Annotated in this window: 50 protein-coding genes (2 of these 50 only partly in view); 39 read left to right on the forward strand and 11 right to left on the reverse strand. The window is 56.2% G+C overall.

Translation table 11 applies throughout. The features are described 5' to 3' along the window. Both O3C79_RS04930 and O3C79_RS04935 read left to right on the forward strand, forming a co-directional pair. A protein-coding gene (locus O3C79_RS04930) for a peptide chain release factor 3 (protein WP_010323555.1) crosses the window boundary here: on the forward strand, positions 1-1150 show its 3' portion. Its footprint begins 428 nt before the window's first position; 1150 of the gene's 1578 nt are visible here — the last part of the coding sequence; its start codon lies off the left edge, out of view; it ends in the stop codon at positions 1148-1150. Beyond that, positions 1151-1960 carry a TatD family hydrolase gene (locus O3C79_RS04935; RefSeq protein WP_494385039.1) on the forward strand — a complete coding sequence of 270 codons (810 nt, stop codon included), beginning with the start codon at positions 1151-1153 and terminating at the stop codon, positions 1958-1960. Here the strand turns inward: O3C79_RS04935 and O3C79_RS04940 are convergent. Together O3C79_RS04940 and O3C79_RS04945 are read right to left on the reverse strand one after the other, a co-directional pair. Next, on the reverse strand, positions 1954-2343 hold the full coding sequence (locus tag O3C79_RS04940; protein ID WP_494385040.1) for a hypothetical protein: 390 nt from the start codon (positions 2341-2343) through the stop codon (positions 1954-1956). The genes O3C79_RS04935 and O3C79_RS04940 overlap by 7 nt on opposite strands. An 83-nt stretch (positions 2344-2426) precedes the next feature. Further along, positions 2427-4337 (reverse strand): beta-ketoacyl synthase, encoded by a 1911-nt coding sequence (locus O3C79_RS04945; protein WP_494385041.1) that lies wholly within the window; start codon positions 4335-4337, stop codon positions 2427-2429. Positions 4338-4540: 203 nt separating this feature from the next. Here O3C79_RS04945 and O3C79_RS04950 point away from each other — a divergent pair, with 203 nt between their 5' ends. Continuing rightward, positions 4541-5197 carry a YiaD family glycine zipper/OmpA-like lipoprotein gene (locus O3C79_RS04950; RefSeq protein WP_494385042.1) on the forward strand — a complete coding sequence of 219 codons (657 nt, stop codon included), beginning with the start codon at positions 4541-4543 and terminating at the stop codon, positions 5195-5197. Between the two features lie 54 nt (positions 5198-5251). Here the strand turns inward: O3C79_RS04950 and zapB are convergent, their stop codons facing one another. Beyond that, positions 5252-5446, reverse strand: coding sequence for a cell division protein ZapB (zapB, locus tag O3C79_RS04955; RefSeq protein ID WP_494385043.1), 195 nt, complete (start codon positions 5444-5446; stop codon positions 5252-5254). A 48-nt stretch (positions 5447-5494) separates the two neighbouring features. After that, entirely contained in the window at positions 5495-6721 is a 1227-nt protein-coding gene (locus O3C79_RS04960; RefSeq protein ID WP_494385044.1) for a flagellar assembly protein T N-terminal domain-containing protein, read from the reverse strand. Here O3C79_RS04960 and O3C79_RS04965 point away from each other — a divergent pair. Beyond that, on the forward strand, positions 6708-8228 hold the full coding sequence (locus tag O3C79_RS04965) for a penicillin-binding protein activator (RefSeq protein ID WP_494385045.1): 1521 nt from the start codon (positions 6708-6710) through the stop codon (positions 8226-8228). The genes O3C79_RS04960 and O3C79_RS04965 overlap by 14 nt on opposite strands. Here the strand turns inward: O3C79_RS04965 and O3C79_RS04970 are convergent. The 4 genes from O3C79_RS04970 to map form a co-directional block, all read right to left on the reverse strand. Next, positions 8222-9181 carry a LysM peptidoglycan-binding domain-containing protein gene (locus O3C79_RS04970; protein WP_494385046.1) on the reverse strand — a complete coding sequence of 320 codons (960 nt, stop codon included), beginning with the start codon at positions 9179-9181 and terminating at the stop codon, positions 8222-8224. The genes O3C79_RS04965 and O3C79_RS04970 overlap by 7 nt on opposite strands. A 45-nt stretch (positions 9182-9226) precedes the next feature. Beyond that, entirely contained in the window at positions 9227-9745 is a 519-nt protein-coding gene (locus tag O3C79_RS04975; protein ID WP_494385047.1) for an LPP20 family lipoprotein, read from the reverse strand. A gap of 110 nt (positions 9746-9855) precedes the next feature. Further along, positions 9856-12549 carry a [protein-PII] uridylyltransferase gene (locus O3C79_RS04980; protein ID WP_494385048.1) on the reverse strand — a complete coding sequence of 898 codons (2694 nt, stop codon included), beginning with the start codon at positions 12547-12549 and terminating at the stop codon, positions 9856-9858. Between the two features lie 18 nt (positions 12550-12567). After that, positions 12568-13341, reverse strand: coding sequence for a type I methionyl aminopeptidase (gene map, locus O3C79_RS04985; RefSeq protein WP_494385049.1), 774 nt, complete (start codon positions 13339-13341; stop codon positions 12568-12570). A 279-nt stretch (positions 13342-13620) separates the two neighbouring features. On the opposite strand from map, the gene rpsB reads away from it, so the two are divergent. The 30 genes from rpsB to O3C79_RS05135 all read left to right on the forward strand — a co-directional run bounded on the left by rpsB (position 13621) and on the right by O3C79_RS05135 (position 47994). Beyond that, a complete protein-coding gene (gene rpsB / locus O3C79_RS04990) occupies positions 13621-14358 on the forward strand; it encodes a 30S ribosomal protein S2 (protein WP_010323543.1) in 738 nt (245 codons plus the stop codon). A 104-nt stretch (positions 14359-14462) separates the two neighbouring features. Continuing rightward, on the forward strand, positions 14463-15323 hold the full coding sequence (gene tsf / locus O3C79_RS04995) for a translation elongation factor Ts (RefSeq protein ID WP_494385050.1): 861 nt from the start codon (positions 14463-14465) through the stop codon (positions 15321-15323). Positions 15324-15413: 90 nt separating this feature from the next. Further along, positions 15414-16172 carry a UMP kinase gene (gene pyrH / locus O3C79_RS05000; RefSeq protein WP_010323541.1) on the forward strand — a complete coding sequence of 253 codons (759 nt, stop codon included), beginning with the start codon at positions 15414-15416 and terminating at the stop codon, positions 16170-16172. After that, positions 16165-16722: a ribosome recycling factor gene (frr, locus tag O3C79_RS05005; protein ID WP_494385051.1), complete on the forward strand. Its 558-nt coding sequence runs from the start codon at positions 16165-16167 to the stop codon at positions 16720-16722. The genes pyrH and frr overlap by 8 nt, the downstream gene beginning before the upstream one ends. Positions 16723-16757: 35 nt before the next feature. Continuing rightward, positions 16758-17522: a polyprenyl diphosphate synthase gene (uppS, locus tag O3C79_RS05010; protein ID WP_494385052.1), complete on the forward strand. Its 765-nt coding sequence runs from the start codon at positions 16758-16760 to the stop codon at positions 17520-17522. Continuing rightward, the gene (locus O3C79_RS05015; protein ID WP_494385053.1) at positions 17516-18310 is read left to right on the forward strand and encodes a phosphatidate cytidylyltransferase; all 795 of its coding nucleotides are present in this window, start codon (positions 17516-17518) and stop codon (positions 18308-18310) included. The genes uppS and O3C79_RS05015 overlap by 7 nt, the downstream gene beginning before the upstream one ends. A 16-nt stretch (positions 18311-18326) precedes the next feature. Next, complete coding sequence (gene rseP / locus O3C79_RS05020) at positions 18327-19685, forward strand: sigma E protease regulator RseP (protein ID WP_494385054.1); 1359 nt, start codon at positions 18327-18329, stop codon at positions 19683-19685. Positions 19686-19733: 48 nt separating this feature from the next. Further along, complete coding sequence (gene bamA, locus O3C79_RS05025; protein WP_494385055.1) at positions 19734-22043, forward strand: outer membrane protein assembly factor BamA; 2310 nt, start codon at positions 19734-19736, stop codon at positions 22041-22043. An 18-nt stretch (positions 22044-22061) separates the two neighbouring features. Beyond that, positions 22062-22559 (forward strand): OmpH/Skp family outer membrane protein, encoded by a 498-nt coding sequence (locus O3C79_RS05030; RefSeq protein WP_010323535.1) that lies wholly within the window; start codon positions 22062-22064, stop codon positions 22557-22559. A 2-nt stretch (positions 22560-22561) separates the two neighbouring features. Continuing rightward, positions 22562-23614, forward strand: a complete 1053-nt coding sequence (gene lpxD, locus O3C79_RS05035; protein ID WP_494385056.1) for a UDP-3-O-(3-hydroxymyristoyl)glucosamine N-acyltransferase — start codon at positions 22562-22564, stop codon at positions 23612-23614. Continuing rightward, on the forward strand, positions 23611-24048 hold the full coding sequence (gene fabZ, locus O3C79_RS05040; protein ID WP_010323533.1) for a 3-hydroxyacyl-ACP dehydratase FabZ: 438 nt from the start codon (positions 23611-23613) through the stop codon (positions 24046-24048). Before lpxD ends, fabZ begins: the two co-directional genes overlap by 4 nt. Before the next feature lie 2 nt (positions 24049-24050). Continuing rightward, positions 24051-24821, forward strand: a complete 771-nt coding sequence (gene lpxA, locus O3C79_RS05045) for an acyl-ACP--UDP-N-acetylglucosamine O-acyltransferase (RefSeq protein ID WP_029511140.1) — start codon at positions 24051-24053, stop codon at positions 24819-24821. Positions 24822-24828: 7 nt separating this feature from the next. Further along, complete coding sequence (gene lpxB / locus O3C79_RS05050) at positions 24829-25992, forward strand: lipid-A-disaccharide synthase (protein WP_494385057.1); 1164 nt, start codon at positions 24829-24831, stop codon at positions 25990-25992. Further along, positions 25979-26587 (forward strand): ribonuclease HII, encoded by a 609-nt coding sequence (rnhB, locus tag O3C79_RS05055; protein WP_494385058.1) that lies wholly within the window; start codon positions 25979-25981, stop codon positions 26585-26587. Before lpxB ends, rnhB begins: the two co-directional genes overlap by 14 nt. After that, entirely contained in the window at positions 26580-30080 is a 3501-nt protein-coding gene (dnaE, locus tag O3C79_RS05060; protein ID WP_494385059.1) for a DNA polymerase III subunit alpha, read from the forward strand. The genes rnhB and dnaE overlap by 8 nt, the downstream gene beginning before the upstream one ends. A gap of 95 nt (positions 30081-30175) precedes the next feature. Continuing rightward, the gene (gene accA, locus O3C79_RS05065; protein WP_494385060.1) at positions 30176-31135 is read left to right on the forward strand and encodes an acetyl-CoA carboxylase carboxyl transferase subunit alpha; all 960 of its coding nucleotides are present in this window, start codon (positions 30176-30178) and stop codon (positions 31133-31135) included. Further along, a complete protein-coding gene (gene tilS / locus O3C79_RS05070; protein ID WP_494385061.1) occupies positions 31119-32447 on the forward strand; it encodes a tRNA lysidine(34) synthetase TilS in 1329 nt (442 codons plus the stop codon). Before accA ends, tilS begins: the two co-directional genes overlap by 17 nt. 78 nt (positions 32448-32525) lie before the next feature. Further along, complete coding sequence (pyrG, locus tag O3C79_RS05075; RefSeq protein ID WP_494385062.1) at positions 32526-34154, forward strand: CTP synthase; 1629 nt, start codon at positions 32526-32528, stop codon at positions 34152-34154. A gap of 33 nt (positions 34155-34187) precedes the next feature. After that, on the forward strand, positions 34188-35483 hold the full coding sequence (eno, locus tag O3C79_RS05080; protein WP_494385063.1) for a phosphopyruvate hydratase: 1296 nt from the start codon (positions 34188-34190) through the stop codon (positions 35481-35483). An 85-nt stretch (positions 35484-35568) separates the two neighbouring features. After that, complete coding sequence (gene ftsB / locus O3C79_RS05085; protein ID WP_010323524.1) at positions 35569-35865, forward strand: cell division protein FtsB; 297 nt, start codon at positions 35569-35571, stop codon at positions 35863-35865. Beyond that, complete coding sequence (truD, locus tag O3C79_RS05090) at positions 35862-36902, forward strand: tRNA pseudouridine(13) synthase TruD (protein WP_494385064.1); 1041 nt, start codon at positions 35862-35864, stop codon at positions 36900-36902. Before ftsB ends, truD begins: the two co-directional genes overlap by 4 nt. A 9-nt stretch (positions 36903-36911) precedes the next feature. Continuing rightward, the gene (surE, locus tag O3C79_RS05095; protein WP_494385065.1) at positions 36912-37667 is read left to right on the forward strand and encodes a 5'/3'-nucleotidase SurE; all 756 of its coding nucleotides are present in this window, start codon (positions 36912-36914) and stop codon (positions 37665-37667) included. Then, on the forward strand, positions 37667-38329 hold the full coding sequence (locus O3C79_RS05100) for a protein-L-isoaspartate(D-aspartate) O-methyltransferase (RefSeq protein ID WP_494385774.1): 663 nt from the start codon (positions 37667-37669) through the stop codon (positions 38327-38329). Before surE ends, O3C79_RS05100 begins: the two co-directional genes overlap by 1 nt. Positions 38330-38343: 14 nt before the next feature. Then, a complete protein-coding gene (locus tag O3C79_RS05105) occupies positions 38344-39264 on the forward strand; it encodes a DUF368 domain-containing protein (protein ID WP_010323520.1) in 921 nt (306 codons plus the stop codon). Positions 39265-39292: 28 nt separating this feature from the next. Further along, complete coding sequence (locus O3C79_RS05110; RefSeq protein ID WP_494385066.1) at positions 39293-40057, forward strand: peptidoglycan DD-metalloendopeptidase family protein; 765 nt, start codon at positions 39293-39295, stop codon at positions 40055-40057. Positions 40058-40119: 62 nt separating this feature from the next. After that, entirely contained in the window at positions 40120-41157 is a 1038-nt protein-coding gene (gene rpoS, locus O3C79_RS05115) for an RNA polymerase sigma factor RpoS (protein ID WP_494385067.1), read from the forward strand. Between the two features lie 321 nt (positions 41158-41478). Next, positions 41479-43218, forward strand: coding sequence for a caprolactamase subunit beta (gene capB / locus O3C79_RS05120; protein WP_494385068.1), 1740 nt, complete (start codon positions 41479-41481; stop codon positions 43216-43218). Positions 43219-43250: 32 nt separating this feature from the next. After that, positions 43251-45347 carry a caprolactamase subunit alpha gene (capA, locus tag O3C79_RS05125; protein ID WP_494385069.1) on the forward strand — a complete coding sequence of 699 codons (2097 nt, stop codon included), beginning with the start codon at positions 43251-43253 and terminating at the stop codon, positions 45345-45347. 166 nt (positions 45348-45513) lie between these two features. Further along, positions 45514-46455, forward strand: coding sequence for an AraC-like ligand-binding domain-containing protein (locus O3C79_RS05130; RefSeq protein ID WP_494385070.1), 942 nt, complete (start codon positions 45514-45516; stop codon positions 46453-46455). A 183-nt stretch (positions 46456-46638) separates the two neighbouring features. After that, positions 46639-47994, forward strand: coding sequence for a purine-cytosine permease family protein (locus tag O3C79_RS05135; protein ID WP_494385071.1), 1356 nt, complete (start codon positions 46639-46641; stop codon positions 47992-47994). Positions 47995-48146: 152 nt separating this feature from the next. On the opposite strand, the gene fdxA is transcribed toward O3C79_RS05135, so the two are convergent. Together fdxA and mutS are read right to left on the reverse strand one after the other, a co-directional pair. After that, the gene (gene fdxA, locus O3C79_RS05140; RefSeq protein WP_076464528.1) at positions 48147-48470 is read right to left on the reverse strand and encodes a ferredoxin FdxA; all 324 of its coding nucleotides are present in this window, start codon (positions 48468-48470) and stop codon (positions 48147-48149) included. 67 nt (positions 48471-48537) lie between these two features. Next, positions 48538-51138 (reverse strand): DNA mismatch repair protein MutS, encoded by a 2601-nt coding sequence (gene mutS, locus O3C79_RS05145; protein WP_494385072.1) that lies wholly within the window; start codon positions 51136-51138, stop codon positions 48538-48540. A gap of 114 nt (positions 51139-51252) precedes the next feature. On the opposite strand from mutS, the gene O3C79_RS05150 reads away from it, so the two are divergent. Together O3C79_RS05150 and recA are read left to right on the forward strand one after the other, a co-directional pair. Then, positions 51253-51729 (forward strand): CinA family protein, encoded by a 477-nt coding sequence (locus tag O3C79_RS05150; protein ID WP_494385073.1) that lies wholly within the window; start codon positions 51253-51255, stop codon positions 51727-51729. Between the two features lie 88 nt (positions 51730-51817). Continuing rightward, on the forward strand, positions 51818-52861 hold the full coding sequence (recA, locus tag O3C79_RS05155; RefSeq protein ID WP_010323514.1) for a recombinase RecA: 1044 nt from the start codon (positions 51818-51820) through the stop codon (positions 52859-52861). Between the two features lie 97 nt (positions 52862-52958). Here the strand turns inward: recA and O3C79_RS05160 are convergent, their stop codons facing one another. Continuing rightward, entirely contained in the window at positions 52959-54362 is a 1404-nt protein-coding gene (locus tag O3C79_RS05160) for an aminotransferase-like domain-containing protein (protein WP_494385074.1), read from the reverse strand. A gap of 160 nt (positions 54363-54522) precedes the next feature. On the opposite strand from O3C79_RS05160, the gene O3C79_RS05165 reads away from it, so the two are divergent. The 3 genes from O3C79_RS05165 to alaS form a co-directional block, all read left to right on the forward strand. Then, positions 54523-54681, forward strand: a complete 159-nt coding sequence (locus tag O3C79_RS05165; RefSeq protein ID WP_010323512.1) for a DUF1127 domain-containing protein — start codon at positions 54523-54525, stop codon at positions 54679-54681. A gap of 109 nt (positions 54682-54790) precedes the next feature. Further along, positions 54791-55255, forward strand: a complete 465-nt coding sequence (locus O3C79_RS05170; protein ID WP_494385075.1) for a regulatory protein RecX — start codon at positions 54791-54793, stop codon at positions 55253-55255. A 158-nt stretch (positions 55256-55413) separates the two neighbouring features. Next, positions 55414-57671, forward strand: partial view of an alanine--tRNA ligase gene (alaS, locus tag O3C79_RS05175; RefSeq protein ID WP_494385775.1) — the 5' portion only. The gene runs 337 nt beyond the window's last position; 2258 of the gene's 2595 nt are visible here — the first part of the coding sequence; the start codon lies at positions 55414-55416; its stop codon lies beyond the right edge, outside the window.

A 57671-nucleotide genomic window follows, 5' to 3' on the forward strand; every position in this document is an offset into this window, starting at 1 on the left:
CGATATCCGCGACCCCATCGAACTGTTGGACGAGATCGAAGAAGTACTGAAAATCGAAGCGTCTCCGATCAACTGGCCGATCGGCTCCGGCAAGTGGTTCAAGGGCGTGTATAACCTGTACACCGACACCATTCACCTGTTTACGCCAGGGCAGGGACATGCGCTGCCGGAAGACAAGCGGATCCAGGGGCTGGACTCCGATGAAGCCCGTGCACTGCTGGACGATGAGTACGACGACTACGTTGAAGAGATTGAACTGGTGAAGGGCGCCTGTCATGAATGGGATCAGGATGCGTACCTGGCCGGTAAAATGACGCCGGTATTCTTCGGTACCGCGCTGGGTAACTTCGGCGTTAAAGAGATGCTGGACGAGTTTGTCGAGTGGGCGCCGGCACCGCCGGCCCGCGCAACGGAAACCCGTGAAGTAAAAGCGGATGAAGAAGGCTTCAGCGGTTTCGTGTTCAAGATCCAGGCAAACATGGACCCGAAACACCGCGACCGTATCGCCTTCATGCGTATCTGTTCGGGTTCCTACACCCGCGGCATGAAAATGAAACATGTGCGTATCGGCAAGGATGTGCGTATCGCGGATGCGGTAACCTTCATCGCCGGCGACCGTGAGAATGTGGAAGAGGCCTGGTCGGGCGATATTATTGGCCTGCATAACCATGGCACCATCCAGATCGGTGACACCTTCACCTCTGGCGAGGCACTCAAGTTTACCGGTATCCCGCACTTTGCACCGGAAATGTTCCGCCGCGTCCGACCGACGGACCCGCTCAAGATGAAGCAGTTGCAGAAAGGTCTGCAACAGTTGTCCGAGGAAGGTGCGGTGCAGCTGTTCCAGCCGGTAAAGAACAACGACCTGATTCTGGGTGCGGTGGGTCAGCTGCAGTTCGATGTGGTGGTGTTCCGCCTTAAAGACGAATACAAGGTTGATTGTTTGTATGAACCGATCAGTGTGCAGACCGCACGCTGGGTTGAGTGCGATGACAACAAGATGCTGGGTGACTTCGAGCGTAAAGCCTACGAAAACCTGGCCTACGACGGTGCCGGTTTGCTTACTTATCTGGCACCAACCCGTGTAAATCTGTCTTTGACCGAAGAGCGCTGGCCGGAGGTTCGCTTCCGCGCGACGCGTGAGCACTGATTGCTCGCTGGCACAGGTCGTTCAGGCCTGTGCCATACTTTCCCCATGCTGATCGATACCCATTGCCATCTCGACTTCCCGGACTTTTCTGTTGACCGCGCTGCAGTGATAGAGCGTGCGCGTTCTGTGGGAGTTGGACAAATTGTAGTGCCGTCGGTGACTGTGGATAACTTTCAGTCCGTGCTGGATTTGTGTGCGGGTGCGCCTGCATTGTTCTCGGCATTGGGGCTGCATCCCTGTTTTACCCATGAACCTGTTGCAGCCATTGAACAGCTGCTGCAGATGCTGAATACACATCAGCCGGTTGCCGTCGGCGAAATAGGTTTGGATTTTCGCCCGGGGCAAGCGCCAGCCAATATTCAGGTGCCGCTTTTCGAACAGCAACTGACACTGGCTCGCGAGCACAATCTGCCCGTCTTGGTGCATGTGGTTAAGGCCCACGACGAGGTGCTGAAACGCTTACGCCAGTGCCCGTTGCCCAGAGGTGGCATCGTGCATGCATTTTCCGGCAGTGAGCAACAGGCGCGGGAATATGCAAAGCTGGGGTTCAAGCTGGGGTTTGGCGGGGCTTTTACCCATTCCAGGGCACGCAAGTTACAGCGTTTGGCCGCAGAGCTTCCTCTGGACTGGTTAGTGTTGGAAACCGATGCGCCGGATATGCCGTTGGCTGGCTATCAGGGAGAAAGAAACGAGCCGGCCCGTGTGGCAGAGGTGGCACAGCAGCTGGCGTCACTCAGAGGGGTAAGCCTGGCGCAGGTTGCCGAGCAAACCTGCGCCAACGCTCGTCAGATACTTCAGCTGCCTCAGTGATACATCTGTTCGGAGCCTGACTTCATCAGTGACCAAACCGTGTTGGTTTGGGTGTTGACCGGCAGGCGGCGGTAACGGCCTTCTGCATCCAGACGCTGACTGGTGTACGCCTCGTTGGGCGGGCTGATCAGCATGCGGGTCAGGTCCAGCGGGTAGTTGGGGCCACGAACGGCACGTCCGAATTTATCCTCAATGGGTCCCAGCTCATGCTGCATGGATACAACCGTGATCAGGCTGACGCAGTGTGTGCTGGTGCCCTTGCACAGGCGAAAATCGCGGGTATCCAGTGAATAGAACTCACCGATGGACTCGTCTCTGGTACCGCCCAAACTCATGCAGCCGCCCAGCAAAACCATTGCGACCAGCAGACTCAAATGCTTCATGGCAACATCCTGTTTAATCAGTGGATTGCGTGCGAGTGTAGCAGAAAACAAAGGGGCTCAAGCAGGCCCCTTTGTACTAGGTATCAGCAAAAATCCTTGTAGGGATTATTCACCTTGAGCGAGATCGGCTTGGCGTAGCCTGGCAGGCAGATCTCATCGGCACTGATCTGCAGGTCTTCACCTGTGAGTACATTGTGATCGTAACGGTAGATCGGGCGTGCCAGACCATTGACGGCAGACTGGTTATAGGCCTCGGCCTGCTCGCGCACCTGCTCACGGCGCTGGCGCCAGCTGTTCATGGCGGCTTCGCCATGACGGCGCGTCAGCATCTGTTCGACCACATGCGGTGCCAGTACCGCGGCGCTGGCATTGTTGCCACCAAAACCCTTGGCATTGATCAGGACCGAGTCCATACCTTCGGTACCCACCTCCAGGTGTTGTAGCGGCAGGTTCAGGTTGGAGCTGTGCACATCGTCGGCGATCGCCGGAGTTGTAGTCAGACCGGGCACGATACCGTGTTTCCACACGCCCAAGGAGGCAAACAGCTGGTCACCACCGGCGGTTCCCTGGGAGTGGCCCAGGTAAGCCTTAACGGCGCTGGTGGTCCAGGCGGGAATATCAAATGCCTTGGCGGTCTCATTGATGACATGGGATTCCGTCACCCGGTTCTGCGGGGTGCTGGTGCCATGTGCCTGAACGAAACTGCGCTGGCGCAGGGATTCTTCACCCAGCAGGTCGCCGACCAGAGACGCGGCTTTGCCCAGTGTCATGTAGTTGCCGACACCTGGTGCCGAGATCGATTTCTTGTGGCCGTCTGCATGAACGAATACATCAGCAACTGCGCCATGAATATCGGCGCCCAGCTCCAGGGCCAGGGTATCGCTCATCAACACCAGGAACTGGCTGGACTCACCGATGGTGAAACCGCAGTTCTGACCGAAGGGACGGCAGGCCTGACGATAATTTTGCTCTGCCAGCTCGGCAAGGTCGTCCAGTGCCATCAGCTGTTTGTCTTCCGCCAGTGCACCCATGGCTCGGAAGCCTTCAATGATTTCCGGGGTAACCGGAGCATCACTGCCGCCGACCAGTACCAGCTGACACTGGCCACTGCGAATGGCTTCCACACCGTTTTTCAAGTTGTACAGGAAGGTTGCGCAGGCGCCCAATGCACCGCCGGTGGTGCCGACATTGCCCAGCAGGTAGGCATTGATGAAATCAGCCGGCATCTGCGCGTAGCCCAGCGGCATCTGCTTGGAAGAGGTGCGTTTGCCCAGTGCCGGGAATTTGGTCAGGCCACCAAAGCCCAGGTCATCCAGCTGGCCGATCGAGTTGCTGGCAAACACGCCAATCTGATCAGGTGCCAAGCGGTTGGCCAGTTCATCGTAATCGATGCCCACCGAGCGCAGAGCATCGGATGCAGCGTATACAGCCATCTGCAGGCCACGTGGATGGTTACGGGACTGGTACAGTTTGCCCGGTTCGAACCCTGTTGGCAGCATGCCGGCGCTTTGTACCAGCGCGGTTTTGGTATCCGGGAAAATCAGGTCGCAATTACCATCGATGGTCACTTCCGATTGGCCGGAACCCAGGTCCTGAACCTGCCAATTGGAGGGGATCACCTGCGGCAGCTGGCGATTGCGTAAACGGAATGTGATGGCCTGATCGGCGGGCTTGGCGGTCGCGGGGCGGTTGAACAGTACCGCATTAACATCAAACCAGTCGGCATGGATGCGTCGGATCAGTGTCTGGTTGCAGACCTGCTGCTCCACGGCCGCGGCCAGAGCGTCTTTTTCCAGCAGGGCTTCACCCAGCAGGAAACGGCCGCTATCGTCACGGCTGGCTGTTCCGGTCAGCGTCGCCAGATCGACCAGAGTTTCCTGGCGGCTGGCCGAATCGAGCTGATCCAGAACCAGGCGACGGTAGCCTTGATGAAAGGATGTACGACCAGCAGGGCTGATACCACCAAAACCGACAATGACAGGCAGTTGTGACAAAAGAAACTCCTCGGAGTGGTGACGCGATGACAGTAAAGGATAACAGCGCATTTTATCGCCTGAGGTCATCACTGGCCAGCTTTGTGGCGGTCTTCAGGACCATAAATCAACTCTGCTTTTAACGCTCAGTTCAGCTAAGCTAAGGTACATAGTCGGGCGCAGAGCTCCCGAGAACGGAGCGCTCAAGCATTCAAGGAGATAACATGAAAAAGCTCATTCTTGCGACGGCAGTGGCCGCCATGACGCTGGGAGGCTGTACTACGCTGGACCCTTATACTCAGGAGTCCAAAACCGCCAACGCCACCAAAGGTGCAGGAATCGGCGCACTGGCTGGCGCAGTGATTGGTGCGGCAGCCAATGATAGTAATCGTGGTCGTGGTGCACTGGCTGGTGCCGCAATTGGTGGTGCTGTCGGCGGTGGTATCGGTTACTACATGGACCAGCAGGAGATGCTGCTGCGCCAGGAGCTGGAGGGCACCGGTGTTCGGGTTGAGCGTGTCGGCGACAGTATCCGGCTGATCATGCCGGGCAATATTACCTTTGCTACCGATAGTGATCGTGTCGATCCTGGTTTCTACTCGGTACTGGACTCGGTGGGTAAGGTGCTGATGAAATTCGAAAAGACGCAGGTGGCAGTGGAGGGCTTCACCGATTCTACTGGGTCATTTGAATACAATCAGGGGCTGTCCGAACGTCGAGCCAACAGTGTGGCACGCTATCTGAACTCGGTGGGCGTAAACAGTTTGCGTCTGGAAGCACGTGGCTATGGAGAGCGCTATCCGATTGCCAGTAACGAAACAGCAACCGGGCGCGCGCAGAATCGTCGGGTAGAAATCAAAATACGTGGCAGCCGTTCCTGATCGACGGAGGGGCTTGCAAGGATGGGCACCTGCGCAGGCGGGTGCCCGAAGACATCACAGGTTGGCGCTGTCCTGCAGGCGGTCAAACTTGCCCAGCATGCGTTTCAGCTGATCTTCAGTTTGCGACTGCTCCTGTTCCAGAGAGGCCTTGTTTTCCCGCAGCTCACTGACTTCAAGTCGCAGCAGTTCGACCTCTTCGATCAATCCTTCAATTTTCCCTTCCAGTTCCTTAAAGAGTTCGCTCTGCATGGAATCAATGCTCCTTTCGTATCGGACAAAAGGGCAAGCCTAAGCGGCCTAATGCGCAATTACAATATCGTCGCGTTGAATGTTGATGCCGGCGGCCGGTAATTCCAGCAGACCGCGCCCCAAGTGCGGCTGAAGTGTCTCCAGAGTCAGGCTATAGCCGGTATTTTCAAGCTCTGAGCGTGTCTCGCCATCGAGGCCGTAATGTGTGAATCGACGGTATACACTGAGGCGGTCGCCTGTCTGCAGGCCGTCCAGGCTACCGGCATTAATCCAGACCTGGCGGTCACGTGTCTGGGTGATACGGGCTCTGAATGGTTCACAGGTCAGTTGCAGCTGAATATCGTTACTGAGCGAACGAATCAGGGCGCGTACCTGTTTGCCGAAGGGCTGCTGCCAGAACTCGGGTGTGCCAAATCCCACCTTGGTGTGCATGTCGGCAGTCCAATCGGCGGTCAGGTGATAGCGCTGCTGATGCTGCAGGGCGCCGGTAAATGCGTCGTGGATGAAAAGCTCAAGCACCAGGTCGCGCTTGGCATAGCCCTCATCAAAGTAGTCGACCTGACGGTAGATATCAGTCAGAACATTGGGAGAGCGGGGCTCGGCGCCATGGTGCGGAGTCATTTTGCGGATCACGCCGCTGACCAGGTACTGAACATTGTGCTGCTCTGATCGATCCAGCAAGGTGGTCAGCGTCCCTTCGGGCAGGATGCGGACCGGCGCCCGCTGAGGATCGCCGATGATGTTCAGCTCACCCACGTCGAGTGCATTGAACGTGCTGCTGCGTCTCAGCTCATAGGAAAGCAGAGTGGCAAGGCCCTGTTGGATATCCTGCAGGTAACCGTAACTGGCATCCTGAGGGCGTTGCAGCGGGAAATGGGTCACAGCCAGGGATTTGCTGTAGCCAAGTGTAGCCTGGTGGTCGCTGCAGCCTTCGGCAATATCCACTTCAGCGATGATGGTAATGCTAATCTGGCCAGCATCGACCTGTTCATTGATCACGCGTACATTGTTTACTTGGCCCTGACTGCGCAGACGAATGTTGTCAATGATCAAGACGCCGTCGCGGGCCTGTCGTGTCGAGCTGAGCCATGAGGAGGCTCTCATGGAAGCTTGTTCCATGGCCCTTTGCAGAGCTTGTTGTCTGGACCACCCCGGGTCGGTATCGGAATAGGGCGCTTGTCCGGTTGCTTCGACGGTAACAGCGGCAGCGAACCCCGGGAGCATCAATAAAAGGAACAGTAAGCAGTAGTGCAGGGCCTTGATGGGCTGGTTCATGCGATCAGGCTCGGTTGGAAAACAGGGCTTGTTTGATTGTAGCGAGGAAGACGCGGTAGTAACAGCTATGGAAATGAATGTTGCCAGAGGGTTTGGTTGGTGGTTGTCAGTCTGGATGAGCCTGCTCTTGTGCTCAGGCTTGGCTTCGGCTTCATCTGATGAGCAGCGCCTTAGAAATCTTATTAATGCTCAGGCAGGCCAGGTAACGGGCACTGAGTTTGAACACATCTGGCGTCAAGTACAGTCTCTGTCGACAACCGAGTTGATCATGTTGAGCCAGGCTGCTGGCAACAACTATTTTGAACAAGGCTGGTTTGAGTTAGCTCGAAATTACCGGTTGGGTGGCAGTGATGGGCGCTCGGAGCGTTTGGCTCAATGGCAGAAGGAATGGTTTCATCATCCTGCAGTTGTCTGGCTTGATCGGCTCACAGACCGGCTTGCCGGCCTTCAGCCTGTTCCTGACAATGTTAAGCGAATGGGAGTGCTGCTTCCCCTGAGTGGACCTTTTGAAACACAGGGGCGGGAGGTACTCAACGGTATCCAGACTGCATTGTCCTGGGATCGGCAGCGTGGGTTTGCAGTGCCCGAACTGGTGGTGTTTGACAGTAATGAAGTGGCAGATCCAAACGACTTTATCGCTAGAAGGGGGCAGGAGTACGGACTGGATCTAATGCTCGGCCCGTTGAAGTCGAAGCTGACAACAAGGTTGGATCGTACTCTGGCGACACCTGTGTTGGCTTTGAACCGCGCTGGTGGTGGTCGTTTCAACGGTTATCAGCTGGACTTGGCCTCAGATCAGGAACTGCACCAGCTCGTTCAACTCATGCAGCAAGAAGGACGGAAGCGCGTGCTTGTACTCGCGCCTGCGCGGGAAAGCTGGGTCGTGTCTTTAATGCTTTCGCTGCAGCAGCAGTTGAGTCTAGCGTCTATTCAGACGCTGGGCGTAATTCGCTACGGGGGGGATATTTCCACTCTTAAACTCCAGCTGGGAGAGTGGCTGGGTATCAGGTCGAGCCAGCAGCGAGCCAACGCGCTGACCTCATTGCTCGGTGAAGAGGCCAGTTTTCTTCCGCGCCGGCGCCAGGACATTGACTCGGTGCTGTTGATTGCCAGGCCACAACAGGCGCGCCTCATTAAGCCCATGCTGGACTATCATCAGGCATCCAATGTGTCGGTATATGCCAGTGCGCATGTGTATTCTGGCTCTCCGAATCCTCGATTGGATACCGACCTCAATGGAGTTGTATTTTGCGATATGCCTTGGCGTTTGAGGCGTCGAGAAGGGCCGGAGTCTTCCAGTGTGTTCTTTGCTTTGGGAATGGATGCTGGCTCGGTGTACCGTGCCTTGCCGCGCATGGGAGCAGGGGTCGCGGGCTATTTTGAAGGCGAAACAGGCAATTTAAGACTGCCTTCAGGTCACAGGCTGGAGCGCGCACTGCTCTGTGCACGTTTTAAACAGGGGGAACCAAGGCCATTTATCTGGGGTGATGGGCGCAGCCTTCAGTGAAGGCGGTCACCAACAGCAGGTACACGCTGGGCGCTCAATACCAGGGCCCAGCTGGCATTGGTGCTGGTGTTGACGACCATGGCCCAGCCGGCAGCCTTGCCGGGGAACTCTTGAGTATCACCTGAGCTGTTCGTCACCGGGTTTCGCTGATGCAGGCGTAACAAGTGCCCGCTTTGCAGGCCTTGAGCTGTTCCCTGATTCAGCAACAGCACGATGCCTTCGGGTTGCTCGTATAGCACTTTAGTTATCTGTGCGTTGGCATCCTGTTCGGGATGAGAAGGCTTCAGACGACCGTCAATCGGGTGGTGCGGCAGTAATACAGCGTTTTCCTGTGGCCGGGTCTGGCTTGCAACCATTCGAAACCCCGCCATGCCATTGCGTTCAGTGGCTACCCGTGCCTGGCCGATATGAATGAGTTCTATTGCCTGGATTGTGGCAGGCTCAAGGCTGGGCTGAAATACATCGAAAAGGCCTAAGCTCAGTGGCTGCCCTTGCAGGTTATTGGCATAAATATGGACGCCGTCCTGCTCGTTGCGCACCGCATATGCCTGTATTGGCTTAGAGTCGTTATCCAGCAACTGGAATCGAGCCTGAACCTTGGCGACTCGACCGCTGGCAATCATCTCCTCAGCCATGAGCTGAGCTGCACTGGTTTTGTCGTCTGCGGTCGTGCGGGACATGACCGGGGCAGGCATTGTGTGTGTGTTGGCAGAGACTGTCTCGCCGTTTTCGGGGATTTGCAGTCGCATACCGACCGAAAGTTGTTCCGGTTGGCGAATCTTGGGGTTGAGTGCCCACACCTCGCGCCAACGAGAGGCTGCGCCAAGCTTGTTGGCGGCAATGGAGGACAGGCTGTCACCGGGTTTTACAGTGTAGCTTTGTGAAGCGACAACAGGTTGCGTAGCGAGTCCGAGTGTGAGCAGCAGAGCCAAGCAATGGCGAGTTTTCAGCATACCAGTACCTTGATACCTGTTGCCGGCACGAAAGCCGGGCTGGAATCAGTAGCGAGGTGCAAATGCATTGGGGTGGCTGTAGGCGCCGCCCTGGGGCAGGCTGTCGCCGCGAGCTTTGCGGTAGCGTTCTTCCTCGAGCATTCGGCGCATTTCGCTGCGGCTGATTTTCAGGGACATGGTCGTAATCGCCATGCCATCTGCTTCAAATTCCTGATCCGTGATCGTTGCGCCCTGAACAAAGCTGTTCAGATAGGTACGCAGGCGGTCTCGATCGGCAATAAAGTCATCGGTGCGTGTATCGCCGATGATCTGCAGGCCGGCAACCTGCTCTGCAATCTTGCGGTAAGCGTCAACTTCAGAAGCGCGCAGTGCCATTAAGCGACGCTGAGCCAGGTTGTCGAAGGTGCTTTTGGGCGCGCCATAGCCGGTGACATTGATTACCTGAATGTCGCTCAGCTGTGAGTCTGCATAGGATGAGGGGCTGGAGTGATAATTTTGTGGTGCGCAGCCACCGATCAGCAAGGCAGCGCCTGCGGCGATGGAAAACTTCAATAGATTATTCATAAGCCACACTTTCCTTTTCGACATCTGAGACGGCCAAACCCGTTAAGGCCCTAGGCTCTTATCGGTCAATGGCAGCGCAACTTTAGCAAAAAAGCGACGCTGGCGCTGATTCAATGCACATGCTGATCCAGTTGCTGGCAAATCGCCTGTTGCAGTTCCCGGCACAGTTCAGGGTCGCTGATGGGCTGGTTCTGGCTATCGGTGATGAAGAAGAAGTCTTCCACGCGCTCGCCGATACTGGAGATTTTTGCCTTGCGCACCGAGATGTCGAATTCGACAAAGATGCGGCCAATGCGGGCCAGCAGGCCCGGGCGGTCGGGGGTTATAATCTCCAGAACAGTCTGCTGCACGACCGGGTCATTGCTGATGGTCATGCGCGTCGGCGTTGTGAACAGTTTGAGCTGGCGTGGCACTCGGCGCTGGATGATGTCCGGGTAGTCCTCGGGGTCATCCAGTTCTTCGGTCAAATGCTGCTGGATATGGGCCAAATACTCGGGGTTCTCTGACAGTGGCTGGTTATCGTCAGTAAGAACCGTGTAGGTGTTCAGGGTGCGGCCATGGTCGGTCAGGATGATGCGCGCATCCTGGATGTTGAGGTTGAGTTGATCCATGGCGGCCACGGTGGCCGGAAACAGGGTCGGCAGATCCTCACTGTAAATGAAGATCTCGGTAGCGCCCTCAAACACCCGGTAAGATGTCTTGCGAATCAGCACCAGGGGCAGCGGGTTGTCGCCGTGCTCGATGATGGCGCGGGTGTGCCAGGCGATGTTGTGTGCATCTTCGCGCAGGAAGTAGTCATCGCCCAGAAGTTTCCAGTAATCCAGCACTTCCTGTTCAGGGACGCCCTTGCGAGACAGCAGCAGCATGGCTTCATGCTGTACCTGCTCGATACGGTCTTCCTTGTTGACCGGGTTCTCCAGTCCGCGGCGCAGAGCGCGTTTGGTATCCATGTAGAGCTGGCGCAACAGGGTGGCGCGCCAGTTGTTCCACAGCGTGTTGTTGGTGGCGTTGATGTCAGCCACGGTCAGCACATACAGGTAATCCAGATGAACCAGATCGCGTACATCCATGGCGAAGTCGTGAATGACTTCAGGGTCGGAAATATCACGGCGCTGGGCGGTCATCGACATTTTCAAGTGGTTGCGTACCAGCCAGGACACCAGATGTGTATCCCACTTGCCCAGGTGGTGGCGGCGACAGAAGCTGATCACGTCCTCTGCACCCAGCTCGGAATGGTCACCGCCGCGGCCCTTGGCGATATCGTGGTACAAGCCGGCAATGTAAAGCAGCTCGATTTTGGGCAACTGGTTGACGATGCGGTGGGCGATGGCGAACTGCTCGCGGTACTCACGATGACGGAACTGACGCATCTTCTGAATGACCTTCAGGGTGTGCGCGTCCACGGTATAGATGTGGAAGAGGTCGTGCTGCATCTGGCCGACAATTTTGCCGAACTCCGGCAGGTAGCGGCCCAGAATACCGTAGCGGTTCATGCGTTTGAGCTCGGTCGATACACCTTCCGGTGAGCGCAGCAGCTCCATGAACAGCGAGGTGTTACGGATGTCGTTGCGGAAATCGTCGTCGATCAGGTGTCGATGATCCCGTACCAGGCGGATCGTTGAGGCCCGCACACCCTTGATCTCCGGGTGCTGTGCCATCAGCACGAACAGCTCCATGATGGCAAAGGGGTGGTGTTCAAACACCTTGTCATACACGGTTTCCAGGAAGTCATTGCGTACCTGAAAACGGTTATTCAGAGGGCGAATGCTCTGTTCATCATCCACGCGCAGAATGGCTTCGTCGAAATGCTGCAGCAGCATGTCATTGAATTCGGACATGGCCATGGCGACGCGGTAGTACTTGCTCATGAACTGCTCGACCGCCAATGAGCCTTCCTGGTCTTCGTAGCCGAAGTAGGCCGCGAGTGTGCGCTGGTGATCGAACAGCAGGCGGTCTTCGCGGCGGCCACACAGCATGTGCAGTGCGTAGCGGACGGTCCAGAGGTAGAGTTCGCCCTTGTTCAGGGTATCCAGCTCGGACTCGGTCACAAAACCGTGATCCACCAGGTCGCGAATATAGGTTGCACCGAAATGTCGTTTGGCGACCCAGCCGACGGTCTGAATATCCCTCAGGCCCCCCGGGGAGGTTTTAAGGTTGGGCTCAAGGTTGTACTCGGTGTTGTTGGTCTTTTCGTGACGCTCTTTCTGCTCGGCCAGCTTGGCCTTGAAGAACTCCTTGTCGGTCCATGCGCCTTCAGAAGTCACGCGTTCGTACATCTCGGCCTGTAGTTCAGGGTCACCGGCCAGGGTGCGGGACTCGATCAGATTGGTGGCGATGGTGATATCGTTGCGGGCTTCGTCGTAGCACTCTTTCAGGGTACGTACGCTGGAGCCCAGATCCAGGTTGATGTCCCAAAGCAGTGTCAGGAAACCGCTGATGCTGTCATGCCAGTTCTGAGGATCAACTTCGTTGAACAGCAGCAGGATATCTACATCGGAAAACGGGTGCAGTTCGCCGCGGCCATAACCGCCCACCGCAACCAGTGATGCCTGATTGTCGGCTGGCCAGTCGAACTCATTCCAGGCCAGGTTGAGGATACAGTCCAGAATCCAAGCGCGGCCATAGATAAGACGGCGAATGTCTTCGCCGGCCTTGAAGGCTTCGTCCAGGCGCGCCTGGGAGTCCTTGAGTGCCTGCTTGAGTATTTTGATGACCGGCTGCTCACCGGACTTGAGCTGAAGCTCCAGCTGGGCTGGATCGAACATTTCGGGGATAGCTGCAAGGGAGTGAGCAGGAAGGGTCATGGCAGATACTCGTATAAATCAGGCGGATTTTTCTTCGTTACGCAGAGTCAGGATCTCGTAGCCGTCAGCGGTGACCAGAACCGTGTGCTCCCACTGGGCTGACAGGCGGCGGTCCGATGTTTCCACGGTCCAGCCGTCACGCTTGTTCAGTTTTACCTGACGCTTGCCGGCGTTGATCATCGGCTCAATGGTGAAAATCATGCCTTCCTTGAGTTCTTCACCGGTGCCAGCCTTGCCGTAATGCAGTACCTGAGGGTCTTCGTGGAATTCGCTGCCGATACCGTGGCCGCAGTATTCACGTACCACAGAATAATGCATGCTTTCGGCGTACTTCTGAATCACTTCACCGATATCGCCCAGGCGAGCACCCGGTTTAACCAGTTCGATACCTTTCAGCATGCACTCGCGTGTCACTTCGCACAGGCGCTGGGCGTGTGGAGCAACATCGCCGACGTAGAACATCTTGCTGGTGTCGCCGTGGTAGCCATCCTTGATGACGGTGATATCGATGTTGATGATATCGCCACTCTTCATTTTTTTGTCGTTGGGGATGCCGTGGCAGACCACCTGGTTGATTGAGGTGCAGATGGACTTGGGGAAGCCGTGGTAGTTAAGCGGTGCCGGAATGGCTTTCTGTTCGTTGACTATATAGTCATGGCAGATCTGGTTCAGCTCGTTGGTCGTGACACCCGGTTTTACGTGCGGTTCGATCATTTCCAGAACCTCGGCAGCCAGACGGCCTGCGACTCGCATTTTTTCGATCTCTTCGGGGGTCTTGATTTTGATAGTCATAACGTCTCGCGTGTTGGCAGAGAAGGGGGTGCGCAGCTGTAACTTGAGCCGCCCTTTTGATATTGGCCAATATTGTACCCAAAGCCCGGGCATAGCGCCAAAGAGTACTTCAAATACAGAGTCGTCTATGCTATAAATCGCGCTCCCGAAAGAGGTGCTCCGGCATTTCTGAATTTAATCAACAAAACACACACATATCGACACATCCGTTCTGGGTGCCGCTTTGCGGTGGGGCGATGGGATATGTGGAGGTTATAACCCGTCAGAGGATTTACCACAATGGCAAAAGTATCTATGCGCGACCTGCTGAAGGCAGGTGTACACTTCGGTCACCAGACTCGTTACTGGAACCCGAAAATGTCCAAATTCATCTTCGGCGCGCGTAACAAGATCCATATCATCAACCTGGAGCACACTCTGCCGGCGCTGAACAACGCGCTGGACGTAATCCAGGGTATGGCCAGCAACAAGAACAAGATCCTGTTTGTCGGCACCAAGCGTGCTGCAAGCAAAGTGATCAAAGAGGAAGCCTCTCGTGCAGGCATGCCTTACGTTAACCACCGCTGGTTGGGTGGTATGCTGACCAACTACAAGACTATCCGTCAGTCTATCCGTCGTCTGCGTGACCTGGAAACCCAGGCTCAGGACGGTACTTTCGAGAAGCTGACCAAGAAAGAAGCCCTGATGCGTACCCGCGAAATGGAAAAGCTGGAGCTGTCCATCGGTGGTATCAAGGACATGGGTGGTCTGCCTGACGCACTGTTCGTCATCGACGTTGAACACGAGCGCATCGCTATCAACGAAGCCAACAAGCTGGGTATCCCGGTTATTGGTGTTGTTGATACCAACAGCAACCCGGATGGCATCGACCACGTAATCCCGGGTAACGACGACGCTCTGCGTGCGATCCAGATCTACGCGAAGTCCGTTGCTGATGCCTGTGCTGAAGGCGCGTCTGCTAACGCTGGCGAAAAAGGCGAATTTGTTGAAGTCGACGCTGAAGCTGCTGCTCAGTAATCGACCTGACAACTTGAGTCGCTAGTGTGACTGGATATTGAAAGGGGAGCCCTGGCTCCCCTTTTTTGGATTTAATACAAGCGAATTATAGAGAGGAATGCGACATGGCAAATATCTCTGCGAAGATGGTTAAGGAACTGCGCGAGCGTACCGGCCTGGGCATGATGGAGTGCAAAAAAGCACTGGTTGAAGCTGAAGGCGACATCGAGAAAGCGATCGATGATCTGCGTAAAGCGTCTGGCATGAAGGCTGCCAAGAAGGCTGGCCGTACCGCTGCTGATGGCGTTGTAGCTGTTAAAGTGGCTGACGACAACACCTACGCTCTGGCGGTTGAAGTTAACTCCGAGACTGACTTCGTTGCGCGTGACGACAACTTCCTGAACTTTGTTAACACTGTTCTGGAAAAGGCGTTCGCCGACAAGCAGGCTGATGTTGCTGCCCTGATGGAAGGCGAGCTGGAATCTGCGCGTGAAGCACTGGTTCAGAAGATCGGCGAAAACATCAGCGTGCGTCGCATCATGCTGGTAGAAGGCGATGTTGTTGATGCGTACGTTCACAGCAACAACCGTCTGGCTGCTCTGGTTGCACTGAAAGGCGGTAACGCTGAAGCAGCGCGTGACGTTGCCATGCACGTTACAGCTGTTAACCCGCGTGTTGCTCGTCCGGAAGATATGCCGGAAGAAGAACTGCAGCGCGAAAAAGAAATCATCATGGCCCAGCCTGACATGGAAGGTAAGCCGGATGAGATCAAAGAAAAAATGGCTGGCGGTCGTATCAAGAAGTTCCTGGCTGAAAACAGCCTGGTTGAGCAGCCGTTCGTTAAAAACCCGGACCAGACTGTTGGCCAGATGGTCAAGGAAGCTGGTGCTGAGGTTGTATCCTTTATCCGCGTAGAAGTGGGTGAAGGCATCGAAGTTGAAGAAAAAGACTTCGCTACTGAAGTTGCTGAACAGCTGAAAGGCTAATTCGCAACCTCCCTTCGGCCGGACGCTCTCGCGTCTGGCCGTTCGCTTTCCTGCTACACTTTTGCCATTTCATCCGCGCGGAGACTGAACATGCCTGCCACTGATAAACAATCTTCCCGATACAAGCGTCTGCTGCTGAAATTGAGCGGTGAAGCCTTGATGGGCGATGAAAATTTTGGCATCGATCCCAAGGTGCTTAACCGTATGGCGCTCGAAATCGGGCAGCTTGTGGGCATTGGGGTCCAGGTGGGTATCGTGATTGGCGGGGGTAACCTCTTCCGTGGTGCGGCGCTGAGTGCGGCCGGCCTCGATCGAGTGACCGGCGACCATATGGGTATGCTGGCGACAGTTATGAACGCCCTGGCCATGCGTGATGCGCTGGAACGCTGTAATATTGCGACGCGTGTCATGTCAGCTATTCCGATGAGCGGGGTGGTTGATCAGTATGACCGCCGCAACGCTCTGCGTTATCTTAGTCAGGGCGATGTGGTGATTTTTTCGGCGGGAACCGGTAATCCGTTCTTCACAACAGACTCTGCTGCCTGTTTGCGCGGCATCGAGATTGAAGCGGATGCGGTTCTCAAGGCCACCAAAGTGGATGGTGTCTACACGGCAGACCCGATGAAAGACCCTGAAGCGACGCGTTACACGCACCTGAGCTTCGATGAAGTGCTGGAAAAGCAGCTGGGTGTGATGGATATGACGGCCATTTGCCTGACGCGAGACCATGACATGCCGGTGCGTGTGTTCAACATGAACAAGCCCGGTGCTCTGGTTAATCTCGTGGTAGGTGGTGATGAAGGAACACTGATTGATAGCGGCTCGACTGCTGGAGAAAACGATGATTAATGAGATTACAAGTGATGCGGAAAGCCGCATGCAGAAAAGTGTCGAATCCCTGGTAGAACAATTCAAGAAGATTCGTACCGGGCGTGCCCATCCGAGTCTGCTGGATTCGATCACTGTTTCCTACTATGGCTCTGATGTGCCGATTCAGCAGGTTGCCAATGTGTCGGTTGAAGACGCGCGTACCCTGACCATCATTCCCTGGGAAAAGCAGGTCGCCAGCGACATCGAGAAGGCGATTATGAAGTCTGACCTGGGTCTTAACCCGAGCTCGGCCGGTGATGTGATTCGTGTTCCCATGCCGCCGCTGACCGAAGAAACCCGCAAGGGCTACATCCGTCAGGCACGCACCGAAGCTGAAAACGCACGTGTCGCAATCCGTAACATCCGTCGTGATGCCAACGGTGACATCAAGGATCTCCTGAAAGAAAAAGAGATCTCTGAAGATGACAGCCGTCGTGGCGAGGATCAGGTCCAGAAACTGACCGACAAGTACGTGGCCGAGGCTGACAGCCTGCTGGCGCTGAAAGAAAAGGACCTGATGGAAATCTAAACGGACAGGCGGGGCGTGCCCCGCTACGGAATTGCATGGCTTCTGAACAGCAATTGACCATACCGCCGGGGCGCAGTATGCCCCGTCACATCTCCATCATCATGGATGGCAACAACCGTTGGGCCAAGGCACAACGACTGCCGGGCCTGGCGGGACACAAGGCGGGCGTGGACAGTGTTCGTGCCGTCATCGAGTGCTGTGTGGAGCAGGGTATTGATGCTCTGACACTGTTCGCTTTCAGTAGTGAGAACTGGAAGCGTCCGGCGCTCGAGGTAAAAGGTTTGATGCAGCTGTTTATGCGTGCGTTGAGCCATGAGGTACGCAAGCTGGCGCGGCATAACATCCGTCTGCGGATTATCGGTGATGTGACTCGCTTCAGTCCCGACCTCCAGGCCAAGATCCATGAGGCCGAAGCTCTGACGGCTGGTAATAAGGGGCTTACGCTCAATATTGCAGCCAATTATGGCGGTCGCTGGGATATTACTCAGGCTGCGCAGCATCTGGCTCAGCGCTGCCTGGATGGTGACCTGACACCGGACCAGATTGATGAAGAGCTGCTGGGTAGCTGTATGGCGTTGGCTGACCTGCCGGCACCGGATTTGTGTATCCGTACCGGTGGCGAGCAGCGCATCAGCAACTTCCTTATCTGGCAGATGGCGTATACCGAGTTTTACTTCACTGACTGCTTCTGGCCTGAGTTCGGCAAACAGGAAATGTTTGCCGCGATGCAGTCGTTTTTGACGCGGGAGCGCCGTTTCGGTCGTACCAGCGAGCAGCTGGAGGCCGATAAACCGTGTTGAAACAGCGTATTTTGACCGCACTGGTGCTGGCGCCCATCGCGCTATTGGCACTGTTCGTACTGCCGCAGACCTGGTTTATCTGGGTTCTGGCGGCAGTTTTCATATATGGCGGCCTGGAATGGGCCAACCTCTGTCGACTCTCTGTGCCGGGCACCGCCCTTCTGCTGGCCGCTCTTGGCGGACTGATGTGGGGCCTGCTGGCCGTTCCGGAGCTGGCGCGGCTGGCGGTATGGCTGGCGGTCGCTTTCTGGTGTTTCGCCCTGTTGCTGGTGTTGGCTTATCCGCGTACCGCAAGCTGGAGCGGCATGCCACAGCGCGTGCTGTTTGGCTTTCTGGTGCTGGTGCCTGCCTGGTATGCCATGTTGGACCTGCGGGCCGGTGAGTCGGGTTTGACCATGCTGTTGATGTTGCTGATGCTGGTGTGGGGCGCCGATGTGGGAGCCTATGCCGCTGGCAAAAGCATGGGGCGGAACAAGCTGCTGCCTGCCGTCAGCCCCGGTAAAACCCGTGAAGGTCTCTGGGGTGGGTTGCTGACCTGTGTGCTGATCGGGATCGGTTTCTCGGTTTGGCTGGAACTCCCGCTGTCGAGTGCAATCAAACTGTGCGTATTGGCGTTGCTGACTGGCCTGGCCTCGGTATTGGGTGACTTGCTGGAAAGCATGCTCAAGCGTGAGCGCGGCATCAAAGACAGCGGGCGTCTGCTGCCGGGGCATGGTGGCGTTCTGGATCGTATCGATAGTTTGACGGCTGCCGCACCTGTGTTCGCAGTCGGCCTGACACTGATTTGAGGTTAGTAACACACTGATGGATTTGTTGCAGACGTTGCTTGCGACCCTGGTCGCGCTGGGTGTTCTGGTGACCATTCACGAATGGGGACACTTTTGGGTGGCGCGGCGTTGCGGCGTAAAGGTCCTGCGTTTTTCTGTCGGTTTCGGGCGTCCGTTATGGATGCGCAAGGGGCGTGACGGTACCGAGTATGCCGTGGCCGCTATCCCGTTGGGCGGTTATGTCCGCATGCTGGATGAGCGTGAGGGCGATGTGCCCGAGTCAATGCGCGACCAGGCCTTCAATAACAAGTCCGTGTATCAGCGCATCGCCATTGTTGCGGCGGGGCCGCTGGTCAATCTCATCTTTGCCGTTCTGGCCTATGCTTTCCTGTTTCTGTCCGGTATCAGTGTTGTTGTTCCGGTGATCGGTGAAATAACACCGGGCTCGCCAGCAGCACGGGCGGCTGTGCCTGTCGAGCAGGAAGTGCTGGCGGTCGATGGGCGAGAGGTGCAGTCCTGGAATGAGATCAACCTGCGTCTGGCATCGCATGTCGGTGAGACGGGTAACATTGAGCTGACAGTGGGTGAGCCTGCCCGTGGTATGGCACGCAGTTACACGGTGCCGATTGATCAATGGCAGGTTGACCTGGAGCGTGAATCGCCACTGACCGCGCTTGGCATCACGCCCTGGCGCCCTGAAATTCCTCCGGTGATTGGTCAGTTGTTGCCTGACGGGGCTGCGACCGCGGCTGGCCTGCAGTCGGGTGACCGGATTCTGTCGGTTGATGGTGAGCCGGTGCAGGACTGGGTGGCACTGGTGAAAATCATCCAGGCGTCCCCGGAGCGTCAGCTGGAAGTGTTGATCGAACGTCAGGGGCAGGAAAAAAGCCTGCTGCTGACGCCAGCTCGTCGCCAGTTACAGGACGGTGCTGTACAAGGCTACATCGGCGCCGGTGTGGTCGCGTTTGAGTTCCCACCGGAAATGCAGCGAACCCTCAGTTATGGCCCTGTTGATGCACTGGTAGCCGGGGTGGAAAAAACCGGACAGATGATCACCCTGACGCTGGAGTCGATCGGCAAGATGATCGCGGGCGTCATCTCGGTAAAAAACTTGAGCGGTCCGATAACCATTGCTAAAGTGGCGGGGACTTCGGCCGCCTCGGGTCTGGAGTCGTTCGTCAGTTTTCTGGCCTATCTCAGTGTCAGTCTCGGTGTGCTGAACTTGCTGCCGATACCGATGCTGGATGGTGGTCACCTGCTTTATTACGTTGTTGAATTGGTTCGGGGTCGCCCGGTCAGTGAGCAGGTGCAGATGCTGGGGCTGAGAGTTGGCATGGCATTGCTGTTCAGCCTGATGGCACTTGCCATCGTCAATGATCTGGCCCGGCTTTTCTGAAGCAAGCCAGTTTTCCTATCAGTCAGCCATAAAAGTAAGAAGTACAGCATGAATCGCAAGCTGGGTCTGTTTTTTGTATCGATGCTATGGATGGCGCAGGCGCAAGCTGCGGCACCGCTGTTCGAAGTCAGTGATATCAAGCTTGAAGGCTTGCAACGGGTCGAGCCCGGGATTGTGTTCCGGAACTTCCCGGTCAGCGCCGGGGATCAGTTGCAACGCGAGCAGCTGTCCGATGCGCTGCGTCAGTTGTTCAAGTCCGGCTACTTTGCCGACATTCAGGCTGAGCGCGAGGGCGATGTGCTCCTGCTCAAGCTCAAGGAGCGTCCTTCCGTTGCCTTGATCAACCTTGAAGGCAACGATGTCATCAAGGAAGAGGATCTGATGCGCGGGCTGGAACAGTCCGGCCTGCAGGAAGGTGATGTGTTCCGTCGTGCCGCGCTGGACCAGATCCGCCTGGATCTGCTGCGTGTGTATACCTCACAGGGTCGCTATGGTGCTGACATTTCCACCGAAGTGGAACCGCTGTCCGGCAACCGCGTTCAGCTGAACATCAATATCAACGAAGGCGAAGAGTCCAGCATTCAGCACATTAATATCGTAGGTAATACGGTATTCAGTGATGAAGAGCTGAAAGAACTCTTTACCCTTGATCTACCCGATTTCTGGTCGTTCTATACCCAGGACGGCCGCTATGCCCGTGAAAAAATGACCGGTGACCTCGAGCGTCTGCGCTCCTGGTACTTTGATCACGGCTACGCCAATTTCAGTATCGATTCCGCCCAAGTCTCCATCACCCCGGACAAAAAGCATATCTACATCTCCATCGCCGTGAGCGAAGGGGAGCAATATCGTGTGCGTGATGTGGCCGTTGCCGGTGAAATGGTTGTGCCTCAGGATGTGCTGGACAGTGCGGTGACTCTGGCCGCAGGCGAAGTCTTCTCGCGCGAGAAAATGACGCGCAGTCAGGAAAAACTGGTGCGCCTGCTGGGTGATGAAGGTTACATGTTTGCCAACGTGAGCCCGGTACCCGAGCTTCAGGACGACAACACCGTGTCCGTGCGTTTCTTTATCGAGCCGGGCAAGCGTACCTATGTGCGCCGTATCGCCATCAAGGGCAATACGCGTACCGCTGACCACGTTATCCGCCGTGAGCTGGAGCAGATGGAAGCCAGCGTCGCCTCGACCAAGGATATCGAACGTTCCAAGAGTCGCCTGGATAAAACCGGTTACTTCCGCAGTGTAAACGTGGAAACCCGTCCTGTGCCCGGTACCGATGATCAGGTAGATCTCGAATATTCGGTTGAGGAGCAGCAGTCCGGCCAGTTCACGGCCAGTGTGGGTTTCTCCCAGAACGATGGCCTGATTCTGGACCTGGGTGTTCAGCAGGATAACTTCCTCGGCAGTGGTAACAAGGTTGGTTTCAATATTACCAACAGCTCCACCACCACCGAGTACAGCTTCAATTATCTGGATCCTTACCACACGGTTGATGGAGTCAGCCGCGGCTTCAACCTGTTCTACCGTGAAAAGGACTACGAAGAAGACGACATCAGTTCCTACACCGCAGATGAGGCGGGTGTAGGTCTTACTTTCGGTTACCCGATTGATGATTACCAGCGCCTTAGCTTCAGCGGTGATTTCGAATTTATCCGCCTGAACACCTACGACGAAACTGCAGATGAGGTGTTCGAATTCATCGAAGATGAAGGCGAGGAGTTCATGAACTGGAAGTTGACCGCAGGCTGGAGTGATAACCGCCTCAACAAGGGCCTGTTCCCGACCCGTGGCTATATGCAGAGTGCCTCCATGGAACTGGCGGTGCCGGGCAGTGATCTGGCCTACATGCGCGCCAACTACCGCAACAAGTGGTATCGCCCGCTCAATGATGACGAGACCTGGATACTCAGCCTGCGTGGCCGCCTGGGTTACGGTGACAGCTTTGGCGATAACGCCTACCCGTTCTTCAAGAACTTCTATGCCGGCGGTTTGAAAACGGTACGCGGTTTCTCCAACAACTCCCTGGGCCCGCAGGACTCCAACTCGGATCCCTTTGGTGGCAACGTGATGGTGACCGGTGCGGCCGAGCTGATCTTCCCCATGCCGTTCATGGGTGACAAGAGTGCCTGGCGCAGTCTGATTTTCCTGGATGCCGGTAATGTGTATACCACCAACTGCTACAGCAGCCAGACCAACTGCTCTGAAGATATTGATCTGTCCGAGCTGCGTTATTCCGCAGGCCTGGGTGTCAGCTGGCTGACCCCGATTGGCCCGTTGTCCATGTCCTTGGGTATGCCGTTGAATGACAAGGACGGTGATGATACTGAAGTGTTCCAGTTCGCGCTGGGCCAGACGTTTTAAGGTTTTTAAGGAGATTGTATGAAGCTCGTAACCCGAATTGCTGCACTGGTAGTGGTACTGTTCAGTGCTCAGGCCATGGCCGAAAAGGTCGCTGTACTGGGCGTGGAAGAAGCACTGCTCAATTCCAATGCGGCCAAGTCGTTTCGTGAAGAGCTGAAGGCAGAGTTTGCCGACGAGGAAAAGCAGCTGGTTGCATTGGAGAAGCAGGCGCGTGAACTGCGCGACAAACTGCAGAAAAATGCTGGTCTGGCCTCTGAAGAAGATCTGAAGCAGATGCGCATGCAGTTCCAGAAAGCCTTTGGCGAGTACCAGCGTCGTGGCCAGGCGATGCAGCAGCAGCGTGGCCAGCGCGAGCAGGCGTTCATCGCCGAAATGCGCCCGCGTCTGGATAAAGCGATTCGTGAACTGCTGGATACAGAAGGCTATGACCTCATCCTGTCCAAGCAGGCTACGGTCTATGCCAACAAGGACACTGACCTGACCCCGCGTGTCATTGAACTGCTGAACAAGCAGTAGTCATGGCAGGCGATAAAACCTTCCTGCTGGCCGAGCTGGCCACCCGTCTGGGTGGCACGCTTGCCGGCAACCCCGATACCCCGATCACGCAACTGGCCACCCTGCAATCTGCCGGCAACAATGCCCTGTCGTTCTTTGCCAATGCCCGTTATCTGAACCAGCTTAAGCACACCAAAGCAGCTGCCGTTCTGATTACAGCGGAGCTGAAAGATGAATGTCCGGTTGATGCCATTCTGGTGGAAAACCCCTATCTCGCCTTTGCCCAGGCCAGTCAGTTGTTCGATTGGCGCGAGGACGTACAGGCGGGCATTCATGCCAGTGCCGTTATTGCCGAAGGTGCCCAGATTGACCCCTTGGCAGAAGTAGGGCCTCAGGCGGTGGTAGAAGGGGGGGCTGTCATTGCGGCTGGGGCCGTGATTGGTGCCGGCTCAGTGGTGGGACGTGGCTGTTACATTGGCGAGAACACCCGCCTTGAAGCCCGGGTTACCCTGTATCCCAATGTCCGCATCGGCTGCCACTCACTTATCCACAGCGGTGCCGTGATTGGCGCTGACGGTTTCGGATTTGCGCCGACGGCAAAAGGCTGGGAGAAAATCTGCCAGCTGGGCGGTGTGCGCATTGGTGATAACGTTGAGGTTGGCGCCTGTACCACCATCGATCGTGGCGCTCTGGACGACACTATAATCGAAGACGGCGTGAAGCTTGATGATCAGGTGCTGATTGCCCATAACGTGGTTGTCGGGCGTTACACCGCCATTGCGGGCTGTACCGCAGTGGCCGGAAGCACTAGAATTGGCGAGCGCTGCACTATTGCAGGTCATGCCGGTATTACCGGGCACCTGCAGATTGCGGATGGTACGCATGTGACGGCCATGTCCCTGGTCAGTCGATCCATTACCCAGCCTGGTGTGTACTCATCCGGAACCGGCATGGAGCCCCATCGTCAGTGGAAACGCAATGTTGTGCGTTTCCGACAGCTGGATGAGCTGGCTCGCCGGGTCCGTAAATTGGAACAGGCTACAGAACAGCATTCTACTGAAGGTCCAAACACATGATGGATGTTAAAGAGATCCGGAAATACCTGCCTCATCGTTATCCTTTTTTGCTGGTGGACCGGGTCTTGGCTCTGGAACCGGGCGAGTCAATCACGGCAATCAAAAACGTGACCGTGAACGAGCCTTTCTTTAACGGCCATTTCCCCGATCATCCGGTAATGCCGGGTGTTCTGATTGTTGAAGCCATGGCTCAGGCCGCAGGCGTGCTGGGCTTCAAGACCATGAACAAGGGCCCCGAAGACGGCTCTATCTATTACTTCGTCGGTGCAGACAACCTGCGCTTCAAGCGTCCGGTGGTGCCGGGTGACCAGCTCAAGCTGGAAGCCAAGGTGATTTCCGAGCGTCGCGGTATCTGGAAGTTTGATGTGCGTGCCAGTGTGGAAGGTGACACCGTCAGCAGTGCAACCATCCTCTGTGCAGATAGAAAGGTGTGACATTGATTCACCCGCAAGCAATTGTTGACCCCTCGGCGCGCATAGCCGAGGGCGTCGAAATCGGCCCCTGGAGCCTGATTGGTCCTGACGTCGAGATTGGTGCCGGTACGCGTATCGAATCTCATGTTGTGATCAAGGGACCTACTCGCATTGGTGAAGGCAATCGCATTTTCCAGTTTGCGACCATCGGCGAAGAGTGTCAGGACAAGAAATACGCTGGCGAACCGACCCGTCTGGAAATTGGTGACAATAACGTCATCCGTGAAGGCTGCACCATTCATCGTGGCACCGTACAGGATGAAGGCCTCACCAGTATCGGCAGTAATAACCTGTTGATGGCATACGCCCATGTAGCCCATGACTGTCGTGTCGGCAGCAACATCATTCTGGCCAACAACGCTGCGCTGGCAGGCCATGTTCATGTCGGTGATCATGCCATCCTGGGTGGCTTTACCGCTGTGCATCAGTTCTGCCGCATCGGCGCACATGTGATGTGTGGTGCCGGTACCGTCGTACTCAAAGATGTACCGGCGTATGTGATGGCCAGTGGCAATAGCGCCAAGCCGCACGGTATCAATCTGGAAGGGTTGAAACGCCGTGGCTTTGAGCGTGATGCGCTCAACACCCTGCGCCAGGCTTACAAGCTGATCTACCGTAAGGGCCTGACCGTTGAACAGGCGCTGGACGGGCTCAATGAGTTGCTGCCAGGCTGTCCCGAAGTCGGACTATTGATCGAGTCACTGGAAGCATCGACCCGTGGCATCATCCGCTGAGGCTGTGATGCGGCCTTTGCGAATCGGAATAGTGGCAGGTGAGGCATCGGGTGACATTCTCGGTGCCGGCCTCATTCGTGCCCTGCGACAGCGTTATCCAAAGGTGCGTTTCGAAGGCATCGCCGGTGAGTTGATGCTGAAGGAAGGCTGTGAGCCGCTGTATCCGCTGGAACGCTTATCGGTGATGGGGCTGGTCGAAGTACTGGGCCGCCTACCTGAACTGCTGCGCGAACGCCGCCGTCTTGTTCGTTACTTCATTGATAACCCGCCCGATCTGTTTATCGGTATCGATGCGCCGGATTTTACCCTGGGTATGGAGCGCAAGCTCAAGGCTGCCGGTATTCCCACCGTCCACTATGTCAGTCCGTCCGTGTGGGCATGGAAACGCAAGCGCATCTACAAGATCAAGCAGAGTACCGATCTGCTGCTGTCGCTGTTTCCGTTTGAAGCAGAGATCTACCAGCCGACTCAGCAAAACCTGAGGTTCGTGGGCCATCCCTTGGCTGACGAGATACCGGCTGCAATCGATTTCTCTGCGGCCCGTAAGCGCTATTGCTCGCCAGCTGGAGATGAGCGCCCCATGGTTGCGCTGCTGCCGGGTAGCCGGGGCAGTGAAATCAAATACCTGGCTCGCCCGTTTCTGGAAACAGCACGATGGTTGCAGGCACAACGTCCGGAACTCCACTTTGTGCTGCCGGCGGCCAACCAGTACCGTTTTGAACAGCTGCAAGACCTGGTCAATGAAGATTTTAACGACCTGAATCTGTCGTTGGTCCTGCAAGGCTCCCGTGAAGTGATGGCGGTTGCGGATGCCATCCTGATCGCCTCGGGTACGGCGACGCTGGAAGCCTGTTTGCTGCAGAAACCCATGGTCGTTGCTTATCGCATGGCCAGCCTGACCTATCGTATCTATTCACGTTTGATTAAAAGCCGTTGGGTATCCTTGCCCAATGTGCTGGCCGGAGAAGAGATGGTGCCCGAAGTACTGCAGGAAGGTGTTGAGCCTGAAGTGCTGGGGCCGCTGGTGTTGCGTGCACTGGAAGACGAGCCTTACCGTAAGCGTCTGGCCCGGGTGTTTGGCGTCATTGGCGAACAGCTGCGCCAGGATGCCAGCGAGCGAGCGGCGGATGCCGTGATTGAATTGTTGGAGAGTCGCCGTGCAGAGCGCTGAATTTGATTTTCGTCCGGCAGGCCATACGGCCGGTGTGGACGAAGTGGGGCGCGGTCCCCTGATTGGAGATGTGGTGGCGGCGGCTGTCATTCTTGATCCGGACAACCCGATTGAGGGCTTGGCAGACTCCAAGGCACTTAGTGAGAAAAAGCGCGAACGCCTGTATGGCGAAATCAAGGAAAAAGCGCTGGCCTGGTGTGTGGCAGCAGCAACGCCAGCCGAGATTGATGAACTCAATATTTTGCACGCCAGTATGCTGGCAATGCAGCGGGCAGTGGAAGGGCTATCGATTGCGCCTGACTACGCCCTGATCGATGGCAACCGCTGCCCTGCACTGGCCTGTCCATCAGAGCCCGTTGTGAAAGGAGATGCCAAAATCGCTGAAATCAGCGCGGCTTCGATTCTGGCCAAGGTTGATCGTGACCGGCAGATGCTGGCGTTGCACCAGCAGTATCCCGAGTACGGCTTTGATCGCCACAAGGGCTATCCAACCCCGCAACATCTGGAAGCGCTGGAGCAGCTGGGGGCCTTGCCCGAGCACCGTCGCAGCTTCCGTCCGGTTCGACTTCGTCTGGAGCAGTCATCTGATGTCTGAACCTGCATTTGTACACCTGCGTGTCCATTCCGAGTATTCCCTTTTTGACGGCCTGGTCCGCATCAAGTCTTTGGTCAGTACGGCTGCCGCGCAGAATATGCCAGCGGTGGCGATTACCGACCAGACCAACCTGTTTGCACTGGTCAAGTTCTACAAGGCGGCACTGGGCGCCGGCGTAAAGCCTTTGTGCGGCGTAGACCTCTGGGTTGAAAACCCGGAAGAGCCCGAGGGCGAGCCGTTCCGTATCACGTTGATGGTGCGCAACGGTCAGGGCTATCGCAATTTGATGGAGCTGGTGTCGCGCGCCTATGCCGAAGGTCAGAACATCGTCCCCGAGCGAGCCCTGGTGCGTAAGGAATGGATTGCCGAGAAAGCGGATGGCCTGATTGCGCTGTCCGGTTGCCGTTTGGGAGATGTGGGCCGTGCTCTGTTGTCGGGCAACCCGGATCAGGCGGAGATTCTGCTGGCTGAGTGGCAAGAGATGTTCCCGGATAATTACTATCTGGAGGTTCAGCGCACCGGCCGTCCGGGTGATGAGGCGCTGGTGCATGCCAGCGTGGAACTGGCGGCCCGTAAAGGCTGTCCGCTGGTGGCAACCAATGAGGTGATGTTCCTCAAACAGGAAGACTTTGAGGCCCATGAGGCCCGCGTCTGTATCAACCTTGGCCGCACCCTGGAGGATCCGCAGCGTCCGCGCAATTACTCGGATCAGCAGTACTTCCGCAGCGCTGAAGAGATGGCCGAGCTGTTCAGTGATATTCCCAGCGCGCTGGAAAATACGGTCGAAATTGCCCGTCGCTGTAATATCGAGATAGAGCTGGGTACTTACTATCTGCCGCGCTTCCCGGTTCCGGAAGGCATGCTGATGGATGACTTCTTCCGTCAGGTATCCTGGGAGGGACTGGAAGAACGTCTTGAGTTTCTGCTCGACAAGAACGATCCCGACTATCAGGAAAAGCGCAAACCCTACGAGAAGCGCCTCGAGTTTGAACTGGATATCATTATCCAGATGGGCTTCCCCGGTTACTTCCTGATCGTGATGGACTTCATCAAGTGGGGTAAGGAAAACGGTATCCCGGTGGGGCCGGGGCGAGGCTCGGGTGCCGGCTCTCTGGTGGCCTATGTGCTCAAGATCACCGATCTTGATCCGCTGGAATACGACCTGCTGTTCGAGCGCTTCCTGAACCCGGAACGTGTCTCCATGCCTGACTTCGATATCGACTTCTGCATGGATAACCGTGACCAGGTGATCGACTACGTGGCGCGCAAGTATGGCCGTGATGCTGTATCCCAGATCATCACCTATGGCACCATGGCCGCCAAGGCAGTGGTACGAGACGTGGCGCGTGTACAGGGCAAGCCTTTCGGTCTGGCGGACCGTCTGTCCAAGCTGATTCCGTTCGAAGTGGGCATGACCCTGAACAAGGCCTGGGAGCAGGAAGATGCGCTGCGTGATTTCGTTAACGGCAATGAAGAAGCCGAAGAAATCATGGAGATGGCCTACAAGCTGGAGGGGGTGACACGTAACGTCGGCAAGCACGCCGGGGGCGTGGTCATTGCACCCACCAAGCTGACCGACTTTGCCGCCACCTATTGTGACGAAGAAGGTCATGGCCTGGTGACCCAGTTCGACAAGAACGATGTTGAGGAAGCGGGGCTGGTTAAGTTCGACTTCCTGGGTCTGAGGACCCTGACCATCATCGACTGGGCGCTGAAAACGATTAACCACAAGCGCGAGAAGGAAGGCGAAGGGCCGCTTGAGATCGAATCCATCGATCTGGAAGATCCGGCTACTTTCAAACTATTGCAAAGCGCTCAGACCACCGCCGTATTCCAGCTGGAATCCAGCGGCATGAAAGACCTGATCCGTCGCCTTTTGCCTAACCGCTTCGAGGATATCATCGCGCTGGTGGCCCTGTTCCGTCCGGGGCCGCTGCAGTCGGGCATGGTGGATGACTTCATCAACCGTAAGCACGGTCGCGCGCCACTGGCCTGGCCGCATCCGGACTATCAGCTCGACAGCCTGCAACCGGTACTGGAGCCTACCTACGGCATCATCCTGTATCAGGAACAGGTCATGCAGATTGCCCAGGTGATGGCGGGTTATACCCTGGGTGGTGCGGACATGCTGCGCCGTGCCATGGGTAAGAAAAAGCCCGAGGAAATGGCCAAGCAGCGTGCCATCTTCCTCGAGGGCTGCGCCAACCAGAGTATCGACAAGGATCTGGCCGGCAACATATTTGACCTGGTAGAGAAATTCGCCGGCTACGGCTTCAACAAGTCGCACTCCGCAGCCTATGCACTGGTTTCCTACCAGACTGCTTGGCTGAAGCAGCATTACCCGGCGGCCTTTATGGCAGCGGTACTGTCCTCGGATATGCAGAACACCGACAAGGTGGTGATCTTCATTGAAGAGTGCCGCCAGATGGGCCTGACCGTGCGCCTGCCCAACGTCAATGACAGTGACTACATGTTCACCGTCAATGATGCGGATGAGGTGGTCTATGGTCTGGGGGCTGTTAAGGGCGTGGGTGAAGGCCCCGTGGGCGCGATCATGGCGGCACGCAAGGAAGGCGGTCCGTTCAAGGATCTGTTCGACTTCTGCGAACGAGTGGGAGCCGGTCGCCTCAACAAGCGTGTACTTGAAGCGCTGGTGCGCTGTGGTGCGCTGGACAGCCTCGGCCCCTCTCGTGCCGTGCTCTGGGAAGCGATAGCCTCGGCACTGAAAGCGGCCGATCAGAGCGCGCGCAATGCGGACGCCGGCATGATGGATATGTTCGGTGAAGTGGAAGCGGAAAGCCCGGGAGACCCCTATGCGGAGTTCGGCAAGGCCCGTGACTGGACTGACAAGGAGCGCCTGCAGGGCGAGAAAGATACCCTGGGACTTTATGTCACCGGTCACCCCATTGATGAGTATGAGTCTGAACTCAAACGCCTGGTGAGTCGCAAGCTGGTCGAGCTTCAGCCCAACCGTGGCGCCACCCAGAAGATGGCGGGACTGGTGGTCGACATGCGCCTGAAGAAAACCAAGAAGGGCGATACCCTCTGCTTCCTGACGCTGGATGATCGCAGTGCACGCATGGAAATTACCCTGTTTGGCGATGTCTTCGACGCCGCCCGCTCTCTTATCAACAAGGATGCGGTGCTGGTGGTGGAAGGCGAGGTGGCCCAGGATGACTACAATGGTGGCTTGAAGGTGCGCGCCAGCAAGGTGATGAGCATGGCGCAGGTACGTACCGGTTCCGCACGCTGTGTTGAAATCCTGTGTGATCGCAACCAGCTGGGCCGCCAGCAGATGAAGCAGCTGGGCGATACTCTCAAGGCTCATCGCAGCGTATTGCTCAAGTTGCCGGTGGCGCTGAACTACCAGCGTGAAGACGCCGCAGCGCGTCTCTGGCTGGATGAAAGCTGGGCCGTAGAGCCCGGGGATGATCTCCTGTTGCAGCTGAAGTCTCAGTTTGGCAACGATAACGTCAGCCTTTGTTATGACTGACAGGGTGGAGATCAAACCGCTCAGCCGTTAGAATTGATTGATTATTCCGTGCCCTGTTTACCGGGCCCCAAGTTACTGAATAGAAGCAGATACGCATGAATCCTAACTATCTGGATTTCGAACAGCCGATTGCCGAGCTGGAAGCCAAAATCAGTGAGCTGCGCCATGTCAACGAGGACACGGCGGGGCTTAATCTGGGCGACGAACTGGAAAAACTGCAGGAAAAAAGCCGCAGCCTGACCGAGTCCATCTTCAAGGACCTGTCCGCCTGGCAGATTTCGCAGATCGCTCGTCACCCTCAGCGTCCCTACACTCTGGATTACGTGAAGCACATCTTTGATGACTTCGATGAAATCCACGGTGACCGTCACTTTGCCGATGATCAGGCGATCGTGGGTGGTCTGGCGCGTCTGGACGGCCGTCCGGTGATGGTAATCGGGCACCAGAAAGGCCGCGAAGTTAAGGAAAAGGTACGTCGCAACTTCGGTATGCCGCGTCCAGAAGGTTACCGCAAGGCGCTGCGCATGATGGAAATGGCCGAGCGCTTCAAAATGCCGGTTCTGACCTTTATCGATACGCCTGGTGCTTATCCGGGCATCGATGCTGAAGAACGTGGTCAGTCAGAAGCCATCGCCTTCAACCTGGCCAAAATGTCCCAGCTGAACACCCCGATCATCTCCACTGTTATCGGTGAGGGTGGCTCCGGTGGTGCACTGGCGATTGGTGTCTGCGATGAACTGCTGATGCTGCAGTACGGTACTTACTCTGTCATTTCGCCGGAAGGCTGTGCGTCTATCCTGTGGAAAAGTGCCGAGCGTGCATCCGATGCCGCCAAGGCCATGGGTATCACCTCTGACCGTCTGCACGAACTGGGCCTGGTTGATCAGGTGGTCAGCGAGCCGCTGGGTGGTGCGCATCGTAATCTGGAACTGATGTCCGCCAACCTGAAGAAGCATCTGCTTGAGACGCTGGACCGCCTCAGCGAGTTCGAATCCGACGAACTGCTGGAGCGCCGTTACGAACGCCTGATGTCCTACGGTGTCTTCGAAGAATAAGGCTGAGCGGGCAGCGTCGACGCTGCCTGAACTGCTGGAGGTTCTGGCTGCCGCACTGGCCGCCGAACCGGATGTCCGCCGCTGGGTTCTGGCTTTCAGCGGTGGGCTCGATTCATCCCTTCTGCTTGAACTCTGTGCCCGTCTGAACCTGCCGCAGCCCTTGCTGGCAGTACATATTGATCATCAACTGCAAGCAGTCTCCCGCCAATGGCGTGATCACTGTCGTGATCATTGTGAACGGCTGGGCGTTCCCATCCAGGTCGTGCCAGTTAATCCGGCATCAAGCTCGGAAGCCAGTGCGCGCTCAGCTCGGTATCAGGCTTTCGAGGCATTGCTGCAACCCGGTGACTGCCTGTTGATGGCACAACACGCCGATGATCAGGCGGAGACTCTGCTACTGCGTCTGCTTCGTGGTTCAGGGGTGGCCGGTCTGGCTGCCATGCCGGCGGGGCGGGCTTTGGGAGAGGCGCGCTTGCTGCGTCCCCTTTTGAGCCAGCCTCGAGCCCGACTGGAAGCAGCTGCTGCAGAGCTCGGCCTTGCTCCGGTTGAAGATCCGACCAATGCGCAGGATCACTATGATCGCAACTGGTTACGTCTGCACATCCTGCCGCGCCTGAAGCAGCACTGGCCATCCCTGTTGCAGCGATGCCAGGACACAACGGCGCTAATGAGTGATGCCGACCAGCTGTTACAGGAGCGCGCTGAGGAGGACTTGCAGCACTGCCGGCAAGCATCGGGCGGTCTGTGTCTCAGTCAATTATGCCAGCTCTCCTCACCACGCCAACGTAATCTGCTGCATCACTGGGTGGTACGGCAGACAGGGCACCGATTGAGCCGTCAACGCTTGCAGAATCTGCAGCGCTCAATGTTATCCACACGATCTGATGCCAGCCCCGAAGAGCGTTTCCCGGGGTACCACCTGCGCCGCTACCGCGACGAATTGCACTTTGTGCCTGATCCGCTTCCGGTTGTCGCGTCAGATTTGGTTGTGGCTGTGAGGGTGGGGCAGGACCTGGAGTTGCCGACGGGCCGACTAAGCTGGCATCGTGAAAGTGCAGGGCTGGCAGAGGGACGAATGCTGGAGCTGCGTTACCGCCAGTGCGGTGAACGTTTGCGACCTGTTGGGCGGGGCGGTTCGGTAGCACTGAAACAACTGCTGCAGGAGTCTGGCTTGCCGCCCTGGTTGCGTCCGCTGCAGCCGATTCTCTGGTCCGATGGAGAGATTCGGGCAGTGCCCGGCATCTGCCTGTGTGAGCCAGGCCTGGTTGAAAAGGGATTGGTGCCTCATTGGCACGCTTTTGGTTTGTCCTGAGGGGCGCTTTTTGCTATCCTGCAACCCCATCTTGAGTACGTTTTCTCCTCCCATACATCTCGATCTGACAGGTTCCGCATGACGCGTTATATTTTCGTCACAGGCGGTGTTGTGTCCTCATTGGGCAAAGGCATCGCATCAGCTTCTCTGGCGGCTATTCTCGAGGCCCGTGGCCTCAAAGTAACAATGCTCAAGCTGGACCCGTATATAAACGTGGATCCGGGTACCATGAGCCCCTTCCAGCACGGCGAAGTGTTCGTCACCGATGATGGTGCCGAAACTGACCTGGACCTGGGCCACTATGAGCGCTTCATCCGCACCACCATGAGCAAGCGCAACAACTTCACCACCGGACGTGTGTACCAGCACGTGCTGAGCAAGGAGCGCCGCGGCGACTACTTGGGCGGCACCGTGCAGGTGATTCCGCACATCACCAACGAGATCAAGCGTCGCGTGATCGAGGGTGCCGGTGATGCAGATGTCGCTCTGGTCGAGATCGGTGGCACCGTCGGTGATATCGAATCCCTGCCGTTCCTGGAAGCAGTGCGTCAGCTGAAGGTGGAAGTGGGTGCGTCCCGCGCCATGTTCATGCACCTGACGCTGGTGCCGTACATTGCCACCGCCGGCGAAACCAAGACCAAACCGACCCAGCACTCCGTGAAAGAGCTGCGTTCTATCGGTATCCAGCCGGATATCCTGGTATGCCGTTCCGAGCAGGAGCTGGACGAGTCTTCACGCAAGAAAGTGGCCATGTTCACCAACGTGGATGAGCGTGCGGTTATCTCCCTGCCGGACGCCGATACCATCTACAACATCCCGGCCATGCTGTGGGAACAGCATCTGGACGAGATTGTGACCGAGCGCTTCCGCATCAACTGCAAACCGGCAGATCTGAGCGAGTGGAGCCGTGTGGCTGATGCTTTCCTGAATCCGGAAGGCGAAGTGACCATTGCCATGGTCGGCAAGTACATGGAACTGCTGGATGCCTACAAGTCGCTGATCGAAGCGATCTCCCATGCCGGCATTGCGCTGCGCAAGAAGGTGAAGATCGAGTACATCGACTCCGAGCGTGTTGAGCGTGAAGGCAGCCAGATTCTGGATGGTTTCAGTGCCATTCTGGTTCCGGGCGGTTTTGGCGAGCGTGGTGTTGAAGGCAAGATCGAAGCGGTTCGCTTTGCCCGTGAGAACAAGGTTCCCTACCTGGGGATCTGTCTGGGCATGCAGGTTGCCGTGATTGAATACGCGCGCCACGTGGCCGGATTTGAGGGTGCCAATTCTACCGAGTTTGACCAGCAGTCCAAACACCCGGTCATCGGCCTGATCACCGAGTGGACCGATCGCACCGGTGAAGTGGAAGTCCGTGGCGAGAACTCCGATCTGGGCGGTACCATGCGCCTGGGCGCACAGACCTGCCACCTGGCTGAAGGCTCCAATGTTGCTGAGGCTTACGGCAGCACTGAAGTGCGTGAGCGTCACCGTCACCGTTTTGAGGTGAACAACAACTACGTGCCGCTGTTGGAAGAGGCTGGTCTGAAAATTACCGGTCGCTCCGTGGATGGCGAGCTGGTTGAAGTGGTGGAAGCGCCGGATCATCCCTGGTTCGTGGCCTGTCAGTTCCACCCGGAATTTACGTCCACCCCGCGCGACGGGCACGGCCTGTTCACCGGATTCATCAAGGCCGCGCTGGCACGTCAGGCGCAGCAGTAACCTTTTTACGAGTTAACTGGAGACACAGATACAATGGCTCAGATTGCGAATATCAAGGCACGCGAAGTTCTGGATTCCCGTGGTAACCCGACTGTAGAAGCGGATGTCATCCTGGCCTCTGGTGTCATGGGCTCTGCCTGTGCACCCTCAGGTGCGTCCACCGGTTCCCGCGAAGCGCTGGAACTGCGTGACGGTGACAAGTCCCGTTACCTGGGCAAGGGTGTTCAGAAAGCGGTTGCTGCGATTAACGGTGCAATCCGTGAAGCCCTGGTCGGCATGGACGTAACCGATCAGCGTGCACTGGATGACAAGATGCTGGCGCTGGACGGTACCGAAAACAAATCCAACCTGGGTGCCAACGCCATTCTGGCGGTGTCTCTGGCAGCGGCGAAAGCGGCTGCGACCGAAAAAGGCATTCCCTTGTACGCGCACATCGCCGATATCAACGGTACTGCGGGTCAGTTCTCCATGCCGGTGCCGATGATGAACATCCTTAACGGTGGTGAACACGCGGATAACAACGTTGATATCCAGGAGTTCATGGTTCAGCCGGTGAACTTCGACAACTTCGGTGATGCACTGCGTTGCGGTGCCGAAATCTTCCACGCCCTGAAATCTGTACTCAAGGCTCGCGGCCTGAACACTGCAGTGGGTGACGAAGGTGGTTTCGCGCCGAACCTGGGTTCCAACGAAGAAGCCCTGGTTGTGATCAAGGAAGCGATCGACAATGCCGGCTACAAGCTGGGTACTGATGTGACCCTGGCGCTGGACTGTGCCTCTTCCGAGTTCTACAAGGATGGCAAGTACGACCTGGCCGGTGAAGGCAAGGTGTTCGATGCTGAAGGTTTCGGTGACTACCTGGCGCAGCTGTGCGAAAACTATCCGATCGTTTCTATCGAAGACGGTATGGATGAGTCCGACTGGGACGGCTGGGCCAGCCTGACCCGCAAGATCGGTGACAAGGTACAGCTGGTCGGTGACGATCTGTTCGTGACCAATACCAAGATCCTGAAGGAAGGTATCGACAAGTCCATCGGTAACTCCATCCTGATCAAGTTCAACCAGATCGGCTCTCTGTCCGAAACACTGGATGCGATCAAGATGGCCAAGGATGCCGGTTACACTGTTGTTATCTCTCACCGCTCCGGTGAAACCGAAGACACCACAATTGCTGATCTGGCAGTGGGTACAGCAGCGGGCCAGATCAAGACCGGCTCCCTGTGCCGTTCTGACCGTGTAGCCAAGTACAACCGTTTGCTGCGCATTGCTGAAGAGCTCGGTGCCGATGCGGTATACAAGGGGCTGAAAGAGATCAAAGGTCAGGCCTGAAGCCTGAAAGTATGATAAAAAGGGGGCTCTTGGCCCCCTTTTTTGATTTTTGACCCTGGGCCCTGTGCAAGCAAGAGGAAACTGCGTGTATCGCTGGTTGTTGTTGATTTTGCTGGTGATGCTGCTTGGTTTGCAGTACCGGCTCTGGTTTGGAGAAGCCAACCTGCGCCAGGTGTGGCAGCTGGAAGATAAAATTCTGGAACAGCGGGAAATCAATCAGCAACTGGCCGAGCGCAACAAGCGCCTTGAAGCCGAAGTACAGGATCTCAAACAGGGATTGTCTGCCCTGGAAGAACGTGCCCGCAGTGAGATGGGCATGGTTCGCAAGGGGGAAACCTTTTTTCAGCTCATTGAGCCCGAGCCGGAGAACCCGCGACGTTGAACTTTTCACTCGCCACTGAATGGCTGTATGGCGAACCCTCATCCCAGGCCCAGCTTCGTTCCCAGCCCGAAGACTTTCAGGTGTTTGAACGCCTGCCGTTCACGCCGGACGGGGAAGGCGAGCATGTCTTCCTGTATATTCGCAAAACCGGTGAAAACACCGATTGGGTTGCCCGTCAGCTGGCGAATTTCTGTCAGGTGAGTCCGCGCGATGTTGGCTATGCCGGCAAAAAGGACCGCCATGCCGTGACCGAGCAGTGGTTCAGTGTGCGCCTCCCAATCGGCCGTTCGCTCACCTGGTCCCTGTTCGGGGGCGACACCATTGAAGTATTGGAATCGGTTCGTCACAGTCGCAAACTGCGTCTGGGGGCCCTTGAGGGCAACCGTTTTGTACTGCGCCTGCGTGATGTCACCGATGAGCAGGCGTTTGCGGCGCGGGTCGAACGGATTCGTGCCGGTGTGCCCAACTATTTCGGCGAGCAGCGTTTCGGCATTGAAGGCGGTAACCTCGACAAGGGTCTGGCCATGCTGGAAGGGCGCCTGAAAGAGCGTCAGCGGCATAAGAAAGGACTCTATATCTCCGCGCTGCGTTCCTGGCTGTTCAATCAGGTAGTCAGCGAGCGTATTCGCCAGGGTTACTGGGAGCGTATTCTGCCGGGCGATGTGTTGATGTTGATCGGCTCGCAGAGCTGTTTCCGTGCGGAGCCCGAAGCCAGTGACCTGGCCGAGCGTCTAGCCGCGGGTGATGTGCATCTCACCGCACCCATGTGGGGGCGAGGTGAGCTGATGACGCGTGACGATGCCGCAGCCTTTGAACAGCAAGTGCTGGAGCCCTGGCAAACCTTGTGTAATGGGCTGGAAGGCCTGGGTCTGAACCAGGAGCGGCGCAGCATGCGTCTGCTACCGCTTGGCCTCAAGGCCGAGCAAGAACAGGAACAGCAATGGCGACTGGAGTTTGAATTGCCCTCCGGCGCCTTTGCCACCAGTGTTCTGCGTGAACTCTGTCAGTGGCGCAACGCAAATTTTCAGCAGGAGTAATCGGGAAAAATGCTGACCTTGATTTCCAATGATGATGGTGTGTACGCGCCAGGCCTGGCAACTCTGGCCGAACGCCTGGCACAGGATACCGAAACCTGTGTGGTCGCACCTGATCGCAACCGCAGTGGTGCCAGTAACGCTCTCACGCTAGACCGCCCTTTGGAAGCGCACCGTCATTCCAGTGGCTATTATGGTATCAACGGTACACCGACCGATTGTGTCCATCTTGGCAGCTCTGGTCTGTTCACTGACGAACGCCGCCCCGACATTGTGGTATCGGGTATTAATGCAGGTGCCAATCTGGGGGATGATGTGCTCTATTCGGGTACTGTTGCCGCTGCAACCGAAGGGCGTCATTGCCGCCTGCCGCCGATCGCGGTCTCAATGCACAGTTTCCATCCCAAGCATTACGAAACCGGTGCCGAGATTGTCGCCACGCTGGTAAAGCGTCTGGAATCACTGGTGGTGGCACCGCGGACCGTGCTCAATATCAATGTACCGGACCTGCCGCTGGACCAAATCAAGGGTATTCACGTTACTCGCCTGGGACACCGCCACCGGGCTAATCCGCCTGTGGCGATGGAAGACCCTCGCGGCCGTACCCGCTACTGGATTGCGGGCGCGGGTGCGGCAGCCGATTCGGATCCGGGAACTGACTTCTTTGCTGTCGAGAACGGATTTGTGTCAGTCACGCCCCTGCAGATCGATATGACCCATTATTCAGGCATGGATAACCTGGGCGAATGGCTGGAGGATTTGATGTGATCGACCGCGATCTACAGGGAATCGGTATGACCTCCAGGCGCACCCGTGAGCGCCTGGTGCAACGTCTGCGTGATCAGGGCGTTGCGGATGAGCGGGTTTTGAATGCAGTCATCGATACCCCGCGGCATATCTTTATTGATGAGGCGCTGTCTCATCGTGCCTATGAAGATACGGCGCTGCCGATCAGCTACAACCAGACCATTTCCCAGCCCTATATCGTTGCCCGTATGACCGAGCTGCTTCTGGAAGGTGGGCCGCGCAACAAGGTGCTGGAAGTGGGGACCGGCTCGGGCTATCAGACGGCCATTCTTGGCTTGCTGGTTGATCAAGTGTTCAGTGTTGAGCGTATCCGCCCGCTGCAGGAAAAAGCTCGCAAGAGGCTGCAGCGCCTGAAGATGCACAATGTGATGCTGCGGCACACCGATGGTGGAATGGGATGGCCTGACAAGGCGCCCTTTGACGGCATTCTGGTGACAGCGGCCCCGCGCGAAGTGCCTCAGGAACTGCTGTCACAGCTTGCAATAGGTGGCTGCCTGGTGATTCCGGTCGGGGATGAAGAGCAGGCACTGAAGCGTATTACGCGTACTGCGGACGACGAGTACACAACGGAAGTGATGGAAAAAGTACGCTTTGTGCCACTGCTCAGTGGCACGGTGCGTTGACGACAGGAGTAAGCGTGCGTAACAAACGCGATTATCTGGTGCTCTCCGCCAAAGGCATGATGATGGGGATTGCCGATGCGGTGCCCGGAGTGTCGGGCGGAACCATAGCCTTTATTACCGGCATTTATGAAGAGCTGATCGACACCCTGAAAAGCTTTAATACCGAGGCCCTGCGCCTGCTGTTTTCGCAGGGGCCGGTGGCCTGCTGGCGCTATGTGAACGGCAGCTTCTTGCTGGCGGTGCTGGCCGGTATTCTTCTCAGCCTGGTCAGTGTGGCTCACCTGACGCTATATCTGCTGGAGCACCACCCGATCTTGATCTGGTCATTTTTCTTTGGCCTGATCCTGGCATCGACCTGGAGCGTGCTGCGCCATATTCGTGGCTGGAGCACCAACCTGGTGTCCACCTTTGTGCTGGGGGGCATGCTGGCCTATTTCATTACTTCACGGGGGCCGGCCATGCTGGAGCCCACGACGCTGATGACTTTCCTTGCCGGCATGATTGCGATTTGTGCCATGATTTTGCCGGGTCTTTCCGGCAGCTTTATTCTTCTGCTGATGGGCATGTATGCACCCGTACTTGAAGCAGTAAAGGAACTACAGTGGGGAACTCTGGGTCTATTCTGCGCGGGCTGTGTACTGGGACTGCTCAGTTTTTCCCGGGTGCTGAGCTGGGCTTTTCACCATCACCGCATGACCACACTGGCTCTGCTGGGAGGGTTCATGCTTGGCTCATTGAACAAGGTATGGCCCTGGAAATATACCCTGGCCTACAGTATCAATGGCAAGGGTGAGGAGGTGCCGCTGATGCAGGATAATCTGCTGCCCAGCAGCTATGAGGTATTGACCGGGCTGGACCCCCAGTTTTTGCCAGCACTGGCACTTATGATCATGGGAGCCCTGCTGGGTGTGCTGATGGATCGGCAGCAGGGCTAAGGAGGCGCGAGTGCCCTGGCGGCTGATATTGACAGGATGGCTGATTGTGCTGCTGGGGGGCTGTTCCTCCGGCTATGCGCCTGTCACGGACCAGTCGCTGGGAGCCCGTTCTGCCAGTAAAGGACCGGCGCCTGCCAGTTATCGCGTGCAGAAAGGCGATACACTTTATTCCATCGCTTTCCGCTATGGGCTCGACTACCGTCAGGTTGCCCGCTGGAACGGGATCAGCAGTCGTGACTACATCTACCCCGGTCAGCGTCTGCGTCTGACCCCGTCCAGTCAGCGTTCCAGTAGTGGCACCGCAAGCTCTTCCAGCAGTAGCGCGAAAACCACCGCTTCCAGTGGCAGCAAGTCACCGGCTGCCAGTAAGCCCCAAACCACAAATAAACCCAAGCCTGCGCCCGCACCCGCCTCATCCGGCCCGGTGCGCTGGCAATGGCCACATCCAGGCAGAATCCTTTCCGGGTTCGGCGGTGGTCAGCCGGCCAACAAGGGTATCGATATCATCGGTAAAAAGGGTGATGCCGTGAAAGCAGCCGCCGCCGGAGTGGTGGTCTATTCCGGTAATGGCCTGCTTGGATACGGGAATATGGTTATTCTAAATCATGACAACCAGTACCTGAGTGCCTATGCCCATAACAGTCGCATTTTTGTACGAGAGGGTGATAAGGTTAAAGCAGGCGAAAAAATAGCCGAAATAGGTAGTACAGGTGCAGCACGCACAATGCTGCATTTTGAGATCCGGCGGGATGGTAATCCCGTAAATCCTATGCGCTATCTGCCTAAGCGCTGACGATCACAATAATAACAACATACATAGATGGCTCAGACCATCGTCCAAACTGGGGGTAACACATGGTGAGCGTGGATAAGGAACACGGGGCCAAGGTTCCGGTGGGTGACAGTGACTACGACCAGGATGTCGAGGCACTGGAGCGTGATGATGAAGAGGAAACGGTTGAAGCCACAGGCTCTGACGCTGAAGCGGAAGAACTGCCTGCATTCATGAACAGCGGCCGTGGGCGTGGCTCCATGGCACATAAGGATCTGGTGAACGCCCGTTCGCTGGATGCCACTCAGTTATATCTCAATGAAATCGGCTTTTCCCCACTGCTGACAGCAGAGGAAGAGGTGTATTTCTCACGCCGAGCGCTCAAGGGGGATGAAGCCTCCCGCAAGCGCATGATCGAAAGTAACCTGCGTCTGGTGGTGAAAATTGCACGCCGCTACATCAATCGAGGGCTGACCCTGCTCGACCTGATTGAGGAAGGCAATCTCGGCCTGATTCGCGCGGTGGAAAAATTCGACCCTGAACGGGGATTCCGCTTCTCAACCTACGCGACCTGGTGGATTCGCCAGACCATTGAGCGTGCCATCATGAACCAGACCCGCACCATTCGTCTGCCCATTCATGTGGTCAAGGAACTCAATGTCTACCTGCGTGCGTCCCGTGAGCTGGCGCAGAAGTTGGATCATGAGCCCACTGCGGAAGAGATTGCCGCCCTGGTGGACAAGCCGGTGGCCAATGTGGAACGCATGCTGGGACTTAACGAACGTGTCAGCTCTGTGGATGTGCCTGCAGGCCAGGGGGCAGACAAACCCCTGCTGGAAACCATAGCCGACCACGAGGCGGCGGATCCTGAAACCCTGCTGCAAAGCAATAACATCAGCGGCAACCTGAACCGTTGGCTCGAGATGCTACCGGAAAAACATGCCGATGTGCTGTCGCGTCGTTTTGGTCTGCGTGGCCACGAAATGAGCACGCTGGAGCAGGTGGGCAAGGAGATCGGACTGACCCGTGAACGCGTCCGTCAAATCCAGGTAGAGGCGTTGCGCAAGCTGCGCGAAATCGTGGAGAAGAATGGTCTGAGCGGCGAAGACCTGCTGCAATAGGCTTCTACAGGATTCTGTGAACCTGTAACCATTCACCCGCTTGATCAAAGCTCCCTGACGATTCTTGGCAGGGGGGCTTTGCTGTCTCCAAGTACAACTCAGCCCACGCACACCTTACTTTTACCGCAACAGGCTCCTGGCCTGGCGAAAACGCTAAGAATATTGCTGCTCTCCTCCTGGTCTGTTCCTTGACATACAAAAGTTATATCCCCGGCCATCAATATTTAATTCTGGCGGTCTTTACACTGGTTTTAGTCCGTTTGAGCTGAGCTGCACGGGTGCAGCCGACGAGAACCATAGAAGAACAATAAGGGGTATAACATGTCTACGAGTGTCGATCCGATCACGCTTGCGGTTGTTCGTGGTGCGCTGGAAACAGCGCAGCGAGAGATGACGCTGACACTGGAAAAGACCGGACGTTCCAGTGTATTCAACCTGGCGCATGATTACAGCAACGCATTATTCGACCACTTACCGGAGATGATCCTGCAGGGGCAGGACATTCCCATCCACCTGGGTTCCCTGATCCCTGCCATGAAAGAAATTGCTGACTATTTCGGTGACGACATTCATGAAGGCGATGTTATCTACCATAACGACCCCGTTTACAAGGGCAGTCATATTCTGGACTGTTGCATGTACAAGCCTGTGTTTTACCAAGGAGATCTGGTTTTCTGGAGTGTCTGTAAGGGCCATCTGACCGATATCGGCGGCCCGGTGCCGGCAGGCTATAACCCGGAGGCGACTGAAATCTATGCCGAAGGCTTGCGTATTCCGCCGGTGAAACTCTGGGAAAAGGGGCAGCGTCGGGAAGACGTCATCAACCTGCTGTTGACCAATATGCGTGCGCGCCGCAACCAGGAAGGCGACTTGAACGCTCAGTATGGCGCCTGCCGTGTGGGTGAGCGCAACCTGATCGCTCTGTTGGATAAGTATGGGGTAAAACAGGTACAGGCCTGTATCGCCGAACTCAAGAACATGGCGGATCGTCAGATGCGCTCCTTAATCGAAGCGGTACCTGACGGTGAATACTTCGGTTCGGCAGTGCTGGAAGATTCGGGCCATGGTTTTGGTGCTATGGAAATCACCTCCAAGGTCAGCATCAAGGTCGACCGAGTGCATATCGAAGTGCAAAGCCCGCCTCAGGTGCCTTACTTCATCAACTCCTATGAAGGCAACTCGATGTCAGGGGTCTACCTGGGATTGATGATGTTTGCCCAGTTGCCGCCGCCCTATAACGAAGGTCTGTACCGCTGTGTAACGGTGGATCTGGGACAAAAAGGAACCTTGTGTAACGCTGAGGAGCCGGCACCGCACGTCAACTGTACCACTACGCCGATGGAAACTCTGACCGATGCGGTCCGCATGGCGCTGGAACAGGCGGCACCTGAGCGGGTATCGGCCTCATGGGGGCATGCCAGCGGGGTTAATATTGCCGGTATCGACCCGCGCACCGGTGAACAGTACGTAACCATGGTGCTGGCATCGATCATTTCGGGTGCAGGGGCAACCCAAGTAATGGACGGCTGGCACGCCTGTGGCCCGCTGTGTTGTTTCGGTGCTCTGAGTTCGGGCGATACCGAGCTGCTGGAGTATTCCTACCCGATCATTATCCATCGCTACGGCCTGATCCAGGACAGCGGCGGTGCCGGCATGTACCGCGGTGGCTCAGGTACGGCTTGGGAAGTGGAGCCGATCGGTCACGACATGACGGTGGTGGCCTTTGGTGAAGGTCGACAAATTCCGACCATGGGCGCCGCCGGTGCTGAGAATCGCATCATCGAGCCCAAGCTTGGCAAGTTAGTGGTCAAGGGCGAGCAGGAGCAGGTACACAAGGCCAACACCATTCTGACCGTCAAGCCCGGTGAGCGTGTGACTAACTTTAACCCGGGTGGCGGTGGTTTCGGCAATCCCATGAGTCGCGCAACGGAAGCAGTTCTGGACGACTTCCGCAACGGGCTGGTATCGCTCGAAGCGGCGGCTAAAGAGTACGGGGTAGTGATTGATCCACAAGCGATGAGCGTTGATCAGGCTGCCACTGAAACACTGCGCCAGCAGTAAGCCGATAACAATAACAATTAAGGAGCAGAATCATGCGTAATAAATATCGTTTGGGTATCGATGCCGGTGGCACCTTTACCGACTTTGTACTGGCGGAAAACAACGGTGAGCTGCGGGTGTTCAAGAGCCCGTCCACGCCCCAGGATGGCACTCTCGCCATCAAGGCTGGTCTGGCACAGATTTCGGAAGCGGTTGGACGTTCGGTCGAGGAGATCATTCAGGATTGTGATCTGTGCATTAACGGCACCACCGTGGCGCTGAACGCGCTGATAGAGAAGAAGGGAGTCAAGGTGGGCCTGCTGTGTACCTCAGGTCACGAGGATAGTCTGGAGATCCGCCTAGGACATAAAGAGGAAGGTTACCGCTATGAAGCGGACTTTCCACCGGCCCATATGATCGTACCGCGTCATCTGCGTCGACCAATCAACGAGCGGGTGATCGGTACTGGTGATGTCAACCAGCCGATGGACGACGAGGAAATTCGTGAAGCGGTTCGCTACTTCAAGGAGCAGGGGGTCGAGAGTGTCGCCATCTCCTTCGTCTGGGCGGTACGCAACCCGGCACATGAAAAGCGAGCCAAGGAGATCGTGCAGGAGATGATGCCGGGTGTTTTCGTCTGCACCGGCAGCGAAGTCTATCCCCAGGTGCGTGAGTACACACGTACCTCTACCACTGTAGTCAATGCCTACCTGAGCCCGGTCATGCGCCGCTACGTACAAAAGATCGATGACTACTTCCAATCTTTGGGCGCCAAGTATCCGGTGCGTTACTTCCAGTCCAACGGTGGTTTGGCGATCGGGGAAGCGATGCAGGGGCGTGCGGTCAATGCGATCAACTCGGGGCCGGCGTCAGCGCCCCAGGCCGGTCTGTTCGTCGGCCAGCCGTTCGGCATCAACGATGTCATCACCGTGGACATGGGAGGTACCTCGTTTGATATCACCCTGACCAAGGATGGCCAGACCAACCTCAACAAGAATATTGACTTCCTGCGCTACCGCATCGGTGTGCCGATGATTCAGGTTGAAACTCTGGGGGCGGGTGGCGGTTCCATCTGTCAGGTCGACAAGTACGGTATGTTGCAGGTGGGCCCGGAAAGTGCCGGCGCGACACCGGGTCCTGTTTGCTACGGCAAGGGGGGAACGCGGCCGACGGTAACTGATGCCAACCTGGTATTGGGTTATCTGAATCCTGAAGCGGTGCTGGGTGGCACGATCAACCTGGATCGGGACGCAGCGATCCAGGCAGTGAAAGAGCATGTGGCCGATCCTCTAGGCATTAGTGTCGAGAAAGCGGCCTATGGCATCAGTACCATCGTCAACCTGAACATGGTGAACGGTATTCGCCGGGTATCGATCGAGCGTGGTTATGACCCGCGTGATTTCGCCCTATTGTGTGCCGGTGGTGCGGCCGGGATGCATATCACCGCGTTGGCTGAAGAGATCGGCAGCACAACGGTGCTGGTACCCAAGGTGTCTTCCGTGTTCTGTGCCTTCGGCCAGATCATCTCCGATGTGCGCTACAACTACTTGGCCTCCGAGCCGATGCGTCTGGGTGGCGAAGCCAACCTGGATGCGCTGAACGCCAAGTTTGAGGAGTTGGAGCAGCAGGGCAGCGAGCACCTGATGTCCGATGGCTTCAAGGCGGACGATATCAGTTATAGTCGCAGTGTCGAGATGCGTTATGTTGGCCAGATCCACGAATGTAACGTTGAGATCCACCCAGGCAAGATCTGCCGTGAGAAAATGGCGGCCATTCTGGATGACTTCCACAAGCGTCATGAAGAACTGTATACCTACTCCGAACCGCACAACCCGGTGGAACTGGTCAATATAGAATCGACCCTGGTAGGCAATGTGGCCAGACCGGAATTCCAGGCGCTGGAAGCCACGGGTGGTCGTGCCGAGGATGCCTTGCTGGGTTACCGTCCGGCGCTGTTCGATAGCGAAGGTCACTGGACCGATACCGCTGTCTATTCTGGTCCTCGCCTGGATATGGGCGTCGAGATTAAAGGGCCAGCGGTGGTTGAAGAACCGACTACCAACATCGTGGTGCGCCCGGGTTGGAAGCTGATGCTGGAAGCCAACCAGTGCTACCGCCTGACACGGATGGAAGCCGAGCAGAGTCACTAAGGCAAAGGGGGTAACAGTCTGTACAGCCAAGTTTCGCGGAACTTGGCTGTTTCTTTGTGTTTTTTTCGGTACAAGTTATTTATTTACCGGTTTTCGTCTTACCCTGTACAAGGTAATATTAAAGATCAGAATATGAACTTAATAAAAAAATAATAGAGGCGTTCATATGCATAAGCGCTACAGTACCCATCTAATTCCGCAAAGGGAAAGGCAGGATTATTGGAAAAATGTTATTGGTCATACCTACTTTCCGCTGGAGTTGAACTTCAGTAACCCCAGTCAATTTCATGGTCATCTGAGCCAATGGGATATGGGGCGGGTAGAGGTGTCCCGGCTGGAAAGTTCGGCGACCTGCTACAAGAGAACGTCGCAGCACATTGATCATTCCGAACCTTTTTTTTTGATTACCCTGCCCGAGAATGAGCGGGTGAAATTTTCCCAGGAAAATAATACGGTTGTATGCCATCCGGGTGCTTTTATTCTGGAACGTAGCGATTTACCTTATGAATTTAGCTATGGAAAGGAAAATGCACTCTGGGTCGTACGTGTACCCGTGTCGTTGCTCAAGGCTCGGCTTCGTGACCCCGAACGCTTTCTATATATGGAATTCGATAAGCGGCGAGGGTTGGGTAACCTGTTCTATGGCTTTATGCGCAATATGGTGCAACAGGCCAGCTACACGGATGCGGGTGCCCAGGATATTATCAGTAACCAATTGATAGAACTGCTGGCGTATAGCCTGGAAAATGATGACCGTGTGTTAATGAGTAATGAGGCGAGTCTGCGCAATGCTCATCTTAGAAATATAGAGAGCTTTGTTCGAGAGAATATTCGCCGATCCGATCTTTCGCCCGATATGATCGCCGCTGCTTGTAATATTTCTACCCGATATGTGCATAAACTATTCAAGGAGTCTGGCCAGACCGTCAGTCAATGGATACGTGAACTGCGGCTTCAATCTGCATTGAATGATATTGTTGCTGACCAAGGTTTCCAGACCTTGGCTGAAATTGCTTACCGTTGGGGCTTCAACGATCAGGCACACTTTTGCCGGCTATTCAAGAACCGCTTCGGCTATACACCCAAGGAGGCTCGGAAGCGAAAATGACCTCCGGGCCAGGTAAGCCTGGTCCTTCTGGATGAGCTGACAAACCGTGACTGCTGGATGCTGTGCGATGATTCAGGCATTGGCAAAACTTGATACGCGGAGCGGCAATTTTCCTTTCTCTCGTCTGCGTAATCTGGAGCAATCCCATCGTAGGGTGCTTAAAAACAATAAGAGAGAAAGGTTATGGCTGGAAACATAAAAACCAACACATCTGAAGCACTATCAGTCCCTCAGGAAGAACGTATGAATCGTGGTTCATTGAGTATGGCCTGGTGGGCCATTTGCAGTGCCATGTTCTGGTTGGTGGTGTCAGCAACATTGGCACTGAATTTTGGTACAATTAATACACTGATTGGCCTGGCATTGTCGGTGATAACCTATGGTTTGATCAATGCGGTTATTACCCGGTATGCCATTAAAACAGGATTGTCGGTGGCCCTTTTTTCAAGGGTTCTGTTTGGTAAGGCTGGAGCCAGTCTTGCGACGCTTATTTTCTTTGCGACAGCAATTTACTATTCCGTCTTTGAAGGATCGGTTATCGCCGTCGCCATACAGGCGTATTTTCCATCCCTTAATATAGAGATGGCCTACCTTATTGTTGTTCTATACAGCGTTACTCTAGTGTTTGGCAGCGTGCAAAACTGGCTCGATAAATTAAACGGTATACTGCTTCCCTTTTATATCCTTGGGTTGATTGCTGCGGTTGTTATGTCCATTCATGAATTTGGTTATAGCGATGCCTGGCTGAATATGGGGCCTGAAGGTGGGGAACCCGAGAATGGCTGGTGGAACTGCTTCACCTATTTTATGGGTGTTTGGATTCTGATGATGTACACCTGGGATTATGCTCGTTTTGGTAAAGAAGATGATTCACTTTTTCATGCAAATATAAATTTTGGTATGCCTTTTTACTTGTTTACCTTCATGATCAACGGTGTTGTCGGTATTTTCTTGGCCGCGACTATTCCTACGGAAGGTGGCGTGACCGAAGTTTCTGTGGTTTTAGCCATTCTCAAGCTGATGGGAGTCTGGGGGCTGCTGTTTGTATGGGTCAGCCAAACTCGTATCAATACGGCCAACTTTTTCCTGGCATCCGAAAATATGCTGGCATTCTTTGAGCGTTTTGGTTTAGGTAAGGTGCCGCGCTTTGTGTGGAGCATGGTGGTTGGCTGTGTGGTGTACCTTTTGATGTTGCTCAACGTATTCCACTTCATCCTTCAGGCGTTGGCCTATCAGGGGATATTCGTTGTGGCTTGGGTCGCTATTGCACTGGCCCACATTTTCTCACCCAAATATGACCAGATGTTCGGTGGCCATATCGAGTGTCACCCGATGAAAGTGCCGTCGTTTAACCCTTGCGGTTTGATTGCCTGGTTCTTTGGCGCAGGCCTGGGGATTTTGATCCTGAACTATGGCAATGCATCCTTGTCACTCTTTTCCGCACCGGTCACGTTTATTGTCTCTTTCTGCGTATATCTGATGTTGTTGAACATGGCCCAGCAGCACTGGTTTGTGAAGAAGGAAGCGCTGAGTGATTGACAGCAGGGGGCATCCCGCTGCGGCCAGACACCTGTCGTTGCTGAGACATACACTTTACCTGGACTCAGCGGGTATTTTGCGTTCAGCGGGCCAACCAAGCCGGCTGGCGATTAGCGTCGGCTATTGATAGAAGATACGTTCCTCGCTGCCGGTTAGCGCTCCAGATACTTGAGCTTATCTGGAGTGCCATTCCACTCTTCAGCATCATCCAGTGGCGGCTTGCGCTCGGTGATATTGGGCCAGACTTCTGCCAGCTCGGCATTAATCTTGTAGAACTGATCCTGTTCAGGGCTCAGGTCATCCTCATGCAATATGGCTTCAGCCGGACATTCAGGCTCACAGAGGCCGCAGTCGATACACTCGTCCGGGTGAATCACCAGAAAGTTGGGCCCCTCGTAGAAGCAGTCCACGGGGCAGACCTCAACACAGTCGGTGTACTTACAGCGAATACAGTTTTCAGTGACGATGTAGGTCATCTTGCAGCTCTCCTTGGCTCAGGTCTGCCTGCAGTATAGTGTGCTTGTTGGCTCAGGCCAGTGCTGCTCAGGACATCATGTCCCGCAGCGCGTACAGTTGCTCCAGCGCCTGTCGGGGCGTGAGGTCATCCAGATCCAGCTGTTTCAGCTGACGTTCCACCTGAGAGGGCTGGCTGACAAACATGTCGCCCTGCATGGGGGCTTCCGTGACTGTTGCCGCGACAGGTTCGGGGTTACGGGTGACGTGCTCAGCCGGACTGCGGCTGTCCTGCTCCAGAATCACCAGCTTGTCGCGGGCATTGCGGATCACGTTGTCTGGAATGCCGGCCAGCTGGGCAACCTGAAGACCATAACTCTGGCTGGCGGGACCTTCCTGCACTTCATGCATGAAGACGATATGGTCGTTGTGCTCCACCGCTGTCAGGTGCACGTTGACCACACCGCTTTCCCGTTCCGGCAGGCTGGTCAGCTCAAAGTAGTGGGTGGCGAACAGGGTGAATGCCTGAGTTTCTCGGGCAAGAAACTCGGCACAGGACCAGGCCAGTGACAGGCCGTCGAAAGTACTGGTGCCACGGCCTACCTCGTCCATCAAGACCAGGCTGCGATCCGTGGCGTTGTGCAGAATGTTGGCGGTCTCGGTCATCTCCACCATGAAGGTGGAGCGGCCACCGGCCAGGTCATCGGAGGATCCCATACGGGTGAAGATACGGTCCACAATCCCGATATTGGCTGACCGGGCAGGCACATAGCTGCCGATATGCGCGAGCAATGTGATCAGTGCGGCCTGGCGCATATAGGTGGATTTACCCCCCATGTTGGGGCCAGTGATCACCAGCATATGGCGTTGTTCGTCAAGGCGCAGGTCGTTGGCCACAAAAGGGGTGTCCAACACGGCTTCCACTACCGGGTGACGGCCGCCTTCAATCTGCAGGCAACGTTCGTCCACCAGTTGTGGGCGCTGGTAATCCAGTGCCAGGGCGCGCTCAGCCAGGTTGCAGAGTACATCAAGCTCGGACAGGCCTGCGGCACTTTCCTGCAAGGGAGCAAGCTGTTCGGCCAACTGCTCCAGCAGTTCGTCGTACAGGTGCTTTTCCCGTGCCAGAGCCTTGCTCTTGGCACTCAGGGCCTTGTCTTCAAACTCTTTCAGTTCGGGGGTGATGAAGCGCTCGGCATTTTTCAACGTCTGGCGGCGGATATACTCGGCCGGCATGTCGACCGCCTGAGCCTTGCTGACCTCGATGTAATAGCCATGCACGCGGTTGTAACCTACCTTGAGGGTGGAAATGTCGGTGCGAGCACGTTCACGGGCTTCCAGCTGCAGCAGGAACTCACCGGCGTTTTCACTCAGGCCGCGCAGTTCGTCCAGCTCGGCATCATAGCCTGCTGCGATCACACCGCCGTCACGGATCACGACGGGCGGGGCATCAATGATGGCGCGTGCCAGCAGGTCGGCTTCCGTCGGGAAGGTTGTGATCTGCTGCGACAGGGATTTGATGCGAGCGGCATCGGTAGCCTTGAGTGAATTCTGCAGCTCGGGAAGCGTAGCCAGCGCATTGCGCAGGCGCTCCAGATCTCGCGGACGTGCTGAACGCAGGGCAACGCGGGACAGGATGCGCTCCATATCGCCAATGGGCTTGAGTTGTTCGGCGACATTGTCACTGCAGTCCGGACGCATCAGCCAGCGAATGGCGTCCTGACGTGCTTCCAGTGTGCTGCGATCACGCAGGGGGCGGTGTAGCCAGCGGCGCAGCAGACGGCTGCCCATGGGGGTGCCACATTTATCCAGTACCGAGGCCAGGGTGTTGCTGCGGCCTCCGGACAGGTTGACGTCCAGCTCCAGGTTGCGGCGCGTGGAAGCATCCAGAATAACGGCTTCATCATGCTGCTCGACCTGAATGCGGCGAATATGCGGCAGGTTGCTGCGTTGCGTATCGCGGGCATACTGCAGCAGGCAACCGGCCGCGCAGATCGCAAGGCTCAGGTGGTCGCAGCCAAAGCCGCTCAGGTCGCGGGTCTTGAACTGGTCGCACAGCAGACGGCGAGCGGTATCGTCTTCAAACTCCCAGGGCGGGCGTGCATGGGCTCCGGGGCGCTTGCTGACCGCTTCGGGAACCGCGGCATCATCCGGATATAGCAGTTCGGCAGGGCGCAGGCGCTCCAGCTCGGCCAGCAGGGCGTCTTCTCCATCTACCTCGAACAGGCTGAAGCGTCCGGAACTTATATCGATCATCGCCAGGCCAAACTGATCCTGGTGGCGTGCAATGCCCATCAACAGGTTGTCCTGATGTTCATCCAGCAGGGCTTCATCACTCAGCGTACCGGGGGTAACAATACGCACGACTTCACGTGCCACGGGCCCCTTGCTGGTGGCCGGGTCGCCAACCTGTTCACAGATCACCACGGACTCACCGGCTTTTACAATGCGGGCTATATAGCCTTCGGCAGAGTGGTAGGGAATACCGGCCATGGGGATCGGCTCGCCAGCGGACTTGCCCCGTGCCGTCAGTGAAATATCCAGCAGCGCAGCGGCCTTCTTGGCATCGTCATAGAACAGCTCGTAGAAATCCCCCATGCGGTAGAACAGCAGTTGATCCGGATGCTGTGCCTTGATGCGCAGGTACTGCTGCATCATGGGAGTGTGCTGGGTGCTCTTGCTTGCTGAAGACATAGTTGACGCTGTCATCCTGTTGCGGGGATTGAATCGGATTTGGCTCAGGGTTTTAATGGGGGAATTGTACGTTAAACACGGCAGCCTGCGTAGTCGCGGCTTGGGAGTAACACGATGAAAAACCTGGCACAAAAAGTAGGGCAGGCGCTGTTGAACAAGGGCCTGAAAATGGCAACGGCGGAGTCATGCACCGGCGGTTGGGTGGCCCAGGCAGTGACGGCAGTGCCGGGCAGTTCGGGCTGGTTCGATTGCGGCTTTGTGTCCTATTCCAATACGGCCAAGCAGAAAATGCTGGGTGTGGATCTTGAGGTCCTGGAAAACAGTGGTGCAGTGAGCGAGCCGGTGGTCGCGCAGATGGCGGAAGGTGCACTGCGCAACAGTGATGCCAATATTGCCGTGGCCATCAGCGGCATTGCCGGTCCGGATGGGGGCTCCGAGGACAAGCCTGTGGGGACGGTATGGCTGGCCTGGGCCATTGAAGGGCACCCGACCGTGAGTTGTCTGAGTTTCTTCAACGGTGACCGTGATGACATTCGTCAGCAGGCGGTTGAGCAGGCGCTGGAAGGCATCATGGCCTATCTGCCGGAGTAATCTCAGGATGGTTGCAATCTGATCAGGTTGTGGAATAATACTGTTCAGACATACAGTATTTAACCCTCGGCTAATGAAAGGTTTCCCGATGGACGCAAACAGAAAAAAAGCACTTGATGCCGCCCTGTCACAAATCGAGCGCCAGTTCGGCAAAGGCGCTGTGATGCGCATGGGGGACCAGCCCCGTGAAGCGATTCCGTCCGTGTCCACCGGTTCTCTGGGTCTGGATATTGCCCTGGGTATTGGCGGCCTGCCTTTTGGTCGAGTGGTCGAGATCTACGGTCCGGAATCCTCCGGTAAAACCACGCTGACCCTGCAGGTGATCGCCGAAGCACAAAAACAGGGCAAGACATGTGCTTTTGTTGATGCCGAGCACGCGCTGGATCCGGTTTACGCCGAGAAACTGGGTGTGGATGTGGATGCCTTGCTGGTGTCCCAGCCGGATACCGGTGAGCAGGCGCTGGAAATTACCGACATGCTGACCCGCTCCGGTGCAGTTGATGTCATCATCGTCGACTCCGTAGCGGCACTGGTGCCCAAGGCCGAGATCGAAGGTGAAATGGGTGACTCGCATGTGGGTTTGCAGGCGCGTCTGATGTCTCAGGCCCTGCGTAAGCTGACCGGTAGCGTCAAACAGTCCAACTGTCTGCTGGTGTTCATCAACCAGATCCGTATGAAGATCGGTGTGATGTTCGGTAACCCGGAAACAACCACCGGTGGTAACGCGCTCAAGTTCTATGCTTCTGTGCGTCTGGATATCCGCCGTACCGGTGCCGTGAAGCAGGGCGACGAAGTCGTCGGTAACGAGACCCGTGTCAAAGTGGTCAAGAACAAGGTATCGCCGCCGTTCCGTCAGGCCGAGTTCCAGATCATGTACGGCCAGGGCATCTACCACATGGGTGAAGTGGTGGATCTGGGTGTGCAGCAGGGGCTGGTGGACAAGTCCGGTGCCTGGTACGCCTACAAGGGTGACAAGATCGGTCAGGGCAAGGCTAATGCGGCCAAATACCTTGAGGATCATCCGGAAATCGCCAATGAGATTGAAGGTGAAATCCGTGCCAAGCTGCTCAATGTGCCCAAGCCTAAAGAACAGCCGGAACAGGCAGAAGAAGCAGGTCAGCTCGATCTCTGATCCGTTCTTGAACAGATGACACCGAACAGGGGCCTTGTGCCCCTGTTTGCGTTTATGGCTTGAGCATTGGTCGTCTTCAGCTGGCGTTAGCGGTCTGCTATGAGGCCAGGGTTTGCAGAAGTGACAATAATGCCTGCTCGGTTTTAGCGGTGAGGCCCTCTGCATAGTTGAGTCGCATACAGTTTCGGTATTTGCCGGAGGCAGAAAACAGAGCTCCAGGTGCAATGCAGTAGGGTTCTCCCTCCAGGCGACGGTTCAATTCAACGCAGTCTATTTCTTCCGGCATTTCCAGCCAGAAAATATAACCGCCGGTGGGATGGCTAATACGGGTGCCGGCAGGGAAGTGAGCCTCTAGCCATGGCAGCATCCTGTCACGGTTACGCTGATATTGTCCCCGCATTTTGCGCAGGTGGCGTTCATAACCACCTTCAGCAATAAAAGCGGCTACCGCCTGTTGGGGCAACGTGCTCGAGGCTGCAGTGGCGACAAATTTACTGTGTACCACTGCACTACGGAAACGTCCGGGGGCGATCCAGCCAAGGCGCAGGCCTGGCGCCAGTGTTTTGGAAAATGAGCTGCAAAGTAGTACGCGGTCATCGGTATCCAGTGACTTGATGGTGATGGGTCGCGGCCAAGTGTAGGCCAGGTCGCCATAAATATCGTCTTCAATGATGGCGATGTCGAACCTTTGTGCCAGCCGGTACAGGGCTTTTTTGTGAGCCTCACTGGCGGTATAGCCCAGTGGGTTATTGCAGGTAGGGGTGACCAGGATTGCCTTGATTGGCCACTGCTCCAATGCCAGTTCCAGCGCCTCCAGGCTGATCCCTTGTTCGGGGTGGGTGGGAATTTCCATTACCTTAAGCCCGTTCGCCTTGATCGCCTGCATGGCGCCATAGAAGCAGGGGGAGTCCACAGCGACCACATCGCCGGGCTCTGTGGTGGCTTTAAGTGCACAGAACAGGGCTTCCTGACAGCCCGTGGTGATGACGATATCGTCAGCGTTCAGCTGGCTGCCGCTATTGGCTGCAAGTCGGGCCACCTGCTGGCGCAGTTCCAGATTGCCGCGCAGGCTGTCGTACTCCAGCAAGCTTAAATCGCCGCGACGGGCAATACGTGCCCAGAGCCTGAGCAGGGGGCTCAGTGTGTCGCCGGTCAGATCGGGCATGGCATGACCCAGGGAAAATACAGGCGCTGATTTATCGGCACCCAGCATCTGCAGAATCCCTTCCCATTGAGAGATTTCCAGAGGTCGTCGCGCAGCGCGTGCCGTGGTGGGAAGAGGGTGTGAGGGTGACTGACCGCGGACGAAATAGCCTGATTTAGGTCGCGCCTCCACCAGGCCCAGAAACTCCAGCTGTCGATAGGCCTCTTGTACGGTGGTAATGCTGACCTTGTGCTCTTTGGTCAGGCTGCGAATTGAGGGTAGACGGTCGCCAGGGGCGAAAAGACCCTGGTTGATTTGGCTGCGCAGGTGTTCGATCAGGGCTTCGTACAGTTTCACATCGCTATCCTTATAAAAACCAGTACAGATATGAATAATTCAGGGATTACAGATACCTGTTTATCAATCTGTATATGTTAATTCATAAATGTCTGAATCTGTACTGTATTTCTCTGGATTCGTATGCTGTTTCTTCACTCAACCGGGATGGAGAATCGCCATGAACCCTGTTACCGCTCTGCAACGTTTGCTGCAACGCTATCGTCAAAACCGTACACGCAGGGTCTTGTTAACCCTGAATCGAGAGCAATTGAAAGATATCGGGCTGACGCGAAGCGAGGCACTGGAGGAAGGGCAAAAGTGGTTTTGGCAGGACTAGTTGAATCACTGAGGTCGTTGCAAGAGTTTCATCTCGCTCCTGGAGTGCGTAAAGTCCCTGTATATACATTAAAACAGCCGATTAGAGACAGGGGTGCAAGAAACGAACAATGGCAAAAGCGCTGGAAAACGAGGCAGATGTGCGCGCCGCAGCGATCAACCTGCTGGCGCGACGAGAGTACAGTCGCGCCGAGTTATGGCGCAAACTGAGTCCCCGTGTAGAGGAAGCAGGGCTGTTGGAGCGTGCACTGGATGGGTTGCAGGAGGCGGGCTACCAGAGCGATGAACGTTTTGCTGAAGTGTTCACGCGCAGTCGCCTGGGGGCTGGCTATGGTGCCATGCGGGTGCGTCAGGAGCTGCGCCGCAAGGGGATCGACTCAGACCTTGTGGAGCAGGCTCTGGAAAGTCAGGAAGACGACAGTTATGCACAGGCACTGGATGCCTGCCGCCGCCGTTTTGGCGAAATGCCGCCGGACACACCGAAGGAGTATGCCCGCCGCATGCGCTTTCTGGTTAACCGTGGCTTTGGCTTTGACGAGGCCAAAAAAGCGATCAATACCCCTGCTGAAGACTGAATTCTCGGTCTTCGCGCCATGCCAGACTATCGTACATTTTTTACCCGCGTTATATACTATCCAGCTATTTTTTTGCGTACAGATCGCCGCTGCCCAGCCGGGGTATGCGGGACAGTCGTGCCAACCAGTACAGACGCAACGGACCTGATATGAAATACATGACAAGTGCGGAAATCCGCCAGGCATTTCTCGACTTCTTTAACCAGCAGGGGCATGAAATTGTTGCCTCCAGCCCGCTGATTCCGGGTAACGACCCGACGCTGTTGTTCACCAACGCGGGTATGGTGCAGTTCAAGGATGTCTTCCTCGGGTCAGACAAGCGTTCCTACAGCCGTGCCACCACCTCGCAGCGCTGCGTGCGCGCCGGTGGCAAGCACAATGACCTAGAGAACGTCGGCTATACTGCGCGTCACCACACGTTCTTTGAAATGCTGGGCAACTTCAGCTTTGGTGATTACTTCAAGCGCGAAGCGATCAAATTTGCCTGGGATTTCCTGACCAAGCGCCTGGGGTTGCCGGAAGAGCGCCTCTGGGTCACGGTGCATTACACCGATGACGAAGCGGAAAAAATCTGGAAAGAAGAGATGGGTATTAACCCGGAGCGCTTCTCCAAACTGGACGAAGACAACTTCTGGGCCATGGGCGATACCGGCCCTTGTGGTCCCTGTACCGAAATCTTCTTTGACCATGGTCCTGACGTAGCCGGTGGTCCTCCCGGCAGCCCGGATGAAGATGGCGATCGCTACATCGAGATCTGGAACCTGGTATTCATGCAGTACAACCGTTCCGCTGACGGCAACATGGAGCCGCTGGCGCGTCCGAGCATCGATACCGGTATGGGTCTTGAACGTGTCGCTGCTGTGCTCCAGGGCGTGCACAGCAACTATGAAATCGATCTGTTTCAAAACCTGTTGAAAGCAACTGCCGGCGTGCTGGGGCTGGATAACATCGACAGCAAATCCCTGCGCGTTATTGCTGACCACATCCGTTCCTGTTCCTTCCTGATTACTGATGGCGTCATGCCATCCAATGAAGGTCGCGGCTATGTACTGCGTCGCATCATGCGTCGTGCAATCCGTCATGGTAACAAGCTGGGTGCCAAAGAGCCGTTCTTCCACAAGCTGGTTGCACCCCTGGTGAAAGAAATGGGCGAGGCTTACCCTGAACTGGCGAAGATGCAGGAGCAGGTGGAGCGTATCCTGCTGAAGGAAGAACAGCAGTTTGCCAAAACGCTGGACCACGGCATGCAGCTGCTGGAGCAGGCGATAGCCGATCTGGATGGCAAAACCATCCCGGGTGAAACCGTATTCCGTCTGTACGATACCTATGGTTTCCCTGTCGACCTGACAGCCGATGTGGCCCGTGAGCATGAGTTGAGCCTGGATATGGACGGCTTTGAGTCTGCCATGGAAGCCCAGCGTCAGCGTGCCCGTGCCTCCGGTCAGTTCAGCGTAGATTACAACGAGCAGATTAAACTGGACGGCAGCACTGAATTTAACGGCTATGACAGCCTGGAAGATCGCTCTGAAGTGATCGCTCTGTTCCGTGAAGGCGAAGAAGTGCAGCAGCTGTCCGCTGGTGAACACGGTGTGGTGGTACTGAAAAATACCGCTTTCTATGCCGAGTCCGGCGGTCAGGTGGGTGACCAGGGTGTGCTGCGCTGGGATCGTGGTCAGTTCGACGTGAGCGACTGCACCAAGGAAAGCGGCCATCACCTGCACCACGGCAGCCTGAGCGAAGGCGTACTGCAGATCGGTGATCAGGTGGTCACTGAAGTGGACATGGCCAAGCGCCAGGCCACGGCACTGAACCATTCCGCCACGCACCTGCTGCACGCAGCCCTGCGCACGGTCCTGGGTGACCATGTACAGCAGAAAGGCTCCCTGGTTGATGCTGAACGTCTGCGTTTCGACTTTGCCCACTTTGAAGCCATGAGTGCCGACGAGATTGCGCAGGTTGAGCGTATGGTCAACGATCAGATTCGTGCCAACTCGGCGGTGGAAACCGAGTTGATGGAGCTGGATGCTGCCAAGGAAAAAGGTGCCATGGCGCTGTTTGGCGAGAAATACGATGATGAAGTGCGTGTACTCAGCATGGGTGGCGACTTCTCCGTTGAGCTCTGTGGTGGTACTCACGCCAAGCGCACCGGTGATATCGGTCTGCTTAAAGTGGTTGCCGAAAGCGGCATCGCTTCTGGCGTGCGTCGTATCGAAGCGGTGACCGGCATGCAGGCACTGCAGTGGATCAACAGCGGTGAGCAGGTTCTGAGCGAGATCGCTTCACTGGTGAAAGGCAATCGTGAAACGGCGCTTGATAAGGTCCGTGGCCTGAACGAGCGCAGCCGCCAGCTGGAAAAAGAGATCGAACGACTGGCCGCCAAGCTGGCCAGTGCCCAGAGCGGTGATCTGCTGAGTCA

The organism is Marinobacterium sp. NO-S09 (assembly GCF_059179545.1).

Excerpts from the sequence above, each read along its gene's own strand:
- O3C79_RS04940 (WP_494385040.1), bottom strand. The coding sequence starts at position 2,343 with ATGAAGCATTTGAGTCTGCTGGTCGCAATGGTTTTGCTGGGCGGCTGC.
- O3C79_RS04950 (WP_494385042.1), top strand. The coding sequence starts at position 4,541 with ATGAAAAAGCTCATTCTTGCGACGGCAGTGGCCGCCATGACGCTGGGA.
- zapB (WP_494385043.1), bottom strand. The coding sequence starts at position 5,446 with ATGCAGAGCGAACTCTTTAAGGAACTGGAAGGGAAAATTGAAGGATTG.
- O3C79_RS04965 (WP_494385045.1), top strand. The coding sequence starts at position 6,708 with ATGGGCTGGTTCATGCGATCAGGCTCGGTTGGAAAACAGGGCTTGTTT.
- O3C79_RS04960 (WP_494385044.1), bottom strand. The coding sequence starts at position 6,721 with ATGAACCAGCCCATCAAGGCCCTGCACTACTGCTTACTGTTCCTTTTA.
- O3C79_RS04970 (WP_494385046.1), bottom strand. The coding sequence starts at position 9,181 with ATGCTGAAAACTCGCCATTGCTTGGCTCTGCTGCTCACACTCGGACTC.
- O3C79_RS04975 (WP_494385047.1), bottom strand. The coding sequence starts at position 9,745 with ATGAATAATCTATTGAAGTTTTCCATCGCCGCAGGCGCTGCCTTGCTG.
- O3C79_RS04980 (WP_494385048.1), bottom strand. The coding sequence starts at position 12,549 with ATGACCCTTCCTGCTCACTCCCTTGCAGCTATCCCCGAAATGTTCGAT.
- map (WP_494385049.1), bottom strand. The coding sequence starts at position 13,341 with ATGACTATCAAAATCAAGACCCCCGAAGAGATCGAAAAAATGCGAGTC.
- rpsB (WP_010323543.1), top strand. The coding sequence starts at position 13,621 with ATGGCAAAAGTATCTATGCGCGACCTGCTGAAGGCAGGTGTACACTTC.
- tsf (WP_494385050.1), top strand. The coding sequence starts at position 14,463 with ATGGCAAATATCTCTGCGAAGATGGTTAAGGAACTGCGCGAGCGTACC.
- pyrH (WP_010323541.1), top strand. The coding sequence starts at position 15,414 with ATGCCTGCCACTGATAAACAATCTTCCCGATACAAGCGTCTGCTGCTG.
- frr (WP_494385051.1), top strand. The coding sequence starts at position 16,165 with ATGATTAATGAGATTACAAGTGATGCGGAAAGCCGCATGCAGAAAAGT.
- uppS (WP_494385052.1), top strand. The coding sequence starts at position 16,758 with ATGGCTTCTGAACAGCAATTGACCATACCGCCGGGGCGCAGTATGCCC.
- rseP (WP_494385054.1), top strand. The coding sequence starts at position 18,327 with ATGGATTTGTTGCAGACGTTGCTTGCGACCCTGGTCGCGCTGGGTGTT.
- bamA (WP_494385055.1), top strand. The coding sequence starts at position 19,734 with ATGAATCGCAAGCTGGGTCTGTTTTTTGTATCGATGCTATGGATGGCG.
- O3C79_RS05030 (WP_010323535.1), top strand. The coding sequence starts at position 22,062 with ATGAAGCTCGTAACCCGAATTGCTGCACTGGTAGTGGTACTGTTCAGT.
- lpxD (WP_494385056.1), top strand. The coding sequence starts at position 22,562 with ATGGCAGGCGATAAAACCTTCCTGCTGGCCGAGCTGGCCACCCGTCTG.
- fabZ (WP_010323533.1), top strand. The coding sequence starts at position 23,611 with ATGATGGATGTTAAAGAGATCCGGAAATACCTGCCTCATCGTTATCCT.
- lpxB (WP_494385057.1), top strand. The coding sequence starts at position 24,829 with ATGCGGCCTTTGCGAATCGGAATAGTGGCAGGTGAGGCATCGGGTGAC.
- dnaE (WP_494385059.1), top strand. The coding sequence starts at position 26,580 with ATGTCTGAACCTGCATTTGTACACCTGCGTGTCCATTCCGAGTATTCC.
- accA (WP_494385060.1), top strand. The coding sequence starts at position 30,176 with ATGAATCCTAACTATCTGGATTTCGAACAGCCGATTGCCGAGCTGGAA.
- pyrG (WP_494385062.1), top strand. The coding sequence starts at position 32,526 with ATGACGCGTTATATTTTCGTCACAGGCGGTGTTGTGTCCTCATTGGGC.
- eno (WP_494385063.1), top strand. The coding sequence starts at position 34,188 with ATGGCTCAGATTGCGAATATCAAGGCACGCGAAGTTCTGGATTCCCGT.
- surE (WP_494385065.1), top strand. The coding sequence starts at position 36,912 with ATGCTGACCTTGATTTCCAATGATGATGGTGTGTACGCGCCAGGCCTG.
- rpoS (WP_494385067.1), top strand. The coding sequence starts at position 40,120 with ATGGTGAGCGTGGATAAGGAACACGGGGCCAAGGTTCCGGTGGGTGAC.
- capB (WP_494385068.1), top strand. The coding sequence starts at position 41,479 with ATGTCTACGAGTGTCGATCCGATCACGCTTGCGGTTGTTCGTGGTGCG.
- capA (WP_494385069.1), top strand. The coding sequence starts at position 43,251 with ATGCGTAATAAATATCGTTTGGGTATCGATGCCGGTGGCACCTTTACC.
- O3C79_RS05130 (WP_494385070.1), top strand. The coding sequence starts at position 45,514 with ATGCATAAGCGCTACAGTACCCATCTAATTCCGCAAAGGGAAAGGCAG.
- O3C79_RS05135 (WP_494385071.1), top strand. The coding sequence starts at position 46,639 with ATGGCTGGAAACATAAAAACCAACACATCTGAAGCACTATCAGTCCCT.
- fdxA (WP_076464528.1), bottom strand. The coding sequence starts at position 48,470 with ATGACCTACATCGTCACTGAAAACTGTATTCGCTGTAAGTACACCGAC.
- mutS (WP_494385072.1), bottom strand. The coding sequence starts at position 51,138 with ATGTCTTCAGCAAGCAAGAGCACCCAGCACACTCCCATGATGCAGCAG.
- O3C79_RS05150 (WP_494385073.1), top strand. The coding sequence starts at position 51,253 with ATGAAAAACCTGGCACAAAAAGTAGGGCAGGCGCTGTTGAACAAGGGC.
- recA (WP_010323514.1), top strand. The coding sequence starts at position 51,818 with ATGGACGCAAACAGAAAAAAAGCACTTGATGCCGCCCTGTCACAAATC.
- O3C79_RS05165 (WP_010323512.1), top strand. The coding sequence starts at position 54,523 with ATGAACCCTGTTACCGCTCTGCAACGTTTGCTGCAACGCTATCGTCAA.
- O3C79_RS05170 (WP_494385075.1), top strand. The coding sequence starts at position 54,791 with ATGGCAAAAGCGCTGGAAAACGAGGCAGATGTGCGCGCCGCAGCGATC.